Genomic DNA, 54810 nt, shown 5'->3' with positions numbered 1-54810 from the left:
TGGCACGACTCGCACTCGACGAGCGGGTCGACGAACGCCTCGACGTGACCGGAGGCGACCCACACGTCACGCGGCAGGATCACCGACGAGTCCAGGCCGACGACGTCCTCGCGGCCGCGGACCATGAAGTTCCACCACTGCCGCTTGATGTTGTCCTTGAGCTCCACGCCGAGAGGCCCGTAGTCCCATGCCGAGCGGGTACCGCCGTAGATCTCCCCGCACGGGTAGACGAACCCCCTGCGCTTGCAGAGGCTGACAACGGTCTCGATGCGATCGGCGGGCAAGGGGAACTCCATCGGGGGAATGAGAATCGGGGGCTCAAGCCTAGCCCGTCACGTCGGGCCCCGAACGGGCGACCGGAGCCTTACCCTGCAGGAATGGAAGACCGGCTGCGAGAGCTGTGGGACTTCGCCGACCTGGACGGCACCGAGGCGAGGTTCCGCGCGTTACTGGGCGACGTGGAGACCGACGACCAGCGGGCGGAGGTGCTGACCCAGCTCGCCCGCGTCGAGGGCCTGAGGGAGAACTTCGCCGCAGGTCACACCCTGGTCGACGAGGCGGAGGTGCTGGTCGCCCCCGACTCGACGGGGCGGGTGCGCGCGCTGCTCGAACGCGGCAGGCTGCACCGTTCCGCCGGCGCCCCGGAGGCGGCGCAACCGCTGTTCGTGGCGGCGTTCATCCTCGCCAAGACGCGCGGTGACCTGTCGCTCGCGGTCGACGCCGCGCACATGGCGTCGCTGGTCGACGACCCGGAGAAGTGGACCAAGCAGGGCATCGAGCTGGTCGTGGCCAACCCCGGGCTGGTGCGCTGGCTCGGCCCGCTGCACAACAACCTCGGCTGGTTCTACTTCGAGAACGGCCGCTACGACGAGGCGCTCGAGGCGTTCGAGAAGACGCCGGAGGCGTACGCGGAGAGCGGCAAGGCCAAGACGCTGCACGCGCTGGGCCGGCCCGAGGAGGCCGCCGAAGCCGCGCGCAGGGCGTTGGAGCTGCTCCCCCACGACTCGCAGGAGGAGTGGGTCCAGGAGATGGAAGCTATCGCCGCGGGTTCGCAGGGCCCGCAGCCTCGCCGAGCCGCACCGTGAACGCGTCCTCGGCGAGCACGCTCGTGTGCGTCTCGACCTCACCGCCGACGCTGGTCAGCGTCGGCTCGTACATGGCGGGTTCGTCGGTCAGCGCCTCGGACAGCAACGGGATGACGTGTTCGCGCACGGGGAACGGCGACATCGCGCGCCGGTAAGCCACCACGGACTCGAACTCGACGGTCAGCACCCAGCGGTCGTCCTCGTCGGTCGACCGCGCCAGCGTGCCCTTGTGACACCCCGGCTGAGCGGTCAGCAGCTTCAACGCCTCTTCGACGCGCACGGTGAACGTCTCGGGGTCGGACACGCGGAATCGGCACACCAGCAGCACGGTGCAAGGATGGCACGGTGACCTCCAAGCGCCCTCTCCTGCCCGGCGACGGCCCACTCGCGCGTGTGCGCCCCGTCGTTGCGTTCGTGCTCGTGCTCGGTCTGTTCGTCACCGGCGTTCTGGTGGGCGGCACCCTCGGCGCGGTGCTGCTCGGTGTGCTGATCGTGGGCGCCGCCGTGCTCCTGGCCGCCACCTGGAAGGTTCTTTCCCCAGCTCACCGCACATTGCGCGTGGTGGTCCTGCTGGTACTGCTCGTCATCACCGTAGAATTGGTTGTGAAAATCCCTACCAGGTGAGGTGCGCCGCCATGACCGTTCAACTGCACGGCGAGCACTCCCCCGAACGCGCGGCCCCCGCACCCGCGCCGCCCCGTTCCGCGGCCACCCTCGCCGAGGCCGGCGACCTGCTGCGCGCGCTGGCCGCGCCGGTCCGCATCGCCATCGTGCTGCAACTGCGCGAACACGACCGCTGCGTGCACGAACTGGTCGAGGCGCTGGGAGTCGCGCAGCCGCTGATCAGCCAGCACCTGCGCGTGCTGAAGTCGGCGGGCGTGGTGCACGGCGAGAGGCACGGCCGCGAGGTCGTGTACCGATTGGTGGACGAACATCTGGCGCACATCGTGGTGGACGCTGTGACGCACGTCGAGGAGAAGTTGTGACCGGACTGAGGTCCACCAAGCAGCGCACCGCGGTGTCGAACCTGCTCGACCAGCTCGACGACTTCCGCAGTGCCCAGGAACTGCACGAGGAACTACGCCGCCGCGGCGAGGGCATCGGCCTGACAACGGTCTACCGCACCCTGCAGTCCCTCGCGGACGCGGGCCAGGTCGACGTCCTGCGCACCGACTCGGGCGAGGCGATCTACCGCCGTTGCTCGGCGCACCACCACCATCACCTCGTGTGCCGCCACTGCGGCCGCACGGTCGAGGTGGAGGGTCCCGCCGTCGAGAAATGGGCGGACCGGGTGGCGGCCGAGAACGGCTTCTCCGAGGTCAGCCACACCGTCGAGATCTTCGGGACCTGCGCGGACTGCACGGCGAAGGGCCTCAAGTAGGAGGGTTCACCATCAGCGACAAGGACGACGAGCCGGCGTTGGACGATGACGGCGACGACCCGGCGTTAGAGGACAGCGACGACGACCCCGCTGTCCGCAACAGCGTCGGCGACGGTGATCACGGCATCGTCGTGCAGGCGGGTTGGATCGACAGTGTGCACCTGGGCTCGGCGGGCGACTCCGCGGCGGCCCTGGCAGACCCGATCATCGCCACGGTGTGGGTCCAGCCCTCGCTGACCTCGTTGTACGTGGATGACGACCCGCCCAGGAAGATGGCGAGCAGCGGCGACGTCCACGTGATCCACGTGGAGGCGCGGACGACCCGGGCGGTCACGCTGCTCGGTCTGCGTCCCGTCGTGGTGTTCCGCCGCCCTCCGCGCCGCGCCTGCGTGGAGGTGCGGATGGGCGGGATCGTCACGCCACGGCCGTTCACGGCCGACTTCGACAGCGACCGCCCCCGGCTCACGGCGCTGCGGCGGGACTTCCCGTTCAGCGTCAGCGCGACCGACGTGGAGCAGTTCCACTTCGTCCCGCACGTCAGCGCCACCGAGGTCGGCTGGCGGCTGGAACTCGACTGGCTGGTCGCGGGCAAGCCCGGCACTACGGTGATCGACGACCACGGCAAGCCGTTCGGGCTGTACCCGTCGCAGGTGCTGGCGGACGAGAGCGACCTGGACTGGGGCTGCGACATGTTCCACCTGCCCGGTTGCCCGGCCGAACGGCTGGAGGCCCTGGGAAGGCCGGTCACGAGTCCTCCGCCCGCCGAGGAGCGGCTGCAGGCGATCATCGACCACGCGGGCGACCACGAACCGGAGTCGTTCCGGGCGCAGGTGCTGGACGTTCTCGACCACCTCAACGCGTCCGGGCAGTCGGAACTCGGCGCCTCCGTCGCCCGCACCGTCCAGCGCGCCTGGGGTTCGGCGCTGGGCGGGAACCACCGCGACACCCTCGCCGTCGCGAACCGGCTCGCCGGGTACCTGCTCAAGCTCGGCGAACTCCAGCAGGCCTGCGTCCTGTTCGAGAGCACCTACCGGCGCCGCGTACGGGCTCTCGGGGCAGATGACCCGGGGACGTTGGTCTCGGCAGCGAACCTGGCCCTGTCCATGTCGCTGTTGCACGGACCCAGTGATCGCGTCCGGGAGCTCCGCGTCGACACGCTGCGCCGCAGTCGGGCGGTGCGCGGCGAAGACCACCGCGACACGCTGGTGGCGGCCGTCGACCTGGGCTACCTGCACCTGCTGGACGGCGACCCCCACGCGGCCCGCGCGGTACTCGCCGACGCGCTGCGCCGGGCCGAGTCCGCGGTAGGCCCGGACGACCCGGTCACGCGCCGGGCCGCACAGGGGCTGGCCAAAGCCGTGGCGGCGATCGAGGCCTAGGACTCGTAGGGCTCGACGGGCTCGGCCACGGGCGTGAACGACTCGACGGTGAAGCTAGGCACCCAGGAGTTCTTCTCGGAGGCCGACTTCGGCACGACCTGCCCGGTCACCTCGACCCACTGCTCGTCGGGCAGCGCGGGCACGTCCCCGGTCACCCGCACCTTCAACGGCCGGGCGTCGGCGGCACAGCACGAGATCGCGAGCCGTGCGACGAACGTGTCGCCCTCCGCGCGCAGCAGGAATCCGGTCAGCTTCACCCGGCGCCCGTCCAGCGTCCCGGACTCGTCCCACGCCGTGCGCGTGACGAACTCCGTCATGGACAGCGGGATCACGTCCCCGGACGGCAGTTCGCCCAGCAGGTTGCGGGAGCGCTGCGTCTGGTTCGTGTCGGCGGCCGAGTTCACGACGTCGCCGCCGAGGGCCGGGGGCGAGATCAGGAACACCGCCAGCACCGGCAGCAGCATCAGCCACGTCGAGCGCGACGAGTGCGAGTGCTCGTGGTCGTCCTCGGAGACGGCCTTGCCGCGGCGGATGTCCTGGACGATCGCGAACAGCGCCAGGCCGATCATGATCACGCCGGCCGCGATCAGCAGTGGCAGCAGGCTCTTCTGCACGTACCGGAGGTACAGGCCCGAGAAGCTGATCTTCAGCAGCGCGCCGCCGAGCAGGACCAGCAGGATGTTCTGGGTTTCCCGTCTCACAGCAGCACCACTCCACTCACTACGGCGCACAAGATCGCCACCACGAAGGTAGCGGGTGCGAAGCGGAAGGCGAAGGACTTGCCGAACGCACCGGCCTGCAGCGCGATCAGCTTCACGTCGACGGCCGGGCCGACGACGAGGAACACGAGCCGCGGCAACAGCGGCAGCGCGGAGAACGCCACCGCCACGAAGGCGTCCGCCTCGGAGCACAGCGCCAGGATGACGGCCAGGAAGGCCATCACGATCACGCCCAGCACGATCTGGCCGCCCAGCGTCTGCATCCACGCGGTCGGCACGAACGTCTTGAACGCCGCCGCGAACAGTCCGCCCAGCACCAGGAACCCGCCGGCGTCCACGAGGTCGTGCCGCGCGCTCTCGGCGAACACGGCCCACTTGGACCTGCCGGAGTTGTCACCGAGCTTGGCCAGCGCGCGTTCGGCGATCCACTCCATCTTGCCGAAGCGCACCCACAGCCAGCCCATGACCATCGCGGTCAGCAACGAGCCCACGAACCGCGCCACGACCATCATCGGGGCGTCGTTGAACGCCACGGCGGTCGACACCAGCACGATCGGGTTCACGGCAGGGGCGGCCAGCAGGAACGTCAGCGCCACGGCCGGTGCGACGCCCTGCTGCATGAGCCGCTTCGCCACCGGCACCGAGGCGCACTCGCAGCCCGGCAGCGCGATGCCCGCGACACCGGCCACGGGCACGGCCAGCGCGGTCTTCGACGGCAGCAGCTTGCGCAGCGCCGAGGCCGGTACGAACGCCGCGATGGCGCCCGAGATCAGCACGCCCAGCACCAGGAACGGCATGGCCTGCACGCAGATCGCCACGAACACCGTCGACGCCGTGCGCAGCTTCGGCGCGTCGAGCAGGTCGACGAGCCTGGACTGGAAGAGCAGTGCGAGAACGAGGATCCCGCACAGCACCTCCAACGACGTGATCTTCAGCCGAGGCGGGCCCGAGCGCCGCTTCGACGAGCGGATCTCGCCGGTGATCGTCATTCCGCGTCCGCGTCCAGGTCCAGCAGGCGGCGGTACTGGCGCGCCATGCCCTCACGGATCTCCTCGGGCGACGGCGGCTCGTCGAACTCCGCGTCCTCCTCCTCGAGGTCGTCGTCGTCGAAGTCGACGGGGGTGCCGTTGACGGTCTCCTCGGCGTCGGCTTCCTCTTCGAGGGCTGCCTCGCGGAGCTCCTCGATCGTCGCGGAGACGTCCTCGGCCGACAGCGCGGGCAGCATCGGCTTCACGATGGCCAGCACGCCGCCCTCGGCGTCGTCCAGCGCCACCGCCTCGGCCAGCGCGACGGCGTGGTCACGCTCGTACGGGCCGCAGATGAACGAGTCCCAGTCGTCGCCGCCCGAGGGCTCGAACGTGACGGTCCACGGGAACTCGTTGACGTCCGAGTCCTCTTCCGGCTCGTAAATGATCACGCCACCCATGGAAGGGTCCTTTCTCAAGAAAACCGGGAGAGGAGCTCGCCGCGCACCTGCGACGCGGTCGACACGACGAGCATGAGCAGCGTGCTCAGCGGCTCGGGCTTGAGGCCGTCCGCCGGGAATGCGTACCGGAGCATCACGTCCGTGCCACGTTCGGACGCGATGACACCCAACGTCCCGAACAGGCCCTGACCAGCGCGTTCGGCCACCCACACCGCCACGTCGCCGGGCAGGTCCCACGCGACGACGACCGTCAGCGAGAGAACCGTCAGTCCTTCGGCCAGTTCCATGCCCTGCACCGCGCACGGCACGTCGCCGTGGCGGAAGCTCAACGCGCCGTCGTCGTCCACGGAGACGTCGTGGAACAGCTCCAACGCCTTGCGCGCGGCCTCCAGGGCCTCACCACTCGCGTTCACGACGACACCGCCTCCTCACCTGGTTTGTCGACGGCACCGCCGAAGCGGCGGTCGCGGCCCGCGAACTTCTCGGCGGCACGCCACAGGTCGCGGCGGTCGAAATCGGGCCACAGGATGTCCTGGTAGACCATCTCGGCGTACGCGGACTGCCACAGCAGGAAGTTCGAGATGCGCTGCTCACCGGACGGCCTGATGAACAGGTCGACGTCGGGCATCTCCGGCTTGTACATGTACTTCGCGAGGGTGCGCTCGTCGACCTTGTCCGGGTTGATCTTCCCGGCGGCGACCAGGCGTGCGACCTCGCGGGCGGCGTCGCCGATCTCCGCGCGGCCGCCGTAGTTCACGCACATCACGAGGTTGAGCACGTCGTTCTCGGCCGTGCGGACCTCGGCCTCCTGCAGCTGCTTGATCACGCTGCCCCACAGCTTCGGCGAGCGGCCGGCCCAGTGGATGCGGACACCCAGCTCGTCCAGCTCGTCGGTGCGGCGCGCGATCACGTCGCGGTTGAAGTTCATCAGGAAGCGAACCTCTTCGGGGCTGCGCTTCCAGTTCTCCGTGGAGAAGGCGTAGAGCGAGAGCCACTTCACGCCCAGCTCGATGGAGCCCTTCGCGACGTCGAGCACGACCTGCTCGCCGCGCTTGTGCCCCTCCACCCGCGACAGCCCGCGCTGGTTCGCCCAACGGCCGTTGCCGTCCATCACGATCGCGATGTGCTTGGGCACCAGGTCGGCGGGGATGTCCGGGGGCGTCGCACCGGACTCGTGCGGCTCCGGCGGGCGCGGTACGCGCTTCTCACGCTCAGAGCGGCGGCGACGCAACATGGGGCTCGGCATCCTCTCGGGCGAAAACCGTTGTCGGGTAGCCGCCACATTAGCCGTCGGCCGGCTGTGCCTTTCGCTCGACCAAAGGCAACGACCTGAGCTGCCGTTCGAGGTGCCACTGCAGATGCGCCGCGACCAGGCCACTCGCGTCACGGCGCGCGATGTGCGGGATCTCGTCGACCACGGTCCACTGCCCGTGCAGCAGTGCCGAGAGCAACGTCAGCGTGTCCTGGGACGGCGACGAGGACCCTGCCGGACGGCAGGTCGGACAGCACGAGCCGCCCGCCTGGACGCTGAACGCCCGGTGCGGACCGGGATTGCCGCACTTCGCGCACTCGTTCACCGCGGGCGCCCATCCCGCGAACGCCATCGCACGCATGAGGAACGCGTCCAGCAGCAGCGACGGGTCCCGCTCACCGTTCGACAACGCCCGCAGCGCCCCCGCCACGAGCATGTAGAGCCGCAAGACCGGTTCGCCCTCTTCGGCCGTGAGCCGGTCAGCGGTCTCCAAGATGGCGCACGCGGCCGTGTAGCGCTGGTAGTCGGTGACGATGCCGACGCCGAACGCGTCGAGCGTCTGCACCTGCGTGATGATGTCGAGCGACCGGCCGGGGTGGAACTGCACGTCGACGTGGCAGAACGGCTCGAGCCGCGCGCCGAACTTCGACGACGTGCGGCGCACCCCCTTGGCCACGGCGCGGAGCTTGCCGTGCTTCTGCGTCAGGAAGGTGATGATCCGGTCGGCTTCACCGAGCTTCTGCACGCGCAGCACGATCCCGGTGTCGCCGTACAGGTGTGCCATAGTGCCGTGACCTCCGGTCTTTGCCTCGTGTTCCGACGTTCAGACGGTCGCATCGCGATGCCGGCCCCGCGCCCTCATATCGGGCATATGGGGGCGCGGGGCCGGTGCCGTGAGGTGGCCTGCTGGGCGCCGGAAGACGCGGTGAAGACCGGAGGTCACGGCACTAAAAACCCAGGCGGCGCAACTGCTTCGGGTCCCGCTGCCAATCTTTGGCGATCTTGATGTGCAGGTTCAGGTACACCCGGCTGCCCAGCAGGCGCTCGATCTGCTTGCGCGCCTCCATGCCGACCAGCTTGAGCCGCTCACCCCGATGCCCCAGGATGATCGCCTTCTGCGACGACCGCTCCACGAACACGAACGCGTGGATGTCGATCAGGTCGTTGCGGCCCTCCCGCGGCGCCATCTCCTCCACCACGACGGCGATGGAGTGCGGCAGCTCGTCGCGCACGCCCTCCAGCGCGGCCTCGCGGATCAGCTCGGCGACCAGGGTCTGCTCCGGCTCGTCGGTCAGGTCGCCGTCCGGGAACAGCTGCGGGCCCTCCGGCAACTTCTTCAGCAGCAGGTCGCTCAGCGTGTCGACCTGGAAGCCGTCCACCGCGGACACCGGGATGATCTCGGCGAACTCCATGATCTTCTGCAGCGCGAGCAACTGCTCCATCACCTGCTGCTGCGACACCAGGTCCGTCTTGGTGACGATGCCGAGCACGGGCGTGCGCTTGGCGACCTTCTCCAGCTCGGCGGCGATGAACTTGTCACCGGGGCCGACCTTCTGGTCCGCGGGCACGCAGAAGCCGACGACGTCGACCTCCGACCACGTCTCGCGCACCAGGTCGTTGAGTCGCTGGCCGAGCAGCGTGCGCGGCCGGTGCAGACCGGGGGTGTCGACCAGCACGAGCTGGCCGTCCTCGCGGTGCACGATGCCGCGGATCGTGTGACGCGTGGTCTGCGGCTTGCTGGACGTGATGGCGACCTTCGAGCCCACCAGCGCGTTCGTCAGCGTCGACTTCCCTGCGTTCGGGCGGCCGACGAAGCACGCGAACCCGGAGCGGTAACCATCCATCCGTCCATTGTCCCTCTAGCCGGTTCTGGCCGTTCGCGGGGCCTTCCGGCCACCTAGAACTGCTTGCGCAGCTCGCCTGAGAGGTTCGCGAGGAGCACCGGGCCGGACGGCGTGAGGTCGCGCACGGCCGCCAGCGACTCCCCGTCCACCCGGTTCGACTCGCTCACGACCGCCGCCGCCTCCAGCCCCTCGGCGCCACTCGACACGGCGGCCGCGACGGCCGCCTGCAGCGCGGTGAGCTTCAGCGACGGCAACGAGACCGTGGAAGCGTTGTAGGTGCGGCCGTCGAGGTCACGCACCGCCGCTCCCTCCTCGGCGCCGTTGCGCGCGCGGACGGACCGCGCGAGTGTGATGAGCTTCGCGTTCTCGGGGTCGACGTCAGTCATCTTCTTCTGTCTCCTTCTGCACGGGACGCACGAGCACGGTGGTGACGCGGATGCGGCCGCGCTCGTCCTTGCCGCCCTCGGCCCGCATGCGCAGGCCGGCGATCTCCGCCTCGGTGCCGGGCAGCGGCACGCGCCCGAGCCGTTGCGCGAGCAGGCCGCCGACGGTCTCGACCTCGTGGTCGTCGAGCTCGGTGCCGAACAACGCGTCCAGGTCGTCCACCGGCAGGCGCGCGCTGACCCGCACCGCGCCGTCCTCCAGGTGCTCGACCGGCGGGCGGTCGTCGGTGTCGGACTCGTCGGTGATCTCGCCGACGATCTCCTCGAGGATGTCCTCGATGGTCAGCAGGCCCGCGGTGCCGCCGTACTCGTCCACGACGATCGCCATGTGCCGGCGCGACACCTGCATCTCGCGCAGCAGGTCCGCGATCGGCTTCGAGTCCGGGATGAAGCTCATCGGGCGCATCAGCTCGGAGACGCACTTCGGGTCCTCGCCCTCGGCGAGCGTGGCCCGCATGAGGTCCTTGAGGTTCACCACGCCGAGCACGTCGTCGACGCTCTCACCGATCACGGGGACGCGGGTGTAGCCGGTGCGCAACGACAGCGCGAGCGCCTGCCGCAGCGACTTCGACTGCTCGATCCACACGATCTCGGTGCGCGGCACCATGATCTCGCGCGTGATCGTGTCGCCCAGCTCGAACACCGAGTGGATCATCTCGCGCTCGCCCTCGTCCACGACGCCGCGTTCCTGCGCCATGTCGACGAGCTCGCGCAGCTCGACCTCGGAGCTGAACGGGCCCTCGCGAAAGCCCTTGCCGGGCGTGATCGCGTTACCGATGAGGATGAGCAGCTTGGACAGCGGCCCGAGCACGCGCCCGAGCTGCCGGACGGTGCCCGCGGCGAGCAGGCTCACGCCGTACGGGTGCTGACGGCCGAGGGTGCGCGGCCCGACGCCGACGAGCACGTACGACACGATCAGCATGCTCAGGCACGAGTACAGGACGGCGAGCCCGTCCTGTGCCACGTAGTCGAGGAACACCGTCGTGACCAGCACCGCCGCCGACATCTCGCAGGCCAGGCGCAGCAGCAGCAACAGGTTGACGTGCCGTGGCCGGTCGTTGAGGACGTTCAGCAACTGCCCGGTGCCCCAGCGGCCCTGCCGTTGCAGGGCCTCCACCCGTGCGCGTGACACGGTGCCGAGAGCGGCATCCACGCACGCGAACAGGCCGGCGGCAAGCACGAGCAAGACGGCCAGCACGATCACACTGGCAGGGTTCGCGCTCATCGCGTCAGGCTTCTTCGTTCTTCTCGTCCAGGCCGACCGCGCCGAGGACCTTGTCGTCGGTGCTGCGCTGGTGCGCGGCCCGTTCGGCCTCGTCACGAGCGGTGCGGAAGTCGCCGAGGATGCGGTTCTGCAACGTGAACATCTCACGTTCCTCAGCGGGCTCGGCGTGGTCGTAGCCCAGCAGGTGCAGCACACCGTGCACGGTCAGCAGGTGCAGCTCGTCCAGCAGGCCGTGGCCCGCCTTCTTGGCCTGGTCCTTGGCGAACGCGGGGCACAGCACGATGTCCCCGAGCAGCGCGGGACCGAGCCCCGCGGCGTCGGGACGGCGCGCGGAGTCCAGCTCGTCCATGGGGAAGGCCATGACGTCCGTCGGACCAGGCAGGTCCATCCAGCGCTCGTGCAGGTCTGCCATCACGTCCAGCTCCACGAGCAGGACGGACAGCTCGGCCAGCGGGCTCACGCCCATGCGGTCCAGCGCGAAGCGGGCGGCGGAGACGATGGAACCCTCGTCGACTCCGACACCCGACTCGTTGGCGATCTCGATGCTCACGGCGCCTATCGTCCTCGCCGCTGGTTCCCCCGGCGTGCACCGGGTCCGTGGTGCTGCCCGTTCTGGTCGACGAGGTCCTGCTGGACCTGCCACTTGTCGTACGCGTCGACGATGTCGCCGACCAGGCGGTGACGCACCACGTCCTGGCTGGTCAGCGTCGAGAAGTGCACGTCCTCGACGCCTTCGAGGATGTCCCTGACGACCCGCAGGCCGCTGCGCTGGCCGCCCGGGAGGTCGACCTGGGTGATGTCACCCGTGACGACGACCTTGGAGCCGAAGCCGAGGCGGGTGAGGAACATCTTCATCTGCTCGGGCGTGGTGTTCTGCGCCTCGTCGAGGATGATGAACGCGTCGTTCAACGACCTTCCGCGCATGAAGGCCAGCGGTGCGACCTCGATCGTGCCCGCCTGCGTGAGACGAGGGATCGACTCCGGGTCGACCATGTCGTGCAGCGCGTCGTAGAGCGGGCGCAGGTACGGGTCGATCTTCTCGTAGAGCGTGCCCGGCAGGTAGCCCAGGCGCTCGCCGGCCTCGACGGCCGGGCGGGTGAGGATGATCCGGTTGACCTGCTTGGCCTGCAGCGCCTGCACGGCCTTGGCCATGGCGAGGTAAGTCTTGCCGGTGCCGGCGGGGCCGATGCCGAACACGATCGTGTTCTTGTCGATCGCGTCGACGTAGTGCTTCTGGTTCAGCGTCTTCGGCCTGATGGTGCGGCCTCGGCGGCTGACGATGTCGAGGCTCAGGACCTCGGCGGGCGACTCGACGTCGTTCGCGCTGAGCATCGCGACGATGCGGCGGACGGCGTTCTGGTCGATGGGCTGGCCACGGCCCGCGAGGGTGATGAGCTCGGAGAAGACGCGTTCGGCGAAGGCCACGTCGGCGGGGTCGCCGGACAAGGTGATCTCGTTCCCGCGCACGTGCACGTCGGCGTCGAGCAGTTCCTCCGCCAGCCGGAGGTTCTCGTCGCGCGACCCGAGCAGCGTGAGCACCGCACCTTCCGGCACGGCGAACCGGGACTGACCTTCCTTGTTGCTCTGCTGGTTTTCTTCGGCCACGTGGCCCCGGCCTGCTTCCTGTCGCTCGGATCTGGTGGCGTCGATGCTAGTCCGGCCGAAAATGGGTGGCTACCGCTTTGCTCACGGTGTGTGCTCGGGAGCTGTGGAGATCCGCAGGCTTGGTGTCGAGGACGTACCCGAGTGCATGAAGCTCGTGACGGACCGGGGTTGGAGCTGGACGCCCGCGCAGTGGGAGATGCTGCTGGCCCTCGGTCCGGGCTTCGGCGCCTTCGACGAGAACGGGCTGCTCGGCACGACTCTGGTCACGCCGTATGCCGAGATGCAGGCGATCAGCGGCGTGCTGGTCGGTTCGTGGGCTGAACGCAGAGGTATCGCGGGCGCGCTGATATCCAATGTATTGGATACGGGTCCGTCGGTGCTGTACGCGACGGCGATGGGTGAGCCGCTGTACGAGCGGCTCGGCTTTCACCCGGTCGGGCGTGCGCTGGCGTACCACGGCGAGATCGCCGGTGTGGCGGCCGGCGTGACGCGGCCGGCGACGTCGGGCGACCTGTCCGCGGTGGTGGAGATGGACCGGGCGGCGAGCGGGTTCACGCGAGAGGCGTTCTGGGCGCACGTGTTCGGTTCGTCATCGGTGTACACGCCCTACATAGCGGACGACGGTTTCGTCTGCACGCGGCGCATGGGTGAGACGTTGGTCATCGGTCCGTTGGTAGCGCCGAATGTGACGGCGGCATGCGAGATCATCGTTGACGTGGCCGCCGGCGCCGGGCCGTCCCGTGTGGACGTGAGCGACCCGGAGGTGGCGTCGTTCCTGTCGGGCAGGGGCTACGAGGTGCGCGGCGGCTGCGCGTTGATGGTGCACGGCGTCGATGACGTCGGCGGCGACCGTGCGCGGTACTTCGCGCCCGCGTCGCTCGCGTTGGGATGACTGGGGAACTGTGGAACTGCGACGACTGACGATGGACGACATCCCCGCGTGCGCCGACCTGGCCGAGAGCCGGTCGTGGCCGCGCGAGGAGAGCAAGTGGGAGTTCCTGCTCACGTACGGCGAAGGCTGGGGACTGTTCGACGAGCACGGTCTCGTCGGCACGACGATCGTGACGCGCTATCCGGAGCTGGCGTCGGTCAGCATGGTGCTGGTCGCCGAACGCGCCGCACGCCAGGGCCACGCGCGCCGACTGGTCTCCCACGTGCTGGACACCGGTGTCTCGACGTTGTTCGCGACGCCGATGGGCCGCCCGCTCTACGAGCGGCTGGGTTTCCACGCCGTCGGCTTCACCGACATCCACGCAGGAACCTTCACCGGACCGGCCGCCGGCGTGTCGCACCTCGCGACGGCCGCCGACCTCGACGACCTCGTCGCGCTCGACACCAAGGTCACCGGCCTCACCCGGCCGTACCTGTGGGAGTCGCTGCTCAGGATGGGCACGGTCCGGATCTCCGGCCACGGCGTCGCGGGCACGTGGCAGGTGCGCGAGGGCCGGAAGCTGATCGGCCCCGTCATCGCGGACTCCCCCGCCGACGCGTGCGCGCTCATCGCCGACTGCGCCGCCGGGGATCCCAGCGTGCGCGTCGACGTGCACGACCCCGAGATCATCGCTTTCGTGCGCGAGAACGGCCTGGAGTCGTGGGGTGAGGCCACCTGGATGGTCCGCGGCGCCGAGCACCTGCCGGGCGACCGCACCCGCTACCGCGCTCCCCTGCTGCAGGCGCTGGGCTGAAGACGACCGCCGCCCAGCAGGTGCAGGTGGGCGTGGAAGACCTCCTGTCCGCTGTCAGGGCCGGTGTTGAAGAGCAGCCGGTAGCCCGACTCGGCCACGCCCTCGGCGTCGGCGACCTCCTTCGCGGCGGCGAAGAGGTCGCCGAGCTGCTCGCCGTTCAGGTCGACGGCGTTCGGCACGTGCTCGCGCGGGATGAGCAGCACGTGCACGGGCGCCTTGGGCTGGATGTCGCGGAACGCGAGCGTCGTCTTGGTCTCGTGCACGATCGTCGCGGGAACCTCACCGGCGACGATCCGGCAGAACAAACAGGACATGCCCCACGCTAAGCGAAGAGCCGGTCCAGCTGCTCGTCGACGGCCTCGACCATGTCGGCGACCGTGAGCTCGTCGGGGCCGAGCCCGTGGTGGATGTTGAGGCCGTCGATCAGCACGATGAACCGCCGCGCGGCCTTCATCGGCACGACGCCGTCCCGCAGCTCACCTGCTTCTTGCGCCGCAACGAGAACACGCGCGATCTCGCCGTACAGCTCGCGCGTGCCGACGCGTTCCAGCTCGTGCAACGACGGCTCGACCATGGCCCGCGGCAGGAACGACAGCAGCACCGCGGCCTCGACCCGGCGGTCGTCGTCCACGGCCAGCATCGCGTGTGCGAAGGACCGCAGCACCTCCCGGTTGCCGGCCGAGGTGTCGATCTTCTCCAGCCGCGCGATGAACCGCCGGTACGCGAGCTCCATCGCGAACCCCAGCAACGCGTCCTGCGTCGGGAAGTAGTGGCGCAGCGACCCGCTCGACCAGCCGGACTCGGCGGCGACGGCACGCACGGAGGCGTGGTCTATCCCGTCCCGCTGGACGATGCGCCACACTGCCTCGGCGAGCTCGCGGCGGCGTTCCTCGTGGTCGACAACCTTCGGCACCGGCCCTTTCTAGCAGTCGCGCGCGAGCCGGACGACAGCCGCGCGGCACCTCTCCCACGACTCGGTGCCCGGCGTGATCATGTCCATGTGGCCTGCTCCCGGCACCACGACGAGCTCCGCCTGCGGCTCGGCGGCGCAGAACTCGATCGACTGCTCGACCGGGACGTCCTCGTCCTGGTCACCGTGCACGCACACCACCGGCTTGCCGATGGGGATCAGCGCGGCCGGAGAGGCCTCCGCGAACTGCTCCTCGGTGCACAGCTCCAGCGCCCGCGGCGTGATGTGCTTCGTGAAGTCCAGCACCGCCGCCTGGGCGACCGCTCCGGCCACTCGCGCGCTGTGCTTGGCCGCCCACACGGCGAGGTGGCCTCCGGCGCTGTGCCCGAGCGTCACGACGGGCCCGATGTCGACGGCGTCGATGGCGGCGAGCACGTCCTCACCGGTCTGCGGCCACCCACCGCCGCCGCTCACCCGGCGGTATTCGACGTTCCAAACGACAAATCCTTCCGCGACGAGCACGTCCGCGAGAGGTCGGCCGAGTTCGAGGCCGTAGCGCTGGTGCCAGAAACCACCGTGAATGACGACAACGGCACCCTGAGTCGCGGTCTCGGGAACGTAAAGCTCGCCGAACTGACTGGGATGGTCACCGTAAGCAATTCGCTGCACACGCAGAACTTACGTGAACGCCAAGAATTCGCCGAGAAGCGCGCCGGTTCGATAGAGGGTGACGAACCCGCAGGCCAGGGGCACGGCGCAAAGACACCTGAAAACCAAAAGGGGCGCCTCGCGGTCCGAAGCCTGGGGGTCGCTTCGCCGCGAGGCGCCGACGCCGGACCGAGGGGGGAGGTGTCCGGCGAGTCTTTTGGTCAGAAGGGTTAATCGTCTACTCCGTTTCCGGATAGACCAATCGGCCCCTCTGCGAACAAGGGTAACCCCAACCGCCTGCGGTTCGCTACAACTTGCGTCAAGCCAATCCATCCGATGTTCATCTCGAAGTGATCGGGGTCACCACCTAGTAGTACGTACCCCAATGGCACCAAGAGCAACCGCCGCAGCGGTAGATGCACGCAGAACGGTTGGGCCCAATCGGACGATCCGCGCACCCGAAGATCGCAACGCGTCGAGCTCCTCGGGGGTGATGCCACCCTCGGGACCCACGACGAGCAGCACGTCCCCGGACTCGGGCAGCTCGACGTCCGCGAGCCGTTCGGTCGCGCTCTCGTGCAACACGAGAGTGAGCGCTGACGACGACACGCGATGAGAAAGCTGGTTCGTGCTCACGGGTTCGTCGACGAACGGCACTCGCGCGCGACGGGCCTGCTTGGCCGCCTCACGGACCGTGGATCGCCAGCGCCCCAACGCTTTCGCGCCGCGCGGGCCGTCTTCCCACTTCGCCACGCACCGGGCCGCGCGCCACGGCACCACGCCGTCCACGCCGGCCTCGGTGGCGAGCTCGACCGCGAGCTCGCCGCGGTCGCCCTTCACCAGGGCCTGCGCGAGGACGACGCGCGGTGCCGGTTCGGGCTCCACCCAGCGTTCGACCACGCGCAACGCCAGGGCGTCCTTCTCCACCGCCACCACGGAGCAGCGCACCTGGGCACCGGAACCGTCCGACAGCACGAGTTCCTCGCCCGCGCGCAACCGCTTCACGGTGGCGGCGTGCCGGCCTTCCTGCCCGTCGAGCACGAACTCCTCGCCGGAGGGCAACGCCTCGACGAGGAAGACCGGCAGGGTCACCGGTGTCCGCGTGAGGAGCGCAGGCGGGAGAACAGCCCGCCGCCGCCCTTGCCGTTGTGGGACAGCGACGGCTCGCTCTCGCCGCGCATCTCGGCCAGGTCGCGCAGCAACGACGACTGCGCGGCGTCGAGCTTGGTCGGCACGACCACCTCGAGGTGCACGTGCAGGTCGCCGCGACCGTCGACGCGGCCGGTGGACCGCAGCTTCGGCATGCCGCGGCCGGTCATGACGAGCTGCGTGCCCGGCTGCGTGCCGGGGTCGATCTCCAGCTCTTCCTCGCCGTCCAGGGTCTTCAACGGCAACGTGGCACCCAGGGCGGCCGTCGTCATCGGGATCTGGACGATGCAGTGCAGGTCGGCGCCGTCGCGTTCGAAGATCTCGTGCGGGTGCTCCTCGACCTCGACGTAGAGGTCGCCGGCGGGCCCACCGCCGGGGCCGACCTCGCCCTGGCCCGCGAGGCGCACGCGCATGCCCTCGGCGACACCGGCGGGGATGTTCACCGAGATCGTGCGGCGCGACCGCGTGCGGCCGTCACCGGCGCACTGCTGGCACGGGTCGGGGATGACCTCGCCGTAGCCGCGGCACACCGGGCACGGGCGCGACGTGACGACCTGCCCGAGGAACGACCGCTGCACCGACTGGACCTCGCCACGGCCGTGACAGGTGTCGCACTGGACCGGCTTGGAGTTGTTCTGCGTGCCCGCGCCGTGGCAGCGGTCGCACAGGATCGCCGTGTCGACGGTCAGCTCACGCGTGGCGCCCGCCGCGCACTCCTCCAGCGTCATGTCGAGCCGGATGAGCGCGTCGGAGCCGGGCTGCACGCGGCTGCGCGGCCCTCGGCCACCGCCGGGCGTGGCGCCGAAGAAGGCGTCCATGATGTCGCCGAGGCCGAAGCCCTGGAACGGGTCACCGCCCCCGCGGCCACCGCCGCCCGAGTCGAGCGGGTCGCCTCCCAGGTCGACGACGCGGCGCTTCTCCGGGTTCGACAACACCTCGTAGGCGGCCGTCACCTCCTTGAAGCGGGCCTCCTCGTTGGGATTGACGTCCGGGTGCAGCTGCCTCGCGAGCTTGCGATAGGCGCGCTTGATCTCATCCTGTGTCGCGTTCTGCGAGACACCGAGGATGCCGTAGTAATCCCTGGCCACCTTGTTCGCTTTCGTGTTCATCTCAAGTGCAAGACGTTTCTGGTCAACGACCGGTCAGGATCTCACCGACGTAGTTGGCGACCGCACGGACGGCGGCCATGGTCCCGGGGTAGTCCATGCGCGTCGGTCCGACGACACCGAGGCCCCCGAGCGGGTTGTCACGACTGCCGTAGCCGATGGACACCACGGAAGTGCTGCGCATCTCAGCGGCTTCGTTCTCCTCGCCGATGCGCACCAGCACGCGACCGGGGTCGCGGGAGGCGGCGAGCAGCTTGAGCACGACGACCTGCTCCTCCAACGCCTCCAGCACCTGCCGCAGCGAGCCCGGGAAGTCGGTGATGCTGCGGGTGAGGTTCGCGGTACCGCCGAGCACCAGCCGTTCCTCGGGGTGCTCCACCAGTGTCTCGATGAGCACAGTAGCGACCCGCAGCATCGGATCGCGCAGGTTCGGCGGAACCTCGTCGGGCAGCTCGGCGACCTTGGCACTCGCCTCGGCCAGCCGCTGCCCCGCCATCGCCTGGTTCAGCACACCGCGCAGCTGGGCCGTGTGCTCCTCGCTGATCACGTCCCCGAGCTCGACGATCCGCTGGTCGACGCGGCCGGTGTCGGTGATGAGCACCAGCATCAGCCGCGACGGCGTGATCGGCAGCACCTCCAGGTGGCGCACGGCCGCACGCGACAGCGTCGGCACCTGGATCACCGCCACCTGCCGTGTCAGCTGTGCGAGCAACCGCACGCTGCGGCGCATCACGTCGTCGAGGTCGATCGCACCGTCGAGGAAGCTGCGGATGGCCCGCTTCTCGGCCTGCGACAGAGGCTTGATCTCACTCAGCTTGTCGACGAAGAGCCGGTAGCCCTTGTCCGTCGGCACGCGTCCCGCGCTGGTGTGCGGCTGGGCGATGTAGCCCTCGTCCTCCAGCGCGGCCATGTCGTTGCGCACGGTCGCGCTCGACACACCCAGGTTGTGCCTGTCGACCAGGGCCTTCGAGCCGACGGGCTCCTGGTTGGACACGTAGTCGGCGACGATGGCGCGAAGCACCTCGAACCGACGCTCATCGGCGTTCACCGCTGTTCACCTCCGTGTCCACTGCTCCCGAGTTTACCCAGCCGGATTCGTGCCCGGTGTCCGCGCCGAAGCCGCTGGGGCCGTTCGGGTGATAAGGAGCCGAAAGAACCCACGGACGATCTCCCCCGAATAGCGTTCGCGAGTGGTCACCGCGAACGAAACGACGCTTCAGCATCTGCTGGAAGGCTCGAAGCAGTACCGGGTTCCGCTCTACCAGCGCACCTACTCCTGGGAGAAAAAGCAGCTCTCGCAGCTCTGGGACGACATCGTCGGGCTGGCCGAGGACCGCGTCGCCCAGGAGTCGGCCACCCACTTCATCGGCTCGGTCGTCCTCGCGCCGAGTCCCGGCAACGGTCCGACTGGCGTGCCGCAATTCCTGGTTGTCGACGGCCAGCAACGGCTCACCACACTCACGTTGTTGTTGTGCGCCATCCGTGACCACCGCGCCACCCACGAGGATCCGATCCACCGTGGCCGGATGAACGACCTCTACCTGACGAACCCGTACAAGCCCGAGGCGCAGCGACTCAAGGTCCTGCCGACGCAGACCGACCGCGAGGCTTACCAGGCGTGCGTGGACTCGACCCCTCACGCCGGCGGACGTGACAGCGTAGGCGCCGCCTACCGGTTCTTCGCGACCAAGCTCGTCGAGCTGGACGACCCCGACGACCCGTTCGACATCGAGCGACTCGAAGACGCCGTTATCAGCGGCCTGGCGCTGGTGTCGATCACCACCCACCCCGGCGACAACGCACACCGCATCTTCGAGTCGCTGAACAACACCGGCGCCGCGCTCACTCAAGCCGACCTGCTGCGCAACTACCTGTTCATGCGGCTGCCGACCCGCGGCGAGCAGGTCTACCGGTCGCTCTGGCTCTCGTTGCAGAACCAGCTGGAGACACCCAAGAACCTCGAACTGCTCTTCTGGCTCGACCTCGTCCAGCGCGACGCGCGGATCAAGCAGACCGACACCTACGCGGGTCAGCAGGCTCGCCTCGACCGTCTCGACGGCGAGGAGGCCATCGAGGCCGAGGTGGCCAGGCTGTGCACCCTCGGAGCACTGCTCCACACGATCCTGCATCCGGAGACCGAGTCCGACGCGGGTGTGCGCACCAGGCTTCAGCGGCTGAAGGAATGGGGCACCACAACGGTTTATCCGTTGTTGCTGCACCTGCTCGATCGACGCAAGCACGGCACCGCGTCTTCGGACGAGATCGCCTCGGCGATGCTGTACGTCGAGAGCTTCTTCGTCCGGCGCCAGGTCACGGGCCGTGCGACCGCCGGGATCAACCGGATCTTGCTTCAGCTCGTGGCCGAGATGGACCGCGCACAAACCGTCGATCAGGCAGTGCACACCTACCTGTCGACAGGCCGGAAGCACTACGCCGACGACAACGAGATCCGTGCTCTCATCCGCACGGCTCCGTACTACCTGAACGGCAGGGCGAACCAGCGAACGTCGATCCTGCGCTGGCTGGAAACGGAGCACGGCAGCAAGGAACCCGTCGACCTCACCTCGCTGACGATCGAACACGTCCTGCCGCAGACCTCGACCGATGAATGGGAACAGTCCGTCAGCCCGGACCTGGAGCCCGGCGAGAACTACGAGCAGGTGCACAACGCTCTGGTGCACACGCTCGGCAACCTGACGCTGACCGGCTACAACTCGGAGCTGAGCAACAGCGCGTTCGACGCGAAGAGGACACGGCTCGCCAAGAGCGGCCTCGTGATGAACCAGCACATCGCCGAGCAGGCGGAGTGGAGCCGCCCGCAGATCCTCGCCCGTGCCGACGCGCTGGCCGAACGGATCATCGCCGCGTGGCCGGGCCCGCTGGCGGGCACGGCACCGGGCGCGAACGTACAATGGAACCTGATGAACACGGCGCTGGCGGCGTTGCCCGCGGGGTCGTGGACGACCGCAGGCGATCTCGCGGTGATCATCGGCACCACCACGCCGGCGGTCATCGCCCGGCTCGGCACCGTCCAGACGCCCAACGCACACCGCGTCCTGCAGGCAGGCGGTCTGCCGGACGGCGTTTCCTTCGACGCGCTGCGGGCAGAGGGACTGGAGTTCGACGAACACGGCCACGCCTCTCCCGACCAGCGCATCTCATTCGAGGAACTCGCTGAGGCGAGCGGCCTGGACCCGGCGTGGGCCGACGAACCGGCGCAACGATTCTCCGAACAACTGCACGACAAACACGGCAACGACGTCGCATCGGCGGTCTTGGACGTGCTGGAGTTCTGGGATGAAATCGGTGGCGACTTCGGGTACGGCTCTGGCCGCAGCGAGACGTCGTGCTTCCTCTTCGCACGGGACAAGGACGAGCAGGGCGGCAACATCTGGCCGTTCGCGATCTATCCGAGCGGCAGGGTCGAGGTGGTGTTCCAGCACATGCTGGGCCGGCCGCCGTTCGACCAGGTCGTGCTGCGCGAGGAACTCCGGCACCGGCTGAACGCGGCACCTGGCGTCGATCTCCCCGCAGCGAAGATCGAGAAGCGGCCGAGTTTCCCGGTCAAGGCACTACTCGACCCCAAGACGCGTGCCATCGTGCGGGAGACCTTGCAGTGGTTCTACGAGCAGGCTCGCTCGACCGTTTTTGTCGGTGCCGCTCGCTAGGGTCCAAACGTGGACAACGTGGTGTGGCTGCGGCCACCCGGCAAACCATGCCTGGTGCTCAGCGCCGACGAGTGGTGGAAGGGCTCGGTCGTCTGGGAGGAGACCCGCAGGGAGGACGGGCTCTGGTGGGGCACCGTGACGTACGACAAAGAAGACCAGAAGATCACCGAGGTGCGCAGTCAGCACGACCTGCGCGCCCGCTGATCAGGGCAGCAGCCGCCTGACCACGGCGTCGGCGAGCAGTCGTCCGCGGTCGGTCAGCACGCAGCGGTCGTCGTACGGCTCCAGCAGCCCGTCGGCGATCGCCTGCTTGGCCTCCTCGCGGCCGGCCTCGTCCAGCACGTCCATCGGCAGGCCTTCGGCGAGGCGCAGTTCCAGCAGCACCCGTTCGACGCGCTGGTCCTCGGCCGACAACGTCTCGCGGCCGGCGGCGGGTGACTTGCCCTCGGCCAGCAGAGACGAGTAGCGGGCCGGGTGCTTCACGTTCCAGAAGCGCACGCCGCCGACGTGGCTGTGCGCGCCGGGGCCGAATCCCCACCAGTCGGCGCCCTTCCAGTACAGGACGTTGTGCCGGCACTGGGCTTCCACGGACGTCGCCCAGTTCGACACCTCGTACCAGGAGAACCCGGCGCCGCTCAGCGCCGAGTCGACCATCTCGTACGACGACGCCAGCACGTCGTCGTCGGGCATGGGCAGGTCGCCGCGGCGGATGCGGCGGGCCAGGCCGGTGCCGTCCTCCACGATCAACGCGTAGGCGGACACGTGGTCGACGCCCGCGGCCAGCACGGCGTCGAGAGACGCGGCCAGATCCGCGGGCCGCTCCCCCGGTGTGCCATAGATCAGGTCGAGGTTCACGTGCTCGAACCCGGCCGCGCGGGCCTCCAGCGCGGCCTCACCCGGCCGGCCCGGTGTGTGCTTGCGGTCCAGCACGGCGAGAACGTGCCGGGCCGCGGACTGCATGCCCAGCGACACGCGCGTGTAGCCCGCCGAGCGAATGCCGGAGAAGAACTCCACGGACGTCGACTCGGGGTTCGACTCCGTCGTCACCTCGGCGCCGGGGGCCAGGCCGAACGACTGCCGCACCGCGTCCAGCACCTCGCCGAGACCTGAGGCGCCCAACAAGGAAGGCGTACCGCCGCCGACGAACACGGTTTCGGCCGGCGGAGCGGTCCCCAGAACAGAGGCGGCCAGGTCCAGCTCGCGACGCAGGCCCTCCAGCCACGACTCCGGTGACGCGGAGGAACCCAGCTCACCGGGCGTGTAGGTGTTGAAGTCGCAGTAGCCGCAACGGGTCGCGCAGAACGGCACGTGCACGTAGATGCCGAAGGGGCGCGTGCCGACACCGGCGAGAGCGGAAGGGGGGAGCGAACCGTCGGCGGGCGCGGGCTCGCCATCGGGCAAAGCGGAGGGCATGACTCCCAGTGTCCCCTACACGGCCCGAATGGCGGTGTTCGACCAGGGAAAGTATCTGTCGGTGACAGAAATACTACGGAGTGAAACCAGCCTAGGATGTCAACTCCCCCTCGTCAATCCCAGCATTCGGTTGGCGGTGGACCACGCACTGGACGGCATGCACACTGAGGTCATGCATTCGACTGGAGTCCGCCTCGTGGCCCGCCGCCACGTCGACTTCCGTCGTGTCTCCAGCGCGATGTGCCGTCGTTCGGCATGACCGCGCGCTGATTTGTTCCCGTCAGCGCTCGGCGCGCTGACGAGGCCCCCACCACAAGCACCTCCGGGCTCGCACGCGCACTGAGCGCCTCGAAACCCCGGAGGATGGCGATGGCCACGCCGCAGACGTCACCGCGTGCCAAGCAGCGTCGCGGCGAGGGGCAGTGGGCACTCGGATACCGAGAGCCGCTGAACCCCAACGAGCGGAGCAAGAAGGACGACAACCCGCTCAACGTCCGCGCCCGCATCGAGAACATCTACGCCCACGGCGGTTTCGACTCGATCGATCCGGCCGACCTGCGGGGACGGTTCCGCTGGTACGGCCTGTACACGCAGCGCAAGCCCGGCATCGACGGCGGCCGCACGGCCACGCTGGAGCCGGAGGAGCTGGACGACGAGTTCTTCATGATGCGCGTCCGCAGTGACGGCGGTGCGCTCACCACGCAGCAGCTGAGGGTCCTCGGCGAGATCTCGCAGACCTATGCGCGCGACACCGCGGACATCACCGACCGGCAGAACATCCAGTACCACTGGATCCGGGTCGAGGACGTTCCCACGATCTGGCAGAAGCTCGAAGCCGTGAACCTGACGACGATGGAGGCGTGTGGCGACAGCCCGCGCGTCATCCTCGGCTCGCCGGTCGCGGGCATCTCCGTGGACGAGGTCATCGACGGGCAGCCGGCGATCGACACGATCCTCGAGCGCTACATCGGCGACCCGCGCTTCTCCAACCTGCCGCGCAAGTTCAAGACGGCCATCTCCGGTCTGCAGGACGTCGCGCACGAGATCCACGACATCGCGTTCGTCGGCGTGAACCACCCCGAGCACGGACCCGGCTTCGACCTCTGGGTCGGCGGCGGCCTGTCCACGAACCCCATGCTGGGCAAGCGGTTGGGCGCCTGGGTGCCGCTCGACGAGGTGCCGGACGTGTGGGAAGCCGTCATCAGCGTCTTCCGCGACTACGGCTACCGCCGCCTGCGCCACCGCGCGCGCATCAAGTTCCTCGTCGCCGACTGGGGCCCGGAGAAGTTCCGCCAGGTCGTCGAGGACGAGTACCTCAAGCGCAAGATGATCGACGGCCCGGCGCCGGAGACCCTGGACCAGCAGCTCGACCACATCGGCGTGCACAAGCAGAAGGACGGCCTGTTCTACGTCGGCGCCGCGCCCGTCGCGGGCCGGGTCTCGGGCTCGATCCTCGTCGAGGTCGCGAAGTTCGCCGAACGGGCGGGCTCCGGCCGCGTCCGCTTCACGCCGCAGCAGAAGATCATCGTGCTGGACGTGCCCGAGGCCGAGATCCCGGCGCTCAAGAGCGACCTCGCCAAGCTGGGCCTGCAGGTCGACCCGTCGCCGTGGCGCCGCGGCATCATGGCCTGCACCGGCATCGAGTTCTGCAAGCTCGCGATCGTCGAGACCAAGGCGCGTGCCCTCGACCTCGTCACGCAGCTCGAAGCCAACCTCAAGGACATCGTCGACGGTGTCACGGCGCCGATCACCGTGCACATCAACGGCTGCCCCAACTCCTGCGCCCGCATCCAGACCGCGGACATCGGCCTCAAGGGCCAGATCGTCACGGACGAGGCGGGCAACCAGGTCGAGGGCTTCCAGGTGCACCTCGGCGGCGGTCTCGGCCTCGACGCCGGGTTCGGCCGGAAGTTGCGCGGCCACAAGGTGACCGCGGCCGAACTGCCCGAGTACGTCGAGCGGGTCGTGCGGAACTTCGTCGCCCAGCGCGAGACCGACGAGCGGTTCGCGCAGTGGGTCGGCCGGGCGGAAGAGAGCTCGCTGCGATGAGCGAACGCGCGACGCCGTTCTACTGCCCCTACTGCGGTGACGAGGACCTCCGGCCGCAGGAGGAACCCAGCTACGCGTGGCTGTGCACCGGGTGCCGCCGCGTCTTCAAGGTCTCGTTCGTCGGGCTCAACCTGCCGCAGGAGGTGAAGAAGTGAGCGATCTCAAGGAAGACCTCAAGATCGTCGCCGAGGCCGCGGAACTGGAGCTGAAGAACGCTAACGCCGAAGAGTCGCTGGAGTGGGTCGCGCGGACGTTCGGCGACAACTACATCGTCGCCTCCAACATGCAGGACGCCGTGCTGATCGACCTCGCCGCCAAGGTGAAGCCGAACTTCGACGTGCTGTTCCTGGAGACGGGCTACCACTTCCCGGAGACCATCGGCGTGCGTGACGCCGTCGGTGTCGTCTACCCGGAGGTGCGCGTCGTCAACGCCGCCGCCGAGCAGTCCGTCGCGGACCAGGAGGCGGAGTTCGGCCTGCTGTACCAGTCGGATCCGGCGAAGTGCTGCAACCTGCGCAAGGTGATCCCGCTGCGCCGCGAGCTCGCGAAGTACGACGCGTGGGTCACCGGCGTGCGCCGGGTGGACGCCCCGACCAGGGCGAACACGCCGATCGTGCAGTGGGACGAGCGCAACGGCCTGGTGAAGATCAACCCGATCGCGCCGTGGAGCGACGACGAGTTCAACGCCTACATCCGCGAGAAGGGCGTCCTCGAGAACCTGTTGGTGCAGGAGGGTTATCCCTCCATCGGCTGCCTGCCGTGCACCGCCAAGCCGTTGCCGGGACAGGACGCGCGCAGCGGCCGGTGGGCCGGCCAGTCGAAGACGGAATGTGGGTTGCACGGATGAACTCCAAGAACGGGGCCAGCACAGTTCTGGACACCCTGGGACGCCTCGAATCCGAGGCGATCCACATCTTCCGCGAGGTCGCGGGTGAGTTCGACCGGCCGGTGATCCTCTTCTCCGGCGGCAAGGACTCGACGCTGCTGCTGCACCTCGCGATCAAGGCGTTCTACCCGGCGCCGGTGCCGTTCCCGTTGCTGCACGTCGACACCGGGCACAACTTCGACGAGGTCATCGAGTTCCGCGACCGCGTCGTCGCGCAGCACGGCCTGCGCCTGGAGGTCGCGAAGGTCCAGGACTGGATCGACGACGGCCGCCTGGAGGAGCGCCCGGACGGCACGCGCAACCCGCTGCAGACCGTGCCGCTGCTGGACTCCATCACGCAGCACAAGTTCGACGCGGTCTTCGGCGGCGGACGCCGGGATGAGGAACGGGCGCGCGCCAAGGAGCGGATCTTCAGCCTGCGCACGGCGTTCGGCCAGTGGGACCCGAAGCGCCAGCGCCCGGAGCTGTGGAACCTCTACAACGGCCGGCACCGCGCCGGTGAGCACGTCCGCGTGTTCCCGCTGTCGAACTGGACCGAGCTCGACGTCTGGAACTACATCGAGCGCGAGGGCATCGAGCTCCCGGACATCTACTACTCGCACCAGCGCGACGTGTTCCTGCGCGACGGCATGTGGCTCGCCGAAGGCCCGTGGGGCACGGTGCGCGACGGCGAGACGTTGCTGCGCAAGACGGTTCGTTACCGCACGGTCGGCGACGGCTCCTGCACGGGTGCCGTCGAGTCCGACGCCGCCGACATCCACGCGGTGATCGCCGAGGTTGCCGCGTCACGACTGACCGAGCGCGGCGCCACGCGGGCCGACGACCGGCTGTCCGAGGCCGCCATGGAAGACCGCAAGCGGGAGGGTTACTTCTAAATGAGCGACCTGTTGAGGCTGGCCACGGCGGGCAGCGTGGACGACGGAAAGTCCACGCTGGTCGGCAGGCTGTTGTACGACACCAAGTCCGTGCTCGCCGACACGCTCGACGCCGTGCACCGCGCCAGCGCCGACCGCGGTCTCGCGACCCCGGACCTGTCGCTGCTGGTCGACGGCCTGCGCTCGGAACGCGAGCAGGGCATCACGATCGACGTGGCCTACCGCTACTTCGCGACGCCCAAGCGGTCGTTCGTGCTCGCGGACACCCCCGGTCACGTCCAGTACACCCGCAACACCGTCACCGGCGCCTCCACCGCGCAGCTCGCGGTCCTGCTCGTCGACGCGCGCAAGGGCGTCATCGAGCAGACCCGGCGCCACGCGGCGGTTCTCGCGCTGCTGGGCGTGCCGCGGCTCGTCCTGGCGGTCAACAAGATCGACCTCGTGGACTACGACGAGGTGACGTTCTCGCGCATCGCCAAGGAGTTCACGGCGCACGCCACGGCCCTGGGCTACACCGAGGACGCGGTCGTCCAGATCCCGGTGTCCGCGCTGGCGGGCGACAACGTCGTGGACAAGTCCGCGAACACGCCCTGGTACTCCGGCCCGACCCTGCTGGAGCACTTGGAGACCGTGCCGGTCGAGCCCGACCCGCACGACGCCCCGTTCCGCTTCCCGGTGCAGTACGTGATCCGCCCGCGCACGGCCGAGCACCTCGACTACCGGGGCTACGCCGGTCTGATCGCGGCCGGCACGGTCAAGCCGGGTGACGAGATCGTCGTGCTGCCGTCGGGCCGTCGCTCGACGGTCACGAAGATCGACACGGCGGACGGCGAACTGACCGAGGCGGCGGCCGGCCAGTCCGTGACGCTGCTGCTGGCCGACGACATCGACATCTCGCGCGGCGACCTGATCTCGGTGGCGGGCAACGAGCCCACGGTCACCGACGAGCTGGACGCCACGCTCTGCTGGCTCGCGGAGAAGCCGCTGCGACCCGGCGCCCGGGTCCTCGTCAAGCACGGCACGCGCACCGTGCAGGCGATGGTCACCGACCTGCGCGACCGCTTCGACGAGCAGAACCTGTCCAGTGTGGACAGCCCCAGCTCGCTGGAGCTCAACGAGATCGGCCGGGTGGCTCTGCGACTCGCGGAGCCCGTTCCGCTGGACGACTACAGCTTCAGTCGGCGCACCGGGTCCTTCCTGGTGATCGACGCGAGCGACGGTTCCACGCTCGCCGCCGGACTGGTCGGGGCTCCGCTGCCGCTGCTTGAGGACGGCGTGGAGAGCTGTACCGGGGGCAGCGCCGCTGCCCCCGACACTCACGCCCTCGTCTCCCCTGGTCCCTGAAAGGCCCATTTCCCGTGAACCTCAAGCCCGCCATCGCCGTCGCACTGATCGCACTGACAGCCCTGTCCGGTTGCAGCCGCGCCGGTTCCTCCGACACCCCCGCCGCCGAGTCCAAGGGTGCCGCCGCCGAGGTCCGCCTCGGGTACTTCCCGAACGTCACCCACGCCGCCGCGCTGATCGGCGTCGAGCAGGGCCTGTTCGCGAAGGAGCTCGGCGGCACCAAGCTGACGACGCAGACGTTCAACGCGGGTCCCGACGAGGTGAACGCCCTGCTGGGCGAGTCGCTCGACATCGCGTACATCGGCTCCGGCCCGGCGATCAACGCCTACGCGAAGTCCAAGGGCGAGGCCGTGAAGCTCGTCGCGGGTGCCACCTCGGGTGGTGCGCAGCTCGTGGTGAAGCCCGAGATCAACTCGATCGAGGACCTCAAGGGCAAGGTCGTCGCCACGCCGCAGCTCGCGAACACGCAGGACGTGTCGCTGAAGAAGTACCTGGCGGAGAAGAACCTGACGGGCCAGGTCACCGTGCAGAACGTGGAGAACGCGGCGACGCTCGACCTGTTCAAGAAGGGCGACGTCCAGGCCGCGTGGGCTCCGCAGCCGTGGTCGGCGCGCATCGTCGCCGAGGCGGGCGCGAAGGTGCTGCTGGACGAGAAGACGCTGTGGGACGGCGGGGCGTTCCCGACCACCGTGGTCATCGTGCGGACGAAGTTCCTGCAGGAGCACCCGGAGACGGTCGAGGCCGTGCTGAAGGGTCACGTCGCCGCGATCGACTGGGCGAAGGCGAACTCCGACGAGGCCAAGAAGTCCGTGAACGCCGCGCTGGAGAAGCTCACGTCCAAGAAGCTCGGCGACAAGGTCCTCGACGCCGCGTGGGACAACATCGAGCTCACGACCGACGCGCAGGCGAAGCACTTCCCGCAGCTCGCGAAGGACGCCGTGACGGCGGGCGTGGCCAAGGAGGCCGCGAACGTCGCCGGGTACGCCGACTTCACGTTGCTGAACAAGGTTCTCCAGGCACAGGGCAAGCCGCAGGTGCAAGCAGCCGGACTGGACCAGAAGTAAGTCTTCGACGCCGAGGGAAGGCACACGACCATGACCGCCACGCTCGAGACCACTGTTCCGTCCACTGTGGATACTGCCGTTGAACTGTCCGGAGTCCGGAAGGTGTTCGGCCACGGCAGCTCGGCCGTGGTAGCGCTCGACGGGGTCGACCTGCGGGTCAAGCCCGGCGAGTTCGTGTGTCTTCTCGGCGCGTCCGGCTGCGGCAAGAGCACACTGCTCAACATCGTCGCGGGCCTCGACGCCGCGACGTCCGGTGAGCTGCAGCTCAACACCTCACGACCGGCCGTGATGTTCCAGGAGCCCGCTCTGATGCCGTGGCTCACCGCCACCCGCAACGTCGAGCTGGCGCTGCGCTTCGCCGGTGTCGGCCGCCTGGCGCGCAAGCGCCGCGCGCTGGAGCTGCTGGAACTGGTGCGGCTGGGCGACGTCGCGGACAAGCGCCCGCACGAGCTCTCCGGCGGCATGCGTCAGCGCGTGGCCCTGGCCCGCGCGCTGGCGTCCACCACCGTCTCCCCGGACGGCGCTCCCGCCCTGCTGCTGATGGACGAGCCGTTCGCGGCCCTCGACGCCATCACGCGGGACGTGCTGCAGAGCGAACTGCTGCGCGTCTGGGAGACCACGAACACCGCGGTCATCTTCGTGACGCACGACGTGCGCGAGGCCGTCCGCCTCGGTCAGCGCGTCGTGCTGCTGTCCTCGCGTCCCGGCCGCGTCGTGCGCGAGTGGGACGTCACGGACTCCGAGACCGACACCGCCGAGGTCCTCGACGAGATCAACACCCATCTGCGAGAGGTCATCAGTGGCCACGCCTCCTGACACGCTCGACAAGGTCGGCGCCGGCCTCGACGCGCTCGACGTGCCGGTAGAGGCACATCGAGCGCCGGTCTGGCGCCGGTTCCTGAAGACGGGCGTGCCACCCATCATCGCCTTCGCCCTGCTCCTGGGCGTGTGGCAGGCGTTGTGGGCTTCGGCCCTGCTGCCCGAGTTCCAGCTCCCCGCCCCGGTCGACGTGTGGGACGAGCTCGTCCGCTCGATCTCCACCGGCGAGGCGTTCGGCATCCTGTGGACCTCGCTGCACCGCGCGGTGCTCGGGTTCCTCGCGGCGGTCGTGATCGCGACACCGCTGGGTCTGCTGATCGCCAAGGTCCGGGTGGTGCGCGCGGCGATCGGGTCGCTGCTGACCGGCCTGCAGTCACTTCCCTCCGTGGCCTGGGTCCCGGCGGCGATCCTGTGGTTCGGCGTGACGCCGTCCACGATCTACTTCGTGGTGCTGATGGGATCGGTGCCGTCGATCGCGAACGGCCTGGTGGCGGGCATCGACCAGATCCCGCCGCTCCTCCCGCGCGTCGGACGGGCGTTGGGCGCCGGTCGCCTGGCCTCCGCGCGCCACATCCTGCTTCCTGCCGCCCTGCCCGGCTACCTGGCCGGCCTGAAGCAGGGCTGGGCGTTCTCGTGGCGGTCGCTGATGGCCGCGGAGATCATCGCGACGTCGCCCCAACTCGGCGTCGGCCTCGGGCAGTACCTGCACAACGGCTCGTCGCTGAACGACATCAACATGGTGATCGCCGCGATCTTCCTGATCCTGCTGGTGGGCATCGGGATCGAACTGCTGCTGTTCCGGCCTCTGGAACGCGCTGTGCTGCGGTCCCGCGGACTGACGGGGGCGCTGTGATTCCCCTGGTCGCCGTCGCCCACGGCAGCCGCGATCCCCGTTCCGCCGCGTCGATTCACGCGCTGCTGGACGTGGTGCGCTCTCTGCGGCCCGAACTGGACGTCCGCGGGTGCTTCCTGGACCTGTGCGCGCCGCGGTTGGACGACGTGCTGCTCGGACCCGCCGTGGTCGTACCTTTGCTGCTGGGCAAGGCTTATCACGCCCGCGTCGACGTTCCCGCCGCCGTGGCCGAGACCCGCGTACCCGCTGTGGTGACGGACGTGCTCGGACCGGATCCGCGGCTGGAGTCGGCGGCTCTGCGCCGGCTGTCCGAGGCCGGGGTCTCGTTCGGGGACCGGTCTTTGGGTGTGGTGCTGGCCGGCGCCGGGTCGTCGCACGCTCCGGCGAACGAGGCCGTGGCCCGCGTGGCCCGGCGGTGGGCCCGGGAGTCCGGGTGGGCCGGGGTGGAGGCGGCGTTCGCGTCGATCGCGTCGCCCACCGTGCCTGAGGCTGTCGAGCGGTTGAAGGCTCGCGGCGCTTCTCGGATCGCTGTCGCGTCGTGGTTCCTGGCGCCGGGGTTGTTGCCGGACAAGGTGGCGAGGCTCGCGGGCGACGCCGTCGTGGCGCGGCCGTTGGGTGACGACGTGGAGGTCGCGCAGCTCGTGCTGGACCGGTACGACTTCGCCCTGGCTCGTCAGACGGTCGCCGCTTAGCTTGCGCCGCAAGCAAGTCCTTGATTTACGCGCAAGCACCCGAACGGGATTTGTCGGTGTCACCTGCGATCCTGTTTGGAGCATATGTTCGTCGACGAGTCGGAGCGGAGCGGCTACCTGATGGCAGCCGTCCTGATCGCTCCGAATGCTCTGCACTCCACGCGCTCGATGATGCGTGGCCTTCTGCTCCCCGGCTGTCGGCGTGTGCACTTCAAGACCGAGATACCCGCCCGGCGCAAGCTGGTCGCCGACAAGCTTGCGTGTTGCGACCTCGTGGTCAACATCTATGTTGCGCGCGGCAAGAGTGAGAAAGTTCGGTCGAAGCTCCTACCGCTGCTGGTCGACGACGCCATCGGTGTCGGCGTCACCCGCCTGGTGCTCGATTCACGCGACCCCGTGGCCAACGGGCGCGACCGGCTGGTGATCGGCACCAGGACCAAGGCCCACGATGCCGGGCTGGTGTACGAGCACATCCAGTCATCCTCCGAGCCCGCGCTGTGGATCAGCGATGCACTCGCCTGGTGCCACGGCGCTGGCAGCGACTGGAAGCGGCGGATCGCGCCCATCACAGGGACCGTCGTCGACCTGGGCCAGCTCTAGAAAGCGCGAAGCCCAGGCAGCGACCGTCCGGACGCGCACGTGGGCTCACTTCCTCCACCTAGCGGCGAAGGCTATGCGCACAGCCTAGCACATTTGAGCCCAACCGCTGCCGCACACCACTTCCGGCCGCCGCCACAAGATCGAATCCACAGCGCCGTTCGGGCGATGTGAAGTGTGAACTGTTGACGTGAAACCTACTCATGAGTAGTCAGGTGATTACGCCGCGTGCTGGAAGTGTCCCTCGTCCACTCATCGGGGAGAGGCCATGAAGCTAGCCGGAATCGCAGCAGCCGCACTGGTACCGATGCTGATGTTCGCCGTGAACGCGTCAGCAGCAGCTCCGCAGACCATCACCTACAAGCTCCGGGCGAGTGCCGCCGGGCAGTCGTCGGACTTCACGCTCGACCAGGGCGTCGACGCGGCGGCGCCCGCGACCGTCGCACCCGGCGGCACCCTCCAGGTCACGATCGACCCCGCGCCCAACAAGATCCCGACCGAGGCCGGCGGCCGGCAGGTGCGGGAGATCAAGGGCCTCGCGCTGAAGTTGCCGGTGCCCGCCAACTCGACGTTCCGGTCCGCGTCGCTGTCCGGCGGGGCGGGACTGGGCGGCACGCCGACGGTTGCCTTGCAGGGCAACGACGTCGTGCTGAGCGTGCCCGGTCCGATCAAGGGCGGCGCGGACTTCGAACTGCCGACCGTCACGATCAACCTCCAGGCGGGCGGCACCGGGACGATCACCACGAAGCTGGGTGGCACCAGCTACGACGCCCCGGGCCTCACCTTCACCGCCGTCGTCACGGTCATCGGGTTCCCGATCAACGCCGCCGCGAAGGGCTACCCGGACCCCAGTCCCGTGCTGACCACGACCACGATCGGCTAGCGATCCCGATGCCCCACCCCCTGCCGGGCATCAGGAAGTAGCCGCGACCAGAGCGGTCATCGTGGCGAGCGTCGTGCGCAGGTCTTCCAGCGAGACCTGCGCACTGACGCGGTTGGCCCACTCGTACTGCGCGTCCCGCAACCGTTCGATGGCGGCGAAACCCTCCGGGGTCGGCTGGACCAGCTTCGCGCGGGCGTGCGCCGGGTTCGGCAGGTACTCCGCCAAACCCTTGTCCACCAACAGGTCCGCGATCCGCTGCACGGACTGCCGCGCCAGTCCCATCTCCCGTGCGATGCCCGAGACGGACAACGGTTCGCGCAGCACCGCGCCGAGCACCTGCCACCACGCCGCGGTCAGGCCGACCGGCTTCGTCATCACCTCGGCCGCGTCGAGGAACGCCCCGTACAAACGGAAAGTCCTCATCACGACGTCGGTCAGCACATCGCCTGACTCGGTCCTGGACGCCTGCTCAGCCCTGGACACCGGCCACCAGCTTCCCGAACGCCTCGGCGGAGTCGTCGCGGTTGAACTCGTACCAGGCCTGCAGGGTCCCCGGCGAGAACGTCTCCAGCTCCGCCAGCACCTCGCGGGCGAACTCCAGCGAGGAAGCACCGCCTGCCGTGATCACGCCGTCAGCGCGCACCACACGTTCGTCGCGGTAAAGCGCCGCGCCGCCGTAGGAACCCAGCGCCTCGGGGAAGTTCGACGTGTGCGGCACGTCGTCGAGCAGCCCCTCGGCCGCCAGCCCGGCAGTCGCCCCGCAGATCGCCGCGATCGGCTTGCCCGCCTCGCGGAACCGCCGCGCGAGCTTGCCGAACGCCGCCAGCGAACCGGACTCCCACCCGTCACCGCCCGGCAGGACGAGCATCGCCGCGTCCTGCACCGAGACGTCCTCGACGGCGACGTCCGGCAGCATCCGCACGCCGCCGACCGTGCGGATCGGGTCCGTGGTCAGCCCGACCGTCCGCAGCTCGTACCGCCCCGGCTGCCGCTGGAACTGCTGCAGGCTCACCTGAGCGGCCACGTGGCCGTACTCCCAGTCGGCGAGCTGGTCGGCCAGAGCGAGGTACACCGTCTGTGTCATGACAGTAGACTGTCATAGTTGACAGCATGCTGTCAACAGACCCGGAAGCTAAGGTCAGCGACATGGCAGACGAGCTGGTCCACTACGAGGTGCAGCGTGGCATCGCGACGATCACGCTGGACTCCCCCCACAACCGCAACGCGCTGTCCTCGCAGCTGCGCCGGGAGCTCAAGGAGCACCTCACCAGCGCGGCGAACGACGATCAGGTGCGCGTGGTCGTGCTGACCCACACGGGCTCCGTGTTCTGCTCGGGCATGGACCTCAAGGAGGCCGCCGGCGCGAGCGCGGGCGACCAGGGCGTCAACGAGTTCCCCGCGATCCTCGAACAGCTCTGGACCAGCCCGAAGCCGGTCGTCGCGGCACTGAAGGGCCCGGCCCGCGCGGGTGGCGTCGGCATCGTCGCGGCGTGCGACATCTCCATCGCCGCCACCGGGGCCACGTTCGCGTTCAGCGAGGTCAGGATCGGTGTCGTGCCGGCCGTCATCTCGGTGACCGTGCTGCCGCGCCTGCTCCCCCGCCAGGCCCACGAGCTGTTCCTGACCGGCGAGACGTTCGACGCGAAGCGCGCGGTCGAGATCGGCCTGCTGAACTCCGCGACCGACGACGTCGACGCGGAGGTCCGCCGCTACACGGACATGCTCGCGCTCGGCGCCCCCAACGCGCTCGCGGCCACCAAGGAGATGCTGCAGCAGGAGCGGTCCACGAACCTCGGCGAGGTCTTCGCGGACATGCTCAAGCTGTCGGCGCAGCACTTCGGCGGCCCGGAGGGCCAGGAGGGCATCACGGCCTTCAAGGAGAAGCGCAAGCCGTCCTGGGTGCCCGCGGAAGGCTAGAACCAGCCGGTGCACTCGATCATGCCCTGCGAGGAACCGCAGGCCCGCATGACCTTGCCGTCGTTCTTGAACGCCTCGGTGTACTTCGCGGAACCCGAGTCGATCCTGGTGTAGCCGAGGAAGCCCTCGTGCCCGTTGGCCGAGGGCTCCTTGCGATCCGCCCAGATCTCCTCGCCGGGCGTGCCGTGGGAGATGCGGGCCCAGGCACACTGGGACTTGTTCGACGCACGCAGCTCGACCACACGGCCGTTCCGCATGGTCACGGGGTTGTCGCCGTCGATCGTCTCGAACGGCGAGAAAGCCCCCTCCTGCGTGCAGTCGGGGTCACCGGCGAACGACACCGCCGGGCAAAGCACTCCAACGACCGCCACGACGCCGAGCACACAGCTCAAGCGGCGGAATTGCGTTCCCATGGCAGTGCACTGTCCACTCCGGACGCCACCACCGCAGCCCCAGTCACCGTTCCGTGCGAATCACGCGCACTTTCCGGTCACCTGATTCAGCGGTCTGCTTCGCGGCGTCACGCAGCACCTCGAGGACCGAGGAATCCAGCCCCGAGGGCACGACCAGCACGTATTCACCCTCGGGCAGCCACGAGAGGTCGGTCAGGCTGTCGTACAGGGCGTCGAGGTTCTGCCCGAACCACTCGGGGAAGTCCAGTGCGGCGGCAATGGCCGAGATCGCGGCGGACTTCTCCGAAACGAGAATGCGCCGTTTCATTTCTTCACGTCCACGACGACGAACGACGAATAGTGGTCGCCGGTGTAGAAGACTTCCTTCTCCGAACCGGTGACGAGACGGCGCGCGCCGCGATCGGGACTTCCCGGCGTCGGCACGGTGTACTCCTTGTAGTACCCGGAGCTCTTGGCGGGCAGCCGCTTCTCCCGGTTCTGGAACGTCACGCCGTCGTTGCGCGGGTGCGGGAACGGCCCGTTCGCCTCGATCAGCTTCCAGGTCTTGCCGGCCTCGGCGGGCAGCTTCGACAGCGCCTCGACGTCCAGCCCGGAGTTCGAGCCGGGCACGGTCTCGGCCTGCGCCGCGCTCGTGACCACCGGCTTCGTGGTGTTCTCCGGCGGCGTTCCCGCCGAGTTGTCCTTGACGAACCACCCGATGACGACCAGCGCGAGGAGCCCGACCAGTGCGACGGTCAGGCGACGACCAGGGCTCACGCGGCGACCTTCTCGGGTTCGGGTTCGGGCTCGGCGTCGGGGATCGACGCCGGGTTCTTGGCTCCCCAGTCAGCGACCCGGTCGATCAGCCGCGCCACGCCCAGGCAGAGCGGGAGTACCACGACCATCACGACGGGGAACTGCACGGCGACGGGCAGCTGCACGACCCACAGCTCGACCCCGTCCCACCACTGCACCAGCCAGTCCACGCACCTCAGCCTAGTCTCGTGACCGGTGTCACGGCATTTGGCCACGATCCAGGTGGGTATGTTGCGAACCATGTTCGCCGTTTACGCAGCAGAACCCAGTCCTGAGAACCCGCTGGCCTCGCTCCGCGTCGGCGAGCGCCCCGATCCCGAGGTTCCCGCCGGGTGGGTGCGCGTCGCGGTCAAGGCGGCCAGCCTCAACATGCACGACCTGTGGACGTTGCGCGGTGTCGGCATCAAGTCCGAGCAGTTCCCGATGATCCTGGGCTGCGACGGTGCCGGTGTCCTCGACGACGGCACCGAGGTGGTGCTGCACTCCGTCATCGGCGACCCGGACTGGACCGGCGACGAGACGCTCGACCCGAAGCGCTCGCTGCTCACCGAGAAGCACCAGGGCACGTTCGCCGACCACGTGGTCGTGCCGGCCCGCAACGCGCTGCCCAAGCCCGCGGACCTCACGTTCGCCGAGGCCGCGTGCATGGGCACGGCGTGGCTGACCGCGTACCGGATGCTGTTCGTGAAGTCCGGTCTGCGCCCCGGCCAGACGATGCTCGTGCAGGGTGCCTCGGGTGGTGTGTCGACCGCGCTGATCCAGCTCGGTCGCGCCGCCGGGTTCCGCGTGTGGGTCACCGGGCGTTCCGAGGAGAAGCGCGCACTGGCCACCACCCTCGGCGCCCACGACGTGTTCGAGTCCGGCGCCAGGCTGCCCGAACGGGTCGACGCGGTGTTCGAGACCGTCGGCAAGGCCACCTGGTCGCACTCGATGAAGGCGCTCAAGCCCGGCGGCATCGTGGTGATCTCCGGCGCGACGTCCGGTGACGCCTCCGCGGCCGAGCTCCAGCGGCTGTTCTTCCTGCAGCTGCGCGTGGTCGGCTCGACCATGGGCACGCGCGAGGAACTGGGCGACCTCATCCGGTTCTGCGCGATCAACGGTCTCAAGCCGCAGATCGGCGCGGAGCTGAAGTTCGAGGACGCCGAGCAGGGCCTGCGCTCGATGCTGAACGGCGAGACGGCGGGCAAGATCGTGTTCAGCCGCCCGTAAACAGCACGAAAAGCCAAAAAACGGCTCTCTGATTGGTGGGCTCGGACAAACCGCGTGACAGTTGTCGCGAATAGGTTCGCCCGGTCCCACCGACCAAGGAGCTAGGCATGACCACACAGGGCGTCCTCAGGCGCAAGCCCATCGAACAGATCGCCGAGGACAAGGGCGACGGGCTCACCAGAACGCTGGGCCTGTGGCAGCTCACGGCGATCGGCATCGGCGGCATCATCGGCGCGGGCATCTTCTCGCTCGCGGGCGCCGTCGCGAACAAGACGGCGGGCCCGGCCGTGCTGATCTCGTTCCTCATCGCCGGCATCGCGAGCGCGGCGGCGGCGTTCTCGTACGCGGAGTTCGCGGGCCTGATCCCGAAGGCCGGCAGCGCCTACACCTACGGCTACGCGGTGCTGGGCGAGATCGTCGGCTGGTTCATCGGCTGGGACCTGCTGCTCGAGTACACCGCGATCGTGGCGGTGGTCGCGATCGGCATCTCCGGCTACTTCACCGAGCTCCTCAGCCTGCTCAACCTCCAGCTGCCGCAATGGATGCTGGGTGCGCCGGGCACCGAGACAGGTGACGTCGCCGCGGGCACGTACAAGGTGAACCTGTTCGCGGTCCTGCTGTGCCTGCTCATCGCCTACGTGCTGAACACGGGCATGAAGAACGCCGCACGGTTCGAAACCACGTTGGTGTACCTGAAGGTCGCGGTGGTGGCGCTGGTCATCGTCGTCGGCGCGTTCCACATCAACACCGACAACTACAACCCGTTCTTCCCGTTCGGCCTCTCGGGTGCGCTCACGGGTGCGGCGACGGTGTTCTTCGCGGTGTTCGGCTACGACGCCATGTCGACGGCGGCCGAGGAGTCCAAGGACTCGCAGCGGCACATGCCGAAGGCGATCATCTACTCGCTCGCGGCGTCGATGGTCCTGTACGTGCTGGCCTGCCTGGTGCTGACGGGAATGGTGAACTACAAGGACGTCGACGCCGAGTCGGCGTTCGCCACGGCGTTCGCCGACGTCGGCCTGCCCGCCCTGGGCATCGTCATCAGCGTCGGCGCCATCCTCGGCATCACGACGGTGCTCTTCACGTTCCTGATGGGCGCCGCCCGCGTCGGTTACTCGATGAGCCGCGACGGCCTGCTGCCCCAGTGGTTCGCGAAGTCGCACCCGGTGAAGCGCGTGCCGTCGCGCATCACCTGGGTGCTGGGCATCGCCTCCGCGGTCATCGCCGGTTTCCTGCCGATCGCGGAGGCCGCCGAGCTCACCAACATCGGCATCCTGCTGGCGTTCGTCGTCGTGTGCATCGCCGTGATCGTGTTGCGCTACAAGCAGCCCGACCTCCCGCGCACGTTCAGGACGCCGGGCATGCCCGTGGTGCCGATCATCGGCGTGATCTTCTCGATCTGGCTGATCACGTTCCTGAACCCGGAGACCTGGCTGCGGTTCGCGGCCTGGTTCGTGATCGGCCTGATCATCTACTTCACCTACTCGAAGCGGCACTCCGTCATGGAGCGTCAGTCCAGGAAGTGACGATCTGGTCGAGGGTGGAGAGCGGCACCGCGCCGCTCCCCACCACCAGGTCGTGGAACGCCCTGATGTCGAACCGGTCGCCCAGCTTCGTCTCGGCCTCGGCCCGGACGCGCTGGATCTCCAGGCGCCCCACCATGTACGCGAGCGCCTGGCCCGGCGTCTCGATGTACCGGTCGATCTCGGAGTCGATCTCGGGCTCGGTCATGACGGTGTTCTCGCGCAGGTAGTCGACGGCCTGCTGCCGCGACCAGCCGAACGCGTGGATGCCGGTGTCCACCACGAGCCGCCCGGCGCGCATCGCGTCGAGTCCCAGCATCCCGAGGCGCTGCTCGTCCGACGAGTACAGGCCCATCTCGTCGGCGAGGCGCTCGGTGTAGAGACCCCAGCCCTCCAGGTACGCCTCGATGAACGCGTACTTGCGCATGTTGGGCAGTTCCGTCTCGGCGGCGATCGAGAACTGGTAGTGGTGGCCCGGCACGGCCTCGTGGAACGCCGTCACCTCGGACAGCGTGCGGCTGCGTTCGGTGGCGCCCAGCGGGTTGAGCCAGTACGTGCCGGGACGGCTGCGGTCGGCGGGCGCGGGCTGGTAGAACGCGATGGCCGACGTGCTCTGCTCCCCTTCCGGCACCGCGCGCACCTGGCAGCCGATGCCCGGCATGCGGCCGAACCACTTCGGCGCCTCGGCCTCCGCGCGGGCGATCGCCGCGACGGCGTTCTCGATCATCTGCTCTTCGCTGTCCCACAGCATCTCCGTGCGCAACCGCCGGAAGATCTCCGGAACGTCGCTGACACCCCACACCCGCGAACCGATCTCCGCGTACTCCTCGCGCAGCGACGCGATGATGTCGAGCCCGAGCCGGTGCAGCTCGTCGGGTGTGCGGGAGGTCGTGGTGTAGTTGCGGACCAGCTTCGCGTAGTTCGCTTCGCCCTCCGGCAACCAGCAGAGTCCCGCCTTGTCGTCGCCGCGGCCGTCCTCGATCGACGCGAGCACGTCGCGGAACCCGGCGACGGCGGTGCGGATCTCCGCCGAGTGCCCGCCTTCCCAGTCCTGCGCCGGCAGGGCCAGGAAGGCGTCCATGCGCTGCACACCGGTCTGCAGGTGCCGGCTCAGCGGTCGCCGGTCGGAGTCGCGGACCCTCTCGGCGGCCTGCTCGATGAACCGCGGGTACTTGTCGAGGCGCTGGGACACGTCCAGCTTCGAGGAGATCATGAGCAGGCTGTTCACCGGCGAGCTCATGGTCGCGACGCTGTGCTCGACCAGCCTGGCGTCGATGCGGTCGACGATCGCCCTGCCCTGCTGCTTGATCACCGCGAGCGTGACGGCATCCTCGGTGTCGTCCGTCTCGGCCCTGTCCACGAGGGCGGCGATCCGGTCCCGGTCTGCCCGCTGGCCGTCGACGCTCAGGTCACCGAGCCCGTCCTCCCAGCCCGGCACCCCCAGCATCGTGGCCTGCAGCGGCGAGTAGTCCATCATCGCCTGGAACATGTCATCAGCGAGCGACATCAGGTCCTCCTGGACCAGTCGGAAACGAGTTTGCCAAGCGTGGGCAACGGCACGATGCCGTTCTGCAGCACGAGGTCGTGGAACTCCTTGATGTCGAACCGGTCGCCCATCGATGCCCTGGCCTCCTCGCGCACGCGCTGGATCTCCAGGCGTCCCACCATGTACGCGAGCGCCTGGCCGGGCGCCTCGATGTACCGGTCGACCTCGGACGAGATCTCCGCGTCGTCCATCGCGGTGTTCTCGCTCAGGTAGTCGATGGCCTGCTGCCGGGGCCATCCGAGCGCGTGCAGGCCCGTGTCGACGACCAGCCGGCCGGCGCGCATGGCGTCGAGGCCCAGCATGCCCAGGCGTGCCTCGTCCGACGAGTACAGCCCCATCTCGTCGGCCAGGCGTTCGGTGTAGAGGCCCCAGCCTTCGAGGTAGGAGTCGATGAACGCGAACTTGCGCACGTTCGACAGCTCGGTCTCGGCGGCGATCGAGAGCTGGAAGTGGTGGCCGGGAATGGCTTCGTGGAACGCCGTCACCTCGGACACCGTGCGGCTGCGTGCGGTGGCGTTCAACGGGTTCACGAAGTACGTGCCGGGGCGGGACCCGTCGAGGGCCGCATCCTCGTAGTACGCGAACGCGGCGTTGTGGCGGTCGACCTCCGGCACGAACCTGATCTCGCAGCGCGCCAGCGGCAGCCGCCCGAACCAGTTCGGCGCCTCGGCCTCGGCCCGCGCGACGGCCTCGACCGCGCTGACGAGCATCTCGTCCTCGTTGTCCCACAACAGGTCCGTGCGCAGCCGCCGGAAGATCTCCCGGACGTCGCTGACGCCCCACACGCGCGAACCGATCTCCGCGTACTCCTCGTGCAGCCCGGCGATCAGGTCGAGCCCCAGCCGGTGCAGTTCGGCGGGGCTGTAGGAGGCGGTCGTGTAGTCGCGGACGAGCCTGCGGTAGTTCTCCTCGCCGCCGGGCAGCCAGCACAGGCCTGCCTGCTCGTCGGCACGGCCGGGCAGGCCCAGCAGGACCTCGCGGTACCGGGCGAACGCCGGACGCAGGTCGGCGTCGCCCTCCCACTCCTGGCGCGGCGAGGCGAGGAACCGTTCGACGTACGCCGCGCCGTTCTCGACGTGCCGGCGCAACGGTCTGCGGTCGGTGTCGACCAACCGCCGCGCGGCCTGCTCCAGGAGATTCGGGACGAGGTGCCGCCGCCGGGAGAAGTCCACCTGGGAGGTGGCCCTGAGCATGCTCGCGACCGGCGCGTTCGTACCCCTGGACACCGAGTGCTCGACCAGCCGCGCGTCGATGCACGTGATGATCGACTCGGCCTGGTGGCGGATCACGTCCCGCGAGACCTGGTCCTCGTCGCTGCCGTCGAGGCGGCCGAGGATGCCGGTCAGCCGTGTCCGCAGCGCCTGGTGACCCTCGACGCTGAGGTCGTCGAGCCGGTCGTCCCAGCCCGGGACACCGACGAGCGAGGCGAACAGCGGGTTCCAGTCCATCATCGCCTGGAACATCTCATCGGAGAGCGAGGTCACGCCCTCCTTCTTAGCCGCGCGGGAAGCGCTCTGCCAAGGAATTGATCGTTTCCGACAGCTCGGCGCCGATCCGCCGCACCAGCTCTCCCGCGGGTTCGGCCGTCGCGAGCGGGTACGTGGTGCCCGCCCACAGCGACATGACCTCCACCTCACCGGTCGCGCGCACGGGCCTCGTCAGGTGGTGCACGTTCGGGTACGCGGCGGGCGCGTACGGGCTCTGCTCGACCAGGAACCGGTTCACCAGTCCCCGCGCGGGCCGTCCGCTGAACGCCCTCGTGAGCGCGGTGCGCCGGACCCCTGCGGCGAGCGCTTCCCGTTGTGCCGCATTGGTTCCCGCCTCCGGGCAACCGAGGAACGCGGTGCCGAGCTGGGCCGCGACCGCACCCGCCGCCAGCACGGCGGCGACGTCGGCGCCGGTGACGAGACCACCGGTCGCGATCACCGGCAGGCCGACGGCGGCACGCACCAGCCTGATCGCCGCGAGGGTGCCGTACAGGTCGCCGCCGCCGGGCGAGACGCCGTCGTCGACGAACGTGCCGCGGTGGCCGCCCGCGTCCGACCCCTGCACGCACACCACGTCGGCGCCGATCTGCTGTGCCTGCCGTGCCTCGCTGGGGGTGGTGACCGTCACGACGACCGTGGAACCCGCTGCCTTGAGCCGTCGAACGTCGTCGACGTCGGGCAGGCCGAACGTGAACGACACCGCGGGCACCCGCAGTGCCAGGACGAGTTCGAGCTTCGCCGCGTAGTTGTCGTCGTCCCAGCGCGGATCGCCGGGGGCCGCGCCGACCTTCTCCGCGTAGGACGTGACGCGTTGCACGTAAGAGGAAATGTCCGCTGTCGGCCGTGTGCCGGGCACGAAAAGGTTGACCCCGAACGGTTTGCTCGTGAGCTCGCTCGTGCGCGTGATCTTCTCCGCGAGCTGCTCGACGGTGACGTAACCCGCCGCGAGGAACCCGAACCCGCCTGCTTCGCTCACCGCGGCGACCAGTTCGGGGGTGGAGGGGCCACCTGCCATCGGCGCGGCGATCACAGGCACGGCCAGCGTGTGGAACATGAAGGACAACCTAGTTGGATCTGGCGGCGAATGCCTGGTGAAGCGCTGTGTCCTTGGTGACGTGAGGACTGCTCCGGGTGGACGTCCGGCGCCACGTCCACTGTGGACGTGGCGCCGACCGGTTCCATCATCTAGGGCAGGGAGTCCAGATGAGGAGCGACCGTGTTGGCGAACTGCCAGTTGTTGGAAGCGTCCCAGTTGATCGACCACGTCATGGCGCCGCGGATGGACGGCCAGGTCGTGCTCGGCTTGAACGTCCCGCAGTTGGTGCCGCGGGCGAGGCAGCTGAGCGCGTTGTTGACGTTGGACGGCGACTGGTAACCGCCGCCGGCACCGGACGGCGACGCCGGCAGGCCGAGGCCCACCTGGTCGGCGCGCAGACCGGACTGCAGCTGGATGCAGGCGAGCGCGGTCAGGAAGTTGACCGTGCCCTGGCTGTGGACCTGCTGGTCGCAGCCGAGCATCGAGCCGGAGTTGTAGTACTGCATGTTGACGATCGTCAGGATGTCCTTGGTGGCCAGCGCCAGCTTGAAGTACTCGGCGTTGACGTTCTGCATGTCGATCGTCTGCGGCGCCATGGTGATGACGGTGCCGCCACCGGCGTGGATGGCACGCAGCGCCTGGCCCATGTACTGGGCGTTGACGCCGTTCTCCAGGTCGATGTCGACGCCGTTGAAGCCGTAGCTGGAGATCAGGCTCTTGACGCTGTTGGAGAAGTTCGTGGCCGCCGTCGAGTTGCCGACGCTGATCGTGCCCTTCTCACCGCCGACGGAGATGATCACCTTCTGACCGCGGTTCTGCACGGTCTTGATGTCCGCGCGGAACTGCGCGTCGGTGTAGCCGCCGAGCTGGCTGCTCAGGCCGGGGTCGAGGTTGAACGCGACCTGGCCCTGCACCGCCGTGGCGTCGGCGAACGAGACCGCGATGATGTCGTAGGTGGTGGGGACGTCCGCCAGCTTCAGAGCGCGCGCACCGTTGTAGAAGTTCTGCCAGTAGCCCGTCAGGACGTGCTTGGGCAGACCGGTGTTCGGCGGGTTGCTGGTCGTGGTGGTGGTCGTCGTGGTCGTCGTCGTAGTGGTGGTGGCCGACGTCGTGGTGCTCGTGGTCGTCGGCGGGGTGCCGGGGCCGTCGAGGTTGACGTCGTCGGCGAAGTACGCGGGCTGGCCGTACCAGCCGTGCAGGTAGATCGTGACGCTGGTGGCGCTGCCGGTCGTGAAGTCGACGGTCAGCTGCGAGAAGCCGCTGGAGCCGGGCGTCCAGGTGTTCTTCTCCACGCCACCGGTGACGCCGAGGTAGACGTAGCTGCCCTGCACCCAGGCGGACAGCTTGTAGGCCGTGTTCGGCTGCACCGTCACGGTCTGCTGGCACCGTGCGTTGCTCTGCCCGGCGGGAGCGCCCTGCAGTGCGTACGTCCCGGTGCGCTTCGTGCTGTTGGTGACGCTCGTGCCCTCGGTGCAGGTCCAACCGCTGAGGTTGCCGGCCTCGAAGCCGCTGTTGGCCGCGAGGTTCGCGGCGGCAGCACTGCCGTTGATCACCAGCACCAGACCGGCGCACGCGAACAGCGCGGCGAGCAGCGCCACGGCTGCTCGTCTGGTCTTGGACATGGTCCACCTCCACACATCATGCGGCGGCCATGTTGTGAGTGGACTAAAAATGGACTAGACCACTGCCCCAGGTCAAGACCTGGTTTAGCTTGATGTCGTGTTCACCCTCGAAGACGCCATCGCGATCGCCACTACGGCCCACGACGGACAGGTCGACAAGTCGGGCCGGCCGTACATCGGACACCCGTTGCGGGTCATGGCCTCCCTGACGGGAGAGCACGAGCAGATGGCCGCCGTCCTGCACGACGTCATCGAGGACACCCCGGTGACCGCGGACGACCTGCGCGCGCACGGCTGTCCCGCCGCCGTGGTCGACGCCGTCGTGGCGTTGTCGCACCTGCCGGAGGAGCCGCAGGAGGACTACCTGCGGCGCGTGGCCGCGAACCCGTTGGCACTCTCCGTGAAGCGAGCGGACATCAGCGACAACCTCGCGCCCGCCCGCATCGCCCAGCTGGACGAGGCGACGCAAGAGCGCCTGAAGGCCAAGTACGCGCGAGCGCTCGGGTTGCTCGACGAGTACGTGAGCTAACTCGCTTCTTCATCGGTACAGGTCTACTGAACAGGGTGTATTATCGAAACGTAACCAAGATTGGAAGGACAAGATGACCCGCCACGACCTGTCCGTGAAGTCCCTGCGCTCGAGCCTGGCTTCCCGCCGTGCCGCTCGCACGAAGCGCCAGAGCCTGGAGCGGCAGTTGGCCAGCTACACCACCGAGAGTGACCGGCTCGAACTGGACGCCATCCTGTCGCGCCACAGCGCGGAGGAGACCGGTGAGCTCCGTTCGATCATCAACCGCCAGGCGATGGACCGCTTGCTCCGTTCCGCCTGACGAGCAACCCTTGGGCCACCCCGGCAACGCTGCCGAGGGTGGCCTTCGCGTTTCTAGGGGTTGGCAGCGGAGAAAAACAAGTCTAACGTTATATTCGCTGTGTGCGGGAGATCGAACTACATCCAGAGGTTGATGGCTGGCTACTTGATCTGGCTCGAACGGACCCGATGTCCGCAGACCTGGTCGAAAGCGCCATCGATCTTCTGGCGGAGCGAGGCCCGCAATTGGGACGACCGCTCGTGGATCGCGTCAAGGAATCGCGGTTCCACAACATGAAGGAGCTCAGGCCAGGCTCAGCGGGAACCAGCGAGGTGCGGATCTTGCTGGTCTTCGATCCGGCACGATGCGCCGTCCTCCTGGTCGCGGGAGACAAAGCAGGCAGCTGGAAGAGCTGGTACAACACGAACATCCCACTGGCCGAACAGCGATACGACGAGCATCTCGCGAACGCGGAGAAGAGGTGACGCATGGGCCGCTCATGGAAAGACGTGAAGGCGGACAAGGAAGCCATCGACCGTGCCGGCGGACGTGACGTCGAAGCCGCCCGAGCCACTGCCCGTGGCCGGACGCAGGCCTACGTGCTGGGATTCCGGCTCGCCGAGTTGCGCAAGAAGGTCGGACTGACCCAGGTCGACGTAGCCAAGCACATGGACGTCAGCCAAGCGCGGATCAGCCAACTCGAACAGGGCGAAGTGGATCAGCTTGAGGTGGACACGGTGCGGAGGTACATCACCGCGCTCGGCGGCTCGCTCAAGATTGTGGCCGACATCGACGGCGAGGCCGTGACGCTCGCAACCAGCCAGGTCGCTTGAAGCGCGGTGAGACCCACCCCGATCCAAGCTAGAACAGCCGCTTGAGGGTCAGGACGTTGTCCTTGCGCATCTCCTGCTGACCGTCCGGCCCGGTGAGCGGCCGTTCCACCACCTCGTCGGTGACGATGATCCAGTTGTCCTTGAGCGCGAGGTGGTCGAGCACGTCCTTGGTCGTCGGGAAGTAGTAGTCCTGGTGCTCGGACCACGACGGCGCCCCCGCGTGCCCGCCGACGATCAGGTACCCACCCGGCGCCACCGCGTTCGAGGCCCGCTTCAGGATGCTGTTGCGCTCCCCGTCCTCCTCGACCGGCGAGTGCAGGAACTGGGCGCTAACCAGGTCGTACAGGCCCTCGGGGAACGTGGCCTTGAGGTCGTGCTGCTCCACCGAGATCTCGACACCGGCGTCGTACGCGTGCTTCAGCGCCCGGTCCAGCGCGACCTGCGACACGTCGACGCCCAGCACCCGCCAGCCGCGCTTCGCCAGCCAGACGGCGTCGCCACCCTCCGCGCACCCGATGTCGAGCGCGCTGCCGGGCGTGAGCCGTTCGGCCTCGCGCACCAGCAGCGGGTTCGGCTTCCCGGACCAGACCTGGTCCCGCTCCGAGTAGAAGGTCTCCCAGAACTCCTGCGCTGTCGTCATGCTCCCAAGGTGCCGCAGACCGTGCCGAACTGGCAATCAACGTTGCTGTTTCAGCAACGCCAGGTCGCTCAGAACAGGGTCGCGGGCTCGACTGGCTCGGGCAGTGCCTCGAGGCCGGGCACCAGCGCTCGCACCTCGTCGTGGAACCGGCGGGCGAGCGCCGGCGCGTCGTGGTTGTCGGGGGTGTGCAGGAACATCGTCGGCGACCTGCCCTCCCGCAGCCAGCCGGCGACCACCTCGGTCCACGACCGCCACCCCTCGACCGTCTCCTCGACGGAGTCCCGGCCCAGGTAGCGGACGATCGGCTGGTCGGTCAGCCCCTGCGTTCGCCGCGGCAACCGCGGTTTCCTGTCCCAGGCCTCCCGCTCGGCCTCGCTGGTCGGCGGGCTCTGGAAGAAGACGGTGGTGTCGAACGGCACCCACTCGGCGTCCGCGCCGGCGAGCGCCCCCTCCAGCAGCGACGCCGCTCCGCCGTCGGTGAAGAACAGCGGGTGACGCACCTCCACGGCACGCCGGAGGCCGGCGGGCAGCCTGCGCAGGAAGCGGGCCAGGGCGTCGACCTCCGCCGGGCCGAACGAGCCGGGCAGCTGGGTCCACAGGACCGCGCGCTCGCCGAGAGGTTCGATCGCGTCCAGGAACGCCCGCATCTCGACCTCGACGCCGGCCAGGCGTCGCTCGTGCGTGACGACCTTGGGCAGCTTGACCACGAACCGGAAGCCGGGGTCGGTCTGCTCCGCCCAGGTCGTGACGGTCTTCCTGGCGGGCGTCGCGTAGAACGTGGTGTTGCCCTCGACGGCGTTGCACCAGCCCGCGTAGGCCCGCAGTCGCTCCCCGGCGGGTTGCGACTGCGGCAGGAACCGCCCGAGCCACGCCTTGTGGTTCCACATCGCGCAACCGACATGAAGACGTGCCACTGCGCCTACTTCTTGCCCTTCGGCTCATCCGTGGACAGCGCGGCGACGAAGGCCTCCTGAGGCACCTCGACACGCCCCACCATCTTCATGCGCTTCTTGCCTTCCTTCTGCTTCTCGAGCAGCTTGCGCTTACGGGTGATGTCACCGCCGTAGCACTTGGCCAGCACGTCCTTGCGGATGGCGCGGATCGTCTCGCGGGCGATCACGCGGGCACCGATCGCGGCCTGGATCGGCACCTCGAACTGCTGCCTGGGGATGAGCTCACGCAGACGGGTCGCCATGCGCGTGCCGTACGCGTAGGCGTAGTCCTTGTGCACGATCGCGCTGAACGCGTCGACCGTCTCACCCTGCAGCAGGATGTCGACCTTGACGAGCTCCGCGTCCTGCTCGCCGGACTCTTCGTAGTCCAGCGACGCGTAGCCGCGGGTGCGCGACTTCAGCGAGTCGAAGAAGTCGAAGATGATCTCGCCGAGCGGCATCGTGTAGCGCAGCTCGACCCGGTCCTCCGACAGGTAGTCCATGCCGCCGAGCTGGCCGCGCTTGGACTGGCAGAGCTCCATGATCGGGCCGATGTAGTCGGACGGCGCGATGATGGTGCACTTGGTGATGGGCTCGTAGACCTCGGCGCGCTTGCCCTCGGGCCAGTCGGACGGGTTCGTCACGACGATCTCGGCGCCGTCCTCCATCACCACGCGGTACACGACGTTCGGCGCGGTGGAGATGAGGTCGAGACCGTACTCCCGCTCCAGGCGGTCGCGGGTGATCTCCAGGTGCAGCAGGCCGAGGAAGCCGCAGCGGAACCCGAAGCCCAGCGCGGCCGACGTCTCCGGCTCGTAGGTCAGAGCGGCGTCGTTGAGCTGGAGCTTGTCGAGCGCCTCGCGCAGCTCCGGGTAGTCCGAGCCGTCGACCGGGTACAGGCCCGAGTAGACCATCGGGCGGGGCTCGCGGTAGCCAGCGAGCGGCTCCGTGGCGCCCTTGCGCTCCGACGTGACGGTGTCGCCGACCTTGGACTGGCGCACGTCCTTCACGCCGGTGATCAGGTAGCCCACCTCGCCGACGCCGAGGCCCTGGGACGGCTTGGGCTCCGGCGAGACGATGCCGACCTCGAGGATCTCGTGGGTCGCACCGGTCGACATCATCTTGATGCGCTCGCGCGGCGTGATCTTGCCGTCGACGACGCGGATGTAGGTGACGACGCCGCGATAGGTGTCGTAGACCGAGTCGAAGATCATCGCGCGGGCCGGGGCGTCGGCGCTGCCCACGGGGGCCGGCACCTTCTTGACGACCTCGTCGAGCAGCGCGCCGACGCCGAGACCGGTCTTCGCGGAGACGCGCAGCACCTCGTCCGGCTCGCAGCCGGTGATGTGCGCGATCTCCTTCGCGTACTTGTCCGGGTCCGCGGCGGGCAGGTCGATCTTGTTCAGCACCGGGATGATGGTGAGGTCGTTCTCCATCGCCAGGTACAGGTTCGCCAGCGTCTGCGCCTCGATGCCCTGCGCGGCGTCGACCAGCAGCACGGCGCCCTCACAGGCCTCCAGTGCGCGGGACACCTCGTAGGTGAAGTCGACGTGGCCAGGCGTGTCGATCATGTGCAGGACGTGGTCCTGCCCGTCGAGCTGCCACGGCAGGCGCACGTTCTGCGCCTTGATGGTGATGCCGCGCTCACGCTCGATGTCCATGCGGTCCAGGTACTGCGCACGCATCGCCCGCGCGTCGACCACGCCGGTGAGCTGCAACATCCGGTCGGCCAGCGTCGACTTGCCGTGGTCGATGTGCGCGATGATGCAGAAGTTCCGGATGAGCTCCGGCGGCGTGAAGGTCGTGTCGGCGAACGAGGTCAAGGCAGTCCTCAACAGGAAATCGGACGGGTGTCCCCTTATGGTCCCATAGAGGCTGGCGGGCTCTGCACCACTAGGGTGCGTCCGTGCAGACGAACGGTGAAGACCCCCGCCCGGCGAAGGGCGCGGTGCGCGAGATTTCCGGCGCGGCGCAAGCCACGAAGCTCGACTACGCCCCCACCATGGACGGCGACGCCGACCCCGGCGAGGTCGTCTGGGCGTGGGTGCCCTTCGAAGAGGACGCCACCCGCGGCAAGGACCGTCCGCTGCTGGTCGTGGGGCACGCGAACGGCGATCTCGTGGCGCTGATGCTCTCGTCGAAGGAGCCGCGCGACGACTTCGTGGAGCTGGGCGCGGGCGCCTGGGACCGCGACGGCCGCCCGTCGTACCTGCGCCTCGACCGCGTCTTCGCCCTCGACTCGGACGACGAGATCCGGCGTGAGGGTGCCGTGCTGGCACCCGCCGCCTTCGGCCTGGTCGTGGACGCCCTACGCGAACGTCACGGCTGGCGCTGAACGAACGCACGCCACGCGGGTGCGCTGAAGCTCAGCGTGCCCGCGTCGGCGTTCTTGGAGTCACGAACTAGTACGTCACGAGCGATCGAGACCTCGACGCACTCGCCGCCCTCGGTTGCTCCGCTGTAGCTGCTCTTACGCCAGACGCGGTCCCCGGCCATCGAATTCCTCTCGCGGTGGGCTGACGTACTCCGCCAGCTTCGCCCGCGATTGTCGCGCATCCAACGCGACCTGATCCAGATGATCGAAGAGGAGCCTGGTCCGCGCGATGGCACCCGGATCCTCCACGAACACGTTCACGAGGTCGGCCTCGCAGTAAGCCACTGATGTCGCCTTCTGGTACGACCACAGAACGCAGCCGGACGACGGCACCACCACGTCCGCAGGCACGAGCCGGATGTCCTGCGCGCTGAAGAGCAGTTTGGCGTACTGGTCTTCCATGATCCGGTCGTCTCCGACCTTCTGCCGGAGCGCAAGCTCATGGACGAAGAACACGCAGGTCGGCCGATCATGTCGTCGCAGGATCGCCTGGCGCTCGATGCGGAACCGCACGAGGTTCGGGATTCGCTCCTCCGGTACGAAGCCGCCCAGCCGATACAGGGCATCGGCGTACTCCGGCGTCTGCACCAGCCCCGGTACACCCCTCGGCGAGTAGCTGGTCATGGTCTCGGCGGTCGACTCGGCGAATGCGACCGTGCGCAGGTCCTCGTGCACCTGGACCACGTACTCGTCGAAGGCGGTCTTGTAGCGCCTTCGGAAGTCCTCGAAGAAGTCGATGTCCTTGCCGCACATCGTCAGGAACTGCACCAGGTCGATCTCGCTGGCGCGCGCCTTGCCCTTCTCGATGTTGGTCACCTTGCTCGGGTGCCAGCCCAACCGCACGGCCATGTGGGCACCGCCGAGATCGGTGCAGGTCTCCCGAAGCCGGCGCAGCTCATCGCCCAAAGCCCTGCTGCACGCGGTGGATGTGATCACACTCATAGGACCGACGCTAGGGATTGCAGTCGGTCCAATGAAGAGCCTCATTCGGGTGAAAACAACCTATGCGAGGCGCGTGATGTCGACCGTCACCTCCAGCGCGGTGGCCGCTCCACCCGAGTAGATCCCCTTCAACGGAGCCACATCCGCGTAGTCGCGCCCGAGTGCCACCCAGATGTGCCGTGGCCCGACCGACATCGCGTTGGTCGGGTCGTACCCCCACCACCCGCCGGTCCACGCCTCGATCCACGCGTGCGACTCGCCCCGCACCGTCTCCCGCAGCGCGCCGTCCTCCTTGGTGTGCAGGTACCCGGAGACGTACCGCGACGGAATCCCCATGCCGCGCAACAACACCAGCGTCAGATGCGCGAAGTCCTGGCACACGCCCTTGCGCTCGTGCCACGCGTCCACGGCCGAGCTGTGCACGCCCGTCGAACCCGGCTGGTACTTCAGCTGCTCCCACACCCACTGCGAGGCGGCCAGCACGGCCTCGGACGGCGTCTTGCCCTTCTTGAGCTCCCGCGCCTTCGCCAGCAACTCACGGTTGCGCGGCGTGTAGCGCGTCGGTTCCAGGAACTCCGTGTACCGGTCGAGGACGTTCTCCTCGCGCATGTCCGCCCATGTCCCTGTGGTCACCGGCTCGATCACGTCGCTCGTCTCGACCACCGACGACGCGACGACCTGCAGTTCCTTGTGCGGCGCATGCAGGTCGAACGACGTGACCTCCGTGCCCCAGTAGTCGGTGTACCGGTACGCACGGGTCGCCGGCGTGGTCTCGACGCGTGAGACGACCACGTTTTGACGGCGGTCACCGCGCGGTGTCAGCCGTGCCTCGTTGTAGGACTGCATGACCGGGGCCTCGTACTGATAGCCCGTTGTGTGCACGACACGCACTCGCCAGCTCATGGTCAGCCCACCTCGGTGTTCGTCCAGGCGACCCACGGCGCCACGTGGAAGTACTGCTGCGACACGGCCTCACCAACGTCACGCACGGTCTTCTGCAACGCGGAAAGCCGTTTCGGCAGGTCAGGTAGCAGGTCGTGCGGCCTCAAGAACTCCAGCTCACTCCGTGCCTTGCCGAGCAACCGCAACGCCTCCGCGCGCGCACCGACGCGCACGGACGGTTGGTTCTCCAGCTGCTCCAGACACGACTCCGCCTGCCTCAGCGCGTGGAACACCGACCGCGGGAACAGCCTGTCCAACAACAGGAACTGCACCACTCTCGACGCATCCAACGCACCGCGGTAAGTCCTCAGGTACGTGTCATGCGCACCGGCCGACCGCAGCACCGTGACCCATCCAGGCGAAGACGCCTTGTCGCCCACACGAGCCAGAAGCAGCCGCACGATCATGTCGACGCGCTCAACCGAACGTCCCAGCACGAGGAACCGCCACCCGTCGTCCCGCGACATCGTGGAGTCCGCGAGCCCCGCGAACATCGCCGCCCGCTCCTCCACGAAGCTGAAGAACGCGTGCGGACCCATTGTGCGCGCGTAGGTCTGCCGTTCGGCGACGGCGTTCCACATCGCGTTGAGGCACTCCCACATTTCGGTCGACACGACCTCACGAGCACCACGCGTGTTCTCGCGCGCGCTGTTGACCGACGACACGATCGAACTGGGGTTGTCCTTGTTGTACGCCACCAGTTCCGTCAACGACCACACGTCGAACTGGGCTGCACCCTCCGGCGGTGTGATGCCCAGAACCGTCAGCAACTGCCGTGACGTGGCGTCCGGGTCGACGGTCGCGTCCTCAAGCAGCTGGTGGACCGAAACGTCCAGGATGCGCGCCGTGTCGTCCGCCCGTTCGACGTAGCGGCCGATCCAGTACAGCGACTCAGCGTTGCGTGCCAGCATTTCGCGCGCCTCCCTACTGCTGCTGCTGTTGTTGCTGTTGCTGCGGGGTGGTCAGCTCCGGCCCTTGCTCGGCCGCCGCAGCCTCCATTTCGGACGGACCGGCGAGCCCGGGCTGCGCCAGTTCCCGTTCCTGCGTGGACGACTTGGCCGCCAGGACCCACGTGTCCTTGGACCCGCCGCCCTGCGACGAGTTCACGATCAAACTGCCCTCCGGCAACGCGACCCGCGTCAACCCGCCGGGCAGCACGAAGACGAAGTTGCCGTCGTTCACCGCGAACGGCCGCAGGTCCACGTGCCGCGGCGCCAGCCGGTTCCCGATCTTGGTGGGCACGGTGCTCAGCTGCACGACAGGCTGCGCGATCCACCCGCGCGGGTTGGTCTTGATCCGCTTCCGCAACGAGTTGAGCTCGCGCACGGTCGCGTCGGGCCCGAACACGATCCCGTACCCGCCGGAGCCCTCGACGGGTTTCACCACCAGCTCGTCGATGCGGTCGAACACGTGCGACCGCTCGTCCGACAACCAGCACCGGAACGTGTCCACGTTGGGCAGCAGGCACTTCTCGCCGAGGTAGTACTGCACGATCTCCGGCATGTACGTGTAGACGAGCTTGTCGTCCGCCACCCCGTTGCCCACGGCGTTGGCGACCACGACGTTGCCGGCCCGAGCAGCGTTCAACAGCCCCGCGATACCCAGCACCGAGTCGGGCCGGAAGTGCACAGGGTCCAGGAAGTCGTCGTCGATGCGCCGGTAGATGACATCGACCTGCCGCTCGCCCTCGGTCGTCCTCAGGTACACGAAGTTGTCGCGGCAGAACAGATCCCGCCCCTCGACCAGCTCCACACCCATCTGCCGCGCGAGCAACGAGTGCTCGAAGTACGCGCTGTTGGCAAGGCCGGGGGTGAGCACGACAACGTTCGGGTCCGCGGCGTTGGGCGCGGCAGCGTTCCTCAAAGCCCTGAGCAGATGAACCGCGTAGTCACCCACAGCGCGCACACGGTGCCGTGCGAACAGGTCAGGGAAGACCCGCGCCATCGTCCGCCGGTTCTCCATGACGTACGAGACACCGGACGGGCACCGAAGGTTGTCTTCGAGCACCCGAAACGTCCCCTGCTCGTCCCGCACCAGGTCCACACCGGAGACGTGGATGCGAACCCCGTTGGGAGGGCTGATGCCGGCCGCCTCGCGGTGGAAGTGCTCGCAGCTCGTGATGAGACGCCGCGGCAACACTCCATCCCGGACGATCTGCGCGTCGCCGTAGATGTCCGCGAGGAACATCTCCATCGCGCGTACCCGCTGAACGATGCCCTTCTCGAGCTTCGACCACTCGGTCGCAGTGATGATCCGCGGGATCAGGTCGAGCGGAAACGGCCGTTCCTGACCACTGAGCGAGAACGTGATTCCTTGGTCCACAAAGGCCCTGCCAAGGGCCTCGCTCCGCGCGTTCAGCTCGTTGACCTGCGACGGAGCCACCGACTCGTACAGCGCCCGGTAAGCGCTCCGCACCCCGTTGTCCGTCGAGAACATCTCGTCGTAGGCGCCGGCGTGCGGCCGTTCGGGGTTCAGGTAGCCGTTGAACAGCTCACCGAGCCTCGGCGTGGTGACCGTGCGGCTGCGGCGCAGTCCTGAGGTGCGGGCTCGGTGCTCCATGGTCCACATCTTGAACCTAGTTACGCCGACCGCGCACTAGTCCGACCGGACAGAAACATCCTGGAAACGAACCCAGCGCTTACCTGGCGAAGTTCCAGGCGTGGAGCCAAGTTGTTTGGGAACGAAAAAAAGCCCCGCGGGGAGCGCTTGTGGCGCTCAACCCGCAGGGCAAATTAAGTTCGGCGGCGACCTACTCTCCCACACCGTAACCAGTGCAGTACCATCGGCGCA

66 protein-coding genes (1 of these 66 only partly in view) are annotated in these 54810 nt (G+C 68.6%); 28 read left to right on the top strand and 38 right to left on the bottom strand.

The genetic code is table 11. The annotated features are described in order from the left end of the window. Positions 1 to 284, bottom strand: the start of a protein-coding gene (locus tag DFR72_RS35540) for a glycine--tRNA ligase (RefSeq protein ID WP_090071040.1). 1102 nt of this gene lie to the left of the window's left edge; 284 of the gene's 1386 nt are visible here — the first part of the coding sequence; its start codon is at positions 282 to 284; its stop codon lies beyond the left edge, outside the window. Positions 285 to 377: 93 nt separating this feature from the next. On the opposite strand from DFR72_RS35540, the gene DFR72_RS35535 reads away from it, so the two are divergent. Then, complete coding sequence (locus DFR72_RS35535) at positions 378 to 1085, top strand: tetratricopeptide repeat protein (protein ID WP_090070661.1); 708 nt, start codon at positions 378 to 380, stop codon at positions 1083 to 1085. Here DFR72_RS35535 and DFR72_RS35530 read toward each other — a convergent pair. Then, the gene (locus tag DFR72_RS35530) at positions 1036 to 1413 is read right to left on the bottom strand and encodes an antibiotic biosynthesis monooxygenase (RefSeq protein ID WP_090070659.1); all 378 of its coding nucleotides are present in this window, start codon (positions 1411 to 1413) and stop codon (positions 1036 to 1038) included. The two genes, DFR72_RS35535 and DFR72_RS35530, sit on opposite strands and share 50 nt — an antisense overlap. Positions 1414 to 1430: 17 nt before the next feature. Between DFR72_RS35530 and DFR72_RS35525 the strand changes: the two genes are divergently transcribed. Genes DFR72_RS35525 through DFR72_RS35510 form a run of 4 tightly spaced genes read left to right on the top strand, consistent with a single transcriptional unit; the run spans position 1431 to position 3845 of the window. Next, positions 1431 to 1709 carry a hypothetical protein gene (locus tag DFR72_RS35525; RefSeq protein WP_090070657.1) on the top strand — a complete coding sequence of 93 codons (279 nt, stop codon included), beginning with the start codon at positions 1431 to 1433 and terminating at the stop codon, positions 1707 to 1709. Positions 1710 to 1720: 11 nt separating this feature from the next. Then, entirely contained in the window at positions 1721 to 2071 is a 351-nt protein-coding gene (locus tag DFR72_RS35520) for an ArsR/SmtB family transcription factor (RefSeq protein WP_090070655.1), read from the top strand. Then, a complete protein-coding gene (locus DFR72_RS35515; protein WP_030474433.1) occupies positions 2068 to 2466 on the top strand; it encodes a Fur family transcriptional regulator in 399 nt (132 codons plus the stop codon). Before DFR72_RS35520 ends, DFR72_RS35515 begins: the two co-directional genes overlap by 4 nt. A gap of 38 nt (positions 2467 to 2504) precedes the next feature. Next, positions 2505 to 3845, top strand: a complete 1341-nt coding sequence (locus tag DFR72_RS35510) for a tetratricopeptide repeat protein (RefSeq protein WP_170176557.1) — start codon at positions 2505 to 2507, stop codon at positions 3843 to 3845. Here DFR72_RS35510 and DFR72_RS35505 read toward each other — a convergent pair. The 11 genes from DFR72_RS35505 to DFR72_RS35455 all read right to left on the bottom strand — a co-directional run bounded on the left by DFR72_RS35505 (position 3842) and on the right by DFR72_RS35455 (position 12359). Beyond that, the gene (locus tag DFR72_RS35505; protein ID WP_090070651.1) at positions 3842 to 4546 is read right to left on the bottom strand and encodes a TIGR03943 family putative permease subunit; all 705 of its coding nucleotides are present in this window, start codon (positions 4544 to 4546) and stop codon (positions 3842 to 3844) included. The two genes, DFR72_RS35510 and DFR72_RS35505, sit on opposite strands and share 4 nt — an antisense overlap. Beyond that, entirely contained in the window at positions 4543 to 5553 is a 1011-nt protein-coding gene (locus tag DFR72_RS35500; protein WP_090070649.1) for a permease, read from the bottom strand. The genes DFR72_RS35505 and DFR72_RS35500 overlap by 4 nt, the downstream gene beginning before the upstream one ends. After that, a complete protein-coding gene (locus DFR72_RS46500; RefSeq protein WP_177224630.1) occupies positions 5550 to 5981 on the bottom strand; it encodes a hypothetical protein in 432 nt (143 codons plus the stop codon). The genes DFR72_RS35500 and DFR72_RS46500 overlap by 4 nt, the downstream gene beginning before the upstream one ends. 23 nt (positions 5982 to 6004) lie before the next feature. Then, on the bottom strand, positions 6005 to 6403 hold the full coding sequence (locus tag DFR72_RS35490; RefSeq protein WP_030474429.1) for a YbjN domain-containing protein: 399 nt from the start codon (positions 6401 to 6403) through the stop codon (positions 6005 to 6007). Beyond that, positions 6400 to 7224 (bottom strand): isoprenyl transferase, encoded by an 825-nt coding sequence (locus DFR72_RS35485; protein ID WP_090070647.1) that lies wholly within the window; start codon positions 7222 to 7224, stop codon positions 6400 to 6402. The genes DFR72_RS35490 and DFR72_RS35485 overlap by 4 nt, the downstream gene beginning before the upstream one ends. 49 nt (positions 7225 to 7273) lie before the next feature. Then, complete coding sequence (gene recO, locus DFR72_RS35480; RefSeq protein WP_090070645.1) at positions 7274 to 8026, bottom strand: DNA repair protein RecO; 753 nt, start codon at positions 8024 to 8026, stop codon at positions 7274 to 7276. A 163-nt stretch (positions 8027 to 8189) separates the two neighbouring features. Next, the gene (gene era, locus DFR72_RS35475; protein ID WP_090070643.1) at positions 8190 to 9086 is read right to left on the bottom strand and encodes a GTPase Era; all 897 of its coding nucleotides are present in this window, start codon (positions 9084 to 9086) and stop codon (positions 8190 to 8192) included. 53 nt (positions 9087 to 9139) lie between these two features. After that, positions 9140 to 9472, bottom strand: a complete 333-nt coding sequence (locus DFR72_RS35470) for a cytidine deaminase (RefSeq protein ID WP_090070641.1) — start codon at positions 9470 to 9472, stop codon at positions 9140 to 9142. Continuing rightward, positions 9465 to 10754, bottom strand: coding sequence for a hemolysin family protein (locus tag DFR72_RS35465; protein WP_090070639.1), 1290 nt, complete (start codon positions 10752 to 10754; stop codon positions 9465 to 9467). Before DFR72_RS35465 ends, DFR72_RS35470 begins: the two co-directional genes overlap by 8 nt. A gap of 4 nt (positions 10755 to 10758) precedes the next feature. Continuing rightward, positions 10759 to 11304 (bottom strand): rRNA maturation RNase YbeY, encoded by a 546-nt coding sequence (ybeY, locus tag DFR72_RS35460; protein ID WP_030474423.1) that lies wholly within the window; start codon positions 11302 to 11304, stop codon positions 10759 to 10761. 5 nt (positions 11305 to 11309) lie between these two features. After that, entirely contained in the window at positions 11310 to 12359 is a 1050-nt protein-coding gene (locus DFR72_RS35455) for a PhoH family protein (protein WP_090070637.1), read from the bottom strand. A gap of 145 nt (positions 12360 to 12504) precedes the next feature. On the opposite strand from DFR72_RS35455, the gene DFR72_RS35450 reads away from it, so the two are divergent. Further along, complete coding sequence (locus DFR72_RS35450; RefSeq protein ID WP_114773877.1) at positions 12505 to 13251, top strand: GNAT family N-acetyltransferase; 747 nt, start codon at positions 12505 to 12507, stop codon at positions 13249 to 13251. A gap of 10 nt (positions 13252 to 13261) precedes the next feature. Continuing rightward, positions 13262 to 14044 (top strand): GNAT family N-acetyltransferase, encoded by a 783-nt coding sequence (locus DFR72_RS35445; RefSeq protein WP_170176556.1) that lies wholly within the window; start codon positions 13262 to 13264, stop codon positions 14042 to 14044. Here DFR72_RS35445 and DFR72_RS35440 read toward each other — a convergent pair. From DFR72_RS35440 to hrcA, 6 genes are all read right to left on the bottom strand, one after another. After that, positions 14011 to 14358 (bottom strand): histidine triad nucleotide-binding protein, encoded by a 348-nt coding sequence (locus DFR72_RS35440; RefSeq protein ID WP_090070631.1) that lies wholly within the window; start codon positions 14356 to 14358, stop codon positions 14011 to 14013. The genes DFR72_RS35445 and DFR72_RS35440 overlap by 34 nt on opposite strands. A gap of 8 nt (positions 14359 to 14366) precedes the next feature. Beyond that, positions 14367 to 14957 carry a TetR/AcrR family transcriptional regulator gene (locus DFR72_RS35435; protein ID WP_090070629.1) on the bottom strand — a complete coding sequence of 197 codons (591 nt, stop codon included), beginning with the start codon at positions 14955 to 14957 and terminating at the stop codon, positions 14367 to 14369. Between the two features lie 9 nt (positions 14958 to 14966). Continuing rightward, positions 14967 to 15623, bottom strand: a complete 657-nt coding sequence (locus tag DFR72_RS35430; protein WP_090070627.1) for an alpha/beta hydrolase — start codon at positions 15621 to 15623, stop codon at positions 14967 to 14969. 339 nt (positions 15624 to 15962) lie between these two features. Further along, positions 15963 to 16694 carry a 16S rRNA (uracil(1498)-N(3))-methyltransferase gene (locus DFR72_RS35425; protein ID WP_090070625.1) on the bottom strand — a complete coding sequence of 244 codons (732 nt, stop codon included), beginning with the start codon at positions 16692 to 16694 and terminating at the stop codon, positions 15963 to 15965. Beyond that, positions 16691 to 17839 carry a molecular chaperone DnaJ gene (gene dnaJ / locus DFR72_RS35420; RefSeq protein ID WP_090071038.1) on the bottom strand — a complete coding sequence of 383 codons (1149 nt, stop codon included), beginning with the start codon at positions 17837 to 17839 and terminating at the stop codon, positions 16691 to 16693. Before dnaJ ends, DFR72_RS35425 begins: the two co-directional genes overlap by 4 nt. 43 nt (positions 17840 to 17882) lie before the next feature. Beyond that, entirely contained in the window at positions 17883 to 18905 is a 1023-nt protein-coding gene (gene hrcA, locus DFR72_RS35415) for a heat-inducible transcriptional repressor HrcA (RefSeq protein ID WP_090070623.1), read from the bottom strand. A gap of 142 nt (positions 18906 to 19047) precedes the next feature. Here hrcA and DFR72_RS35410 point away from each other — a divergent pair, with 142 nt between their 5' ends. Both DFR72_RS35410 and DFR72_RS35405 read left to right on the top strand, forming a co-directional pair. After that, positions 19048 to 21525 (top strand): DUF262 domain-containing protein, encoded by a 2478-nt coding sequence (locus DFR72_RS35410; protein WP_090070621.1) that lies wholly within the window; start codon positions 19048 to 19050, stop codon positions 21523 to 21525. Between the two features lie 9 nt (positions 21526 to 21534). Further along, positions 21535 to 21729, top strand: a complete 195-nt coding sequence (locus DFR72_RS35405) for a hypothetical protein (protein ID WP_090070619.1) — start codon at positions 21535 to 21537, stop codon at positions 21727 to 21729. Here DFR72_RS35405 and hemW read toward each other — a convergent pair whose 3' ends face one another. Next, a complete protein-coding gene (gene hemW, locus DFR72_RS35400; RefSeq protein ID WP_090070617.1) occupies positions 21730 to 22938 on the bottom strand; it encodes a radical SAM family heme chaperone HemW in 1209 nt (402 codons plus the stop codon). Positions 22939 to 23307: 369 nt separating this feature from the next. Here hemW and DFR72_RS35395 point away from each other — a divergent pair, with 369 nt between their 5' ends. From DFR72_RS35395 to DFR72_RS35345, 11 genes are all read left to right on the top strand, one after another. Then, a complete protein-coding gene (locus DFR72_RS35395) occupies positions 23308 to 24987 on the top strand; it encodes a nitrite/sulfite reductase (RefSeq protein WP_090071036.1) in 1680 nt (559 codons plus the stop codon). Further along, entirely contained in the window at positions 24984 to 25142 is a 159-nt protein-coding gene (locus tag DFR72_RS35390; protein WP_030472080.1) for a hypothetical protein, read from the top strand. The genes DFR72_RS35395 and DFR72_RS35390 overlap by 4 nt, the downstream gene beginning before the upstream one ends. Beyond that, positions 25139 to 25834 carry a phosphoadenylyl-sulfate reductase gene (locus tag DFR72_RS35385; protein WP_090070614.1) on the top strand — a complete coding sequence of 232 codons (696 nt, stop codon included), beginning with the start codon at positions 25139 to 25141 and terminating at the stop codon, positions 25832 to 25834. Before DFR72_RS35390 ends, DFR72_RS35385 begins: the two co-directional genes overlap by 4 nt. Beyond that, positions 25831 to 26748, top strand: a complete 918-nt coding sequence (cysD, locus tag DFR72_RS35380) for a sulfate adenylyltransferase subunit CysD (protein ID WP_090070612.1) — start codon at positions 25831 to 25833, stop codon at positions 26746 to 26748. Before DFR72_RS35385 ends, cysD begins: the two co-directional genes overlap by 4 nt. After that, positions 26749 to 28092 (top strand): sulfate adenylyltransferase subunit 1, encoded by a 1344-nt coding sequence (locus tag DFR72_RS35375; RefSeq protein WP_090070610.1) that lies wholly within the window; start codon positions 26749 to 26751, stop codon positions 28090 to 28092. A 14-nt stretch (positions 28093 to 28106) separates the two neighbouring features. Beyond that, complete coding sequence (locus DFR72_RS35370) at positions 28107 to 29156, top strand: ABC transporter substrate-binding protein (RefSeq protein WP_090070608.1); 1050 nt, start codon at positions 28107 to 28109, stop codon at positions 29154 to 29156. Positions 29157 to 29186: 30 nt separating this feature from the next. Further along, entirely contained in the window at positions 29187 to 29972 is a 786-nt protein-coding gene (locus DFR72_RS35365; protein ID WP_090070604.1) for an ABC transporter ATP-binding protein, read from the top strand. Beyond that, on the top strand, positions 29956 to 30828 hold the full coding sequence (locus DFR72_RS35360; RefSeq protein ID WP_090070602.1) for an ABC transporter permease: 873 nt from the start codon (positions 29956 to 29958) through the stop codon (positions 30826 to 30828). The genes DFR72_RS35365 and DFR72_RS35360 overlap by 17 nt, the downstream gene beginning before the upstream one ends. After that, positions 30825 to 31520, top strand: a complete 696-nt coding sequence (locus DFR72_RS35355) for a sirohydrochlorin chelatase (protein WP_090070600.1) — start codon at positions 30825 to 30827, stop codon at positions 31518 to 31520. Before DFR72_RS35360 ends, DFR72_RS35355 begins: the two co-directional genes overlap by 4 nt. Positions 31521 to 31604: 84 nt before the next feature. Further along, positions 31605 to 32120, top strand: a complete 516-nt coding sequence (locus DFR72_RS35350) for a hypothetical protein (protein ID WP_090070598.1) — start codon at positions 31605 to 31607, stop codon at positions 32118 to 32120. Positions 32121 to 32385: 265 nt separating this feature from the next. Beyond that, complete coding sequence (locus tag DFR72_RS35345) at positions 32386 to 33000, top strand: hypothetical protein (RefSeq protein WP_090070596.1); 615 nt, start codon at positions 32386 to 32388, stop codon at positions 32998 to 33000. A 30-nt stretch (positions 33001 to 33030) separates the two neighbouring features. On the opposite strand, the gene DFR72_RS35340 is transcribed toward DFR72_RS35345, so the two are convergent. Together DFR72_RS35340 and DFR72_RS35335 are read right to left on the bottom strand one after the other, a co-directional pair. Then, a complete protein-coding gene (locus DFR72_RS35340; protein ID WP_245983768.1) occupies positions 33031 to 33483 on the bottom strand; it encodes a MarR family winged helix-turn-helix transcriptional regulator in 453 nt (150 codons plus the stop codon). Continuing rightward, positions 33470 to 34084 carry a DJ-1/PfpI family protein gene (locus DFR72_RS35335; protein ID WP_177224629.1) on the bottom strand — a complete coding sequence of 205 codons (615 nt, stop codon included), beginning with the start codon at positions 34082 to 34084 and terminating at the stop codon, positions 33470 to 33472. The genes DFR72_RS35340 and DFR72_RS35335 overlap by 14 nt, the downstream gene beginning before the upstream one ends. A gap of 62 nt (positions 34085 to 34146) precedes the next feature. Here DFR72_RS35335 and DFR72_RS35330 point away from each other — a divergent pair, with 62 nt between their 5' ends. Continuing rightward, the gene (locus DFR72_RS35330) at positions 34147 to 34917 is read left to right on the top strand and encodes an enoyl-CoA hydratase family protein (protein WP_090070594.1); all 771 of its coding nucleotides are present in this window, start codon (positions 34147 to 34149) and stop codon (positions 34915 to 34917) included. Here DFR72_RS35330 and DFR72_RS35325 read toward each other — a convergent pair. The 4 genes from DFR72_RS35325 to DFR72_RS35310 are packed head-to-tail and all read right to left on the bottom strand — an operon-like array spanning position 34914 to position 36295. Further along, positions 34914 to 35330 (bottom strand): DUF2690 domain-containing protein, encoded by a 417-nt coding sequence (locus tag DFR72_RS35325; protein ID WP_114773875.1) that lies wholly within the window; start codon positions 35328 to 35330, stop codon positions 34914 to 34916. The two genes, DFR72_RS35330 and DFR72_RS35325, sit on opposite strands and share 4 nt — an antisense overlap. Positions 35331 to 35373: 43 nt before the next feature. Further along, positions 35374 to 35637 carry a barstar family protein gene (locus DFR72_RS35320; RefSeq protein WP_090070589.1) on the bottom strand — a complete coding sequence of 88 codons (264 nt, stop codon included), beginning with the start codon at positions 35635 to 35637 and terminating at the stop codon, positions 35374 to 35376. Beyond that, positions 35634 to 36086 carry a guanyl-specific ribonuclease gene (locus DFR72_RS35315; RefSeq protein ID WP_090070587.1) on the bottom strand — a complete coding sequence of 151 codons (453 nt, stop codon included), beginning with the start codon at positions 36084 to 36086 and terminating at the stop codon, positions 35634 to 35636. Before DFR72_RS35315 ends, DFR72_RS35320 begins: the two co-directional genes overlap by 4 nt. Further along, the gene (locus tag DFR72_RS35310) at positions 36083 to 36295 is read right to left on the bottom strand and encodes a hypothetical protein (protein ID WP_090070585.1); all 213 of its coding nucleotides are present in this window, start codon (positions 36293 to 36295) and stop codon (positions 36083 to 36085) included. The genes DFR72_RS35315 and DFR72_RS35310 overlap by 4 nt, the downstream gene beginning before the upstream one ends. Before the next feature lie 70 nt (positions 36296 to 36365). Here DFR72_RS35310 and DFR72_RS35305 point away from each other — a divergent pair, with 70 nt between their 5' ends. After that, positions 36366 to 37334, top strand: a complete 969-nt coding sequence (locus DFR72_RS35305; RefSeq protein ID WP_090070583.1) for a quinone oxidoreductase family protein — start codon at positions 36366 to 36368, stop codon at positions 37332 to 37334. 107 nt (positions 37335 to 37441) lie between these two features. Further along, the gene (locus DFR72_RS35300; protein ID WP_090070582.1) at positions 37442 to 38860 is read left to right on the top strand and encodes an amino acid permease; all 1419 of its coding nucleotides are present in this window, start codon (positions 37442 to 37444) and stop codon (positions 38858 to 38860) included. Here DFR72_RS35300 and DFR72_RS35295 read toward each other — a convergent pair. From DFR72_RS35295 to DFR72_RS35280, 4 genes are all read right to left on the bottom strand, one after another. Next, complete coding sequence (locus DFR72_RS35295; protein WP_090070580.1) at positions 38835 to 40364, bottom strand: DUF885 domain-containing protein; 1530 nt, start codon at positions 40362 to 40364, stop codon at positions 38835 to 38837. The two genes, DFR72_RS35300 and DFR72_RS35295, sit on opposite strands and share 26 nt — an antisense overlap. Further along, a complete protein-coding gene (locus DFR72_RS35290) occupies positions 40364 to 41887 on the bottom strand; it encodes a DUF885 domain-containing protein (protein ID WP_425459932.1) in 1524 nt (507 codons plus the stop codon). Before DFR72_RS35290 ends, DFR72_RS35295 begins: the two co-directional genes overlap by 1 nt. A gap of 10 nt (positions 41888 to 41897) precedes the next feature. Then, positions 41898 to 42944 (bottom strand): nitronate monooxygenase, encoded by a 1047-nt coding sequence (locus DFR72_RS35285; RefSeq protein ID WP_090070578.1) that lies wholly within the window; start codon positions 42942 to 42944, stop codon positions 41898 to 41900. Positions 42945 to 43075: 131 nt separating this feature from the next. Continuing rightward, entirely contained in the window at positions 43076 to 44548 is a 1473-nt protein-coding gene (locus DFR72_RS35280; protein ID WP_090070576.1) for a chitinase, read from the bottom strand. A 97-nt stretch (positions 44549 to 44645) separates the two neighbouring features. Between DFR72_RS35280 and DFR72_RS35275 the strand changes: the two genes are divergently transcribed. The 4 genes from DFR72_RS35275 (at position 44646) to DFR72_RS35260 (ending at position 46190) form a co-directional block, all read left to right on the top strand. After that, on the top strand, positions 44646 to 45077 hold the full coding sequence (locus tag DFR72_RS35275) for an HD domain-containing protein (protein ID WP_090070575.1): 432 nt from the start codon (positions 44646 to 44648) through the stop codon (positions 45075 to 45077). A 73-nt stretch (positions 45078 to 45150) separates the two neighbouring features. Further along, positions 45151 to 45378 carry a hypothetical protein gene (locus DFR72_RS35270; protein WP_030474388.1) on the top strand — a complete coding sequence of 76 codons (228 nt, stop codon included), beginning with the start codon at positions 45151 to 45153 and terminating at the stop codon, positions 45376 to 45378. A 101-nt stretch (positions 45379 to 45479) separates the two neighbouring features. Continuing rightward, positions 45480 to 45842: a type II toxin-antitoxin system RelE/ParE family toxin gene (locus DFR72_RS35265; protein ID WP_425459931.1), complete on the top strand. Its 363-nt coding sequence runs from the start codon at positions 45480 to 45482 to the stop codon at positions 45840 to 45842. A gap of 3 nt (positions 45843 to 45845) precedes the next feature. After that, positions 45846 to 46190: a helix-turn-helix domain-containing protein gene (locus tag DFR72_RS35260; RefSeq protein WP_090070570.1), complete on the top strand. Its 345-nt coding sequence runs from the start codon at positions 45846 to 45848 to the stop codon at positions 46188 to 46190. Between the two features lie 28 nt (positions 46191 to 46218). Here the strand turns inward: DFR72_RS35260 and DFR72_RS35255 are convergent, their stop codons facing one another. The 3 genes from DFR72_RS35255 to lepA all read right to left on the bottom strand — a co-directional run bounded on the left by DFR72_RS35255 (position 46219) and on the right by lepA (position 49585). Beyond that, positions 46219 to 46830: a class I SAM-dependent methyltransferase gene (locus DFR72_RS35255; RefSeq protein ID WP_090070568.1), complete on the bottom strand. Its 612-nt coding sequence runs from the start codon at positions 46828 to 46830 to the stop codon at positions 46219 to 46221. Positions 46831 to 46898: 68 nt separating this feature from the next. Further along, complete coding sequence (locus tag DFR72_RS35250; RefSeq protein WP_090070566.1) at positions 46899 to 47717, bottom strand: DUF72 domain-containing protein; 819 nt, start codon at positions 47715 to 47717, stop codon at positions 46899 to 46901. 32 nt (positions 47718 to 47749) lie between these two features. Continuing rightward, positions 47750 to 49585 (bottom strand): translation elongation factor 4, encoded by a 1836-nt coding sequence (lepA, locus tag DFR72_RS35245; RefSeq protein ID WP_090070564.1) that lies wholly within the window; start codon positions 49583 to 49585, stop codon positions 47750 to 47752. 83 nt (positions 49586 to 49668) lie between these two features. Here lepA and DFR72_RS35240 point away from each other — a divergent pair, with 83 nt between their 5' ends. Then, positions 49669 to 50097 (top strand): type II toxin-antitoxin system PemK/MazF family toxin, encoded by a 429-nt coding sequence (locus DFR72_RS35240; protein ID WP_090070562.1) that lies wholly within the window; start codon positions 49669 to 49671, stop codon positions 50095 to 50097. Here DFR72_RS35240 and DFR72_RS35235 read toward each other — a convergent pair. The 5 genes from DFR72_RS35235 to DFR72_RS35215 all read right to left on the bottom strand — a co-directional run bounded on the left by DFR72_RS35235 (position 50082) and on the right by DFR72_RS35215 (position 54579). Beyond that, positions 50082 to 50258, bottom strand: a complete 177-nt coding sequence (locus DFR72_RS35235) for a DUF397 domain-containing protein (protein WP_090070560.1) — start codon at positions 50256 to 50258, stop codon at positions 50082 to 50084. The two genes, DFR72_RS35240 and DFR72_RS35235, sit on opposite strands and share 16 nt — an antisense overlap. Next, on the bottom strand, positions 50233 to 51042 hold the full coding sequence (locus tag DFR72_RS35230; protein WP_170176555.1) for a helix-turn-helix domain-containing protein: 810 nt from the start codon (positions 51040 to 51042) through the stop codon (positions 50233 to 50235). The genes DFR72_RS35235 and DFR72_RS35230 overlap by 26 nt, the downstream gene beginning before the upstream one ends. A gap of 96 nt (positions 51043 to 51138) precedes the next feature. Next, entirely contained in the window at positions 51139 to 51981 is an 843-nt protein-coding gene (locus DFR72_RS35225) for a transglutaminase family protein (RefSeq protein WP_090070556.1), read from the bottom strand. A 2-nt stretch (positions 51982 to 51983) separates the two neighbouring features. Next, on the bottom strand, positions 51984 to 52931 hold the full coding sequence (locus tag DFR72_RS35220; protein ID WP_090070554.1) for an alpha-E domain-containing protein: 948 nt from the start codon (positions 52929 to 52931) through the stop codon (positions 51984 to 51986). 13 nt (positions 52932 to 52944) lie between these two features. Further along, the gene (locus DFR72_RS35215) at positions 52945 to 54579 is read right to left on the bottom strand and encodes a circularly permuted type 2 ATP-grasp protein (RefSeq protein WP_245983767.1); all 1635 of its coding nucleotides are present in this window, start codon (positions 54577 to 54579) and stop codon (positions 52945 to 52947) included. Positions 54580 to 54810: the final 231 nt, after the last annotated feature.

Source organism: Lentzea flaviverrucosa, assembly GCF_003350445.1.
Lineage (GTDB): Bacteria > Actinomycetota > Actinomycetes > Mycobacteriales > Pseudonocardiaceae > Lentzea > Lentzea californiensis.
Note: the sequence above shows the minus strand (reverse complement) of the source record. Positions and strands in the feature narration are given on the sequence as shown.

Bases quoted from the DNA above. Each gene is read 5' to 3' on its own strand.
- DFR72_RS35485 (WP_090070647.1), bottom strand. From the start codon at position 7,224: ATGTTGCGTCGCCGCCGCTCTGAGCGTGAGAAGCGCGTACCGCGCCCG.
- DFR72_RS35255 (WP_090070568.1), bottom strand. From the start codon at position 46,830: ATGACGACAGCGCAGGAGTTCTGGGAGACCTTCTACTCGGAGCGGGAC.
- DFR72_RS35375 (WP_090070610.1), top strand. From the start codon at position 26,749: ATGAGCGACCTGTTGAGGCTGGCCACGGCGGGCAGCGTGGACGACGGA.
- DFR72_RS35250 (WP_090070566.1), bottom strand. From the start codon at position 47,717: ATGTGGAACCACAAGGCGTGGCTCGGGCGGTTCCTGCCGCAGTCGCAA.
- DFR72_RS35450 (WP_114773877.1), top strand. From the start codon at position 12,505: ATGAAGCTCGTGACGGACCGGGGTTGGAGCTGGACGCCCGCGCAGTGG.
- DFR72_RS35390 (WP_030472080.1), top strand. From the start codon at position 24,984: ATGAGCGAACGCGCGACGCCGTTCTACTGCCCCTACTGCGGTGACGAG.
- cysD (WP_090070612.1), top strand. From the start codon at position 25,831: ATGAACTCCAAGAACGGGGCCAGCACAGTTCTGGACACCCTGGGACGC.
- DFR72_RS35280 (WP_090070576.1), bottom strand. From the start codon at position 44,548: ATGTCCAAGACCAGACGAGCAGCCGTGGCGCTGCTCGCCGCGCTGTTC.
- DFR72_RS35225 (WP_090070556.1), bottom strand. From the start codon at position 51,981: ATGAGCTGGCGAGTGCGTGTCGTGCACACAACGGGCTATCAGTACGAG.
- DFR72_RS35440 (WP_090070631.1), bottom strand. From the start codon at position 14,358: ATGTCCTGTTTGTTCTGCCGGATCGTCGCCGGTGAGGTTCCCGCGACG.
- DFR72_RS35350 (WP_090070598.1), top strand. From the start codon at position 31,605: ATGTTCGTCGACGAGTCGGAGCGGAGCGGCTACCTGATGGCAGCCGTC.
- DFR72_RS35470 (WP_090070641.1), bottom strand. From the start codon at position 9,472: ATGACTGACGTCGACCCCGAGAACGCGAAGCTCATCACACTCGCGCGG.
- hemW (WP_090070617.1), bottom strand. From the start codon at position 22,938: ATGCCCTCCGCTTTGCCCGATGGCGAGCCCGCGCCCGCCGACGGTTCG.
- DFR72_RS35300 (WP_090070582.1), top strand. From the start codon at position 37,442: ATGACCACACAGGGCGTCCTCAGGCGCAAGCCCATCGAACAGATCGCC.
- DFR72_RS35270 (WP_030474388.1), top strand. From the start codon at position 45,151: ATGACCCGCCACGACCTGTCCGTGAAGTCCCTGCGCTCGAGCCTGGCT.
- DFR72_RS35520 (WP_090070655.1), top strand. From the start codon at position 1,721: ATGACCGTTCAACTGCACGGCGAGCACTCCCCCGAACGCGCGGCCCCC.
- DFR72_RS35330 (WP_090070594.1), top strand. From the start codon at position 34,147: ATGGCAGACGAGCTGGTCCACTACGAGGTGCAGCGTGGCATCGCGACG.
- DFR72_RS35285 (WP_090070578.1), bottom strand. From the start codon at position 42,944: ATGTTCCACACGCTGGCCGTGCCTGTGATCGCCGCGCCGATGGCAGGT.
- DFR72_RS35320 (WP_090070589.1), bottom strand. From the start codon at position 35,637: ATGAAACGGCGCATTCTCGTTTCGGAGAAGTCCGCCGCGATCTCGGCC.
- DFR72_RS35260 (WP_090070570.1), top strand. From the start codon at position 45,846: ATGGGCCGCTCATGGAAAGACGTGAAGGCGGACAAGGAAGCCATCGAC.
- DFR72_RS35305 (WP_090070583.1), top strand. From the start codon at position 36,366: ATGTTCGCCGTTTACGCAGCAGAACCCAGTCCTGAGAACCCGCTGGCC.
- DFR72_RS35345 (WP_090070596.1), top strand. From the start codon at position 32,386: ATGAAGCTAGCCGGAATCGCAGCAGCCGCACTGGTACCGATGCTGATG.
- DFR72_RS35220 (WP_090070554.1), bottom strand. From the start codon at position 52,931: ATGCTGGCACGCAACGCTGAGTCGCTGTACTGGATCGGCCGCTACGTC.
- DFR72_RS35295 (WP_090070580.1), bottom strand. From the start codon at position 40,364: ATGTCGCTCGCTGATGACATGTTCCAGGCGATGATGGACTACTCGCCG.
- DFR72_RS35335 (WP_177224629.1), bottom strand. From the start codon at position 34,084: ATGACACAGACGGTGTACCTCGCTCTGGCCGACCAGCTCGCCGACTGG.
- DFR72_RS35465 (WP_090070639.1), bottom strand. From the start codon at position 10,754: ATGAGCGCGAACCCTGCCAGTGTGATCGTGCTGGCCGTCTTGCTCGTG.
- recO (WP_090070645.1), bottom strand. From the start codon at position 8,026: ATGGCACACCTGTACGGCGACACCGGGATCGTGCTGCGCGTGCAGAAG.
- DFR72_RS35535 (WP_090070661.1), top strand. From the start codon at position 378: ATGGAAGACCGGCTGCGAGAGCTGTGGGACTTCGCCGACCTGGACGGC.
- era (WP_090070643.1), bottom strand. From the start codon at position 9,086: ATGGATGGTTACCGCTCCGGGTTCGCGTGCTTCGTCGGCCGCCCGAAC.
- DFR72_RS35235 (WP_090070560.1), bottom strand. From the start codon at position 50,258: ATGGCCGGGGACCGCGTCTGGCGTAAGAGCAGCTACAGCGGAGCAACC.
- DFR72_RS35395 (WP_090071036.1), top strand. From the start codon at position 23,308: ATGGCCACGCCGCAGACGTCACCGCGTGCCAAGCAGCGTCGCGGCGAG.
- DFR72_RS35365 (WP_090070604.1), top strand. From the start codon at position 29,187: ATGACCGCCACGCTCGAGACCACTGTTCCGTCCACTGTGGATACTGCC.
- DFR72_RS35215 (WP_245983767.1), bottom strand. From the start codon at position 54,579: ATGGAGCACCGAGCCCGCACCTCAGGACTGCGCCGCAGCCGCACGGTC.
- DFR72_RS35325 (WP_114773875.1), bottom strand. From the start codon at position 35,330: ATGGGAACGCAATTCCGCCGCTTGAGCTGTGTGCTCGGCGTCGTGGCG.
- DFR72_RS35500 (WP_090070649.1), bottom strand. From the start codon at position 5,553: ATGACGATCACCGGCGAGATCCGCTCGTCGAAGCGGCGCTCGGGCCCG.